Below are 55,594 nucleotides of genomic sequence, written 5' to 3' on the forward strand. Positions count from 1 at the left end.
TCGTTAACCGCCGCCGAAGGCTTGGCCCATTGGGATTCGGGTAAGGGCTTCGACCACTCGGCTAACCAGTCGCTGGGCACAGCTTTGGGCAGGATATGCTTCATACGGTATTCGGTGTACCAGTGGGCAAAACGGGCATGCTCCCACAGGCGCTTACGCCGAAAGCGCCGCCAGCGGGCCATGTCGTTAGTGCGTTCGCATTCAGCTTTTTCACGGGCCACATAAGCGTCGTACCACTTCACGCCCCATTCGCGGGCGGCAGGAGTGATGGCATCGGCGCCTTCTTCCATAAAGCGGCGAATGTACTCCCACTGGGACAGCGCCCCTGGCAGCCCGCCCACGCTAACGATGATGCCCGCCCCGGGCAGGGTGTAGCCAGGGCGCTCTGGATCAGGCGGCACCAGCGCAAAGGTCCAACCAAAGCCTGTGATCGCCCCTGGCCCGAGGCCCGGGTTAAAGGCACACATCGCGACGACATCTTCCCAAGGCACCAACACCGTGCGCCGTTCGCGTTTGAATAATCGACAGATGGCGTCGTAAATAACAGGGTATACAAAGAGAAAGGCCATGGAAGAGGTGTGGATAATGAAGACCGTTAGCGGAAACAAGTCTTCTGCTCCCCGCACCCAATCCCCCAATTCAACCACCACAATAAGCCCACTGCCCATGGCTATAGCTCCGAAGGTTGAAACTAGCCAGAGATTTTGTGGGGCTGGAAACCAAAAACGACCGGGGGGCTCCACCACAAAGGCCACTTCACGGCGCTGGCGGTGCAAGCGAATAGGAGGTATGCGTTTGAGTAGAGTGTTTAGCCAGACGATGCTTAGAATAAACACAAAAAGGAAACCGGCATAGAGCCCCCCTCCCCATACAGCTACTAGCTGAGGGTCAGGAGGAAATCCGCCGACCCCAACCCATATAACGAGGAATAACACCATAATAATGCTAGTACCCACGCTTAACGTATGCCCTGCCGTCATCATGCTATCCGGGCTAGCTCCCTGGCGAATATCCATGGTGGCCGCATCGTGGCGCACATCGATATGGGCCACATCCGCCGCGTGCTCGCTATCTGCGGGGAGCGGTAATGGGCTAAAGCAGTACTGCTCACCCCCGGCGCGGCTTTCCCGTTCGCCCGCCCGCATGGGGGGCAGAGCTTCTTTGAGGTTAGTGTTAAACATCTGGTTTCCCGCTCACCGCTAGTCGTCATCAATCACTGTTCAGCCAACTCGTCTAAACGGAAAGGTGGGATAAGCCTGTTGGCTAGCGGCAGGCACTGCCACGCCATCATCATTGACGTCCTTATCGCCTTTTCATGTTTAGGCTTCGATTCCCTGCCGTCGGTAGGCCTCTGAAAATACCTTCTCGATGGGCAAGGCGGGGTCGGTTGCACGAATCCGCCTTACTTCTTCACACAGCCTTACCAATTCGTCGCTCGGCTTGGCCCACTGCTCTTCATCAAGTGGGTGTGACCACCTTGTCATTTTGGCAGGCAATACATTGGGCCGCGTTTTTATTAACCGTTTGTTTTCCCTTTCGGTTAAATAGCCCGGCAAGTTCCAGAGCTGAATAATGTCAATCAGGTACCAGCAGCTCCAATATAACCAGCCGATTTCACCGTCAGCGCGGCGCTGATTAATACGGCGGCGGGCATTGCGCAGGGTATGCACGCCTTCCCAAGCCGGATCATTCTCTCCCCTGATAACGTTGGGGTCTTGCACCTCAGCAAGGGAATTGACCTCGTATTCCATATACGCACGGATCGCTTCCCAGTGGCTGATGGCCAGGGGCTTCGCAAAGGTCATAAATTCAAGTTTTAGCCACTGGCCGGTCTCTGGGTGTGCGTAACCAAACCCCATGCCGAACTGCTGCTGAACGCCGTACTGGGTGACACCACGGGCCTCGACTACCCAGGCCATCAGCGATTCCCAGGGAACGACCACTGTTTTATAGGTGCCTTCTAACACAAAGCAGACTTCCCGGCGTTGGCGATGAAATCGCACTGGGGGAGTATGCCGCAAACGGCTAAGGCCAATACAGTGCCCCAAATACATCAGCAAAAAACCAGCCCCCCCCCCCACCGAGGCCTACCCAAAAACCAAACTTGGCTAGCCATAAAATCAAATCAAATGGTGCATCAGGCATCATCAACCAAGCTAGGCTGGGCCCAAACAGAGCTGAAAATAGAAACAAGCCAAACGCTACGCCGGTCAGCAGCTGCCAGCCATAAACATCGGAATATCCCCCACCCACGTCCAACCATGCCTCGTTGAGGGTGCTAATAGTACCGTTTAGATCCAGCGCTTGATGCCCCGTGGGCAAGGGCTTAGGTGCTAGATAAGTAATTTTGCCACTGGGAAAGGCCTGAGTATCCCCGGCCTGATGGGGCTGATTTTTATCAGGCTGGGGCAAGTCCGCTGCCTTTTGATTCATCATTAACGTCCTTGTCGCCTTTTCATGTTTAGGCTTCGATACCCTGCCAACGATAGGCTTCTGCAAATACCTTCTCAATGGGCAAGACCGGCCTCCATTAGTTTTGCCAGTGGAGTTCGTGAAGTTCACAAAACTAGCACTTCTAATCTTGGCCTCGGCGGTATGTTGTGGTTCATTGAACCCTGCTTATGAAGCCGCTCCTCATTTAGTCACTGCGCATTCGCTCTAAACGGAAACGTAGGGTAAGCCTGTTGGCTAGCGGCAGGCTCTGCCACGCCAAAACGCTTTTCGATATCGCCCATTTCAATAAACTTTTCGCCGCGCTGGTAAGCGGCACGTAAATGCTCGCTAAGTTCGTTAACCGCCGCCGAAGGCTTGGCCCATTGGGATTCGGGTAAGGGCTTCGACCACTCGGCTAACCAGTCGCTGGGCACGGCTTTGGGCAGGATATGCTTCATACGGTATTCGGTGTACCAGTGGGCGAAGCGGGCATGTTCCCATATCCGCTTGCGCCGGAAGCGCCGCCAGCGGGCCATGTCGTTGGTGCGTTCGCATTCGGCTTTTTCGCGAGCTACATAGGCGTTGTACCACTCTACGCCCCACTCTTTGGCAGAAGGGGTAATGGCATCGGCACCTTCTTCCATAAAGCGGCGAATATACTCCCACTGGGCCAGCGCGCCTGGAAGGCCACCCACGCTAACCATGATGCCCGCACCCGGCAATGTATAGCCTGGGCGTTCCGGATCAGGCGGTAGCAGCGCGAAATTCCAGCCAAAGCCGGTGATCGCCCCTGGCCCGAGGCCGGGATTAAAACCACACATCGCGACAACATCTTCCCAGGGCACCAATACCGTGCGCCGCTCGCGTTTGAATAGCCGACAGATGGCGTCATAAACCGGCGGGTAAACGTAGAAAAAGGCCATGGCGCCGATATGCAGTAGCGTTAAACCCAGCGGAAAGCCCTCCCGAGCACCACGTAACCATTCGCCAATCTCAATTACCCCCATGAACCCTGACGCTATTACGGCAATGCCTACGATGGCCATTAACCAAAGATTTTGAGGCGCAGGCAGCCAAAAGCGGCCGGGAGGATTTACCACAAACGCTGCCTCACGTCGCTGGCGATTTAAACGAATCGGCGGAACACGCTTAAGTGCCAAGTTAACCGCAACAATGCCCGTGATAAGCACCCACAGAAAAACAGTATAGAGCCCCCCCCCCCATCCTATAAGCACCATGTCGTACAAAGAGTTTTTAGTAATGGCAATAAAAAACAGCAACAGCCCGAAGCCGTTCATAAACATGGCCCCCACACTCAATACATGCCCCGCCGTCATCAAGCTTTCCGGGCTCCCCCCCTGGCGAATATCCATGGTGACCGCATCGTGACGCACATCGAGATGCGCCACATCCACCGCATGCTCGCTACCTGTCGGTAGCGGCAGAGGGCTAAAGCAGTACTGTTCTCCCCCTGCACGGCTTTCATGCTCGCCCGCGCGCATGGGGGGCAGAGCTTCTTTGGGTTGGGTGTTAAACATAACTCTTCCTTGTTTAGGACGTCCAGGGCGTTAGCGGCATACTTGGCCAAGTACCGAGTCTATTGCTATACCAACTATTTTCGAGTGCGTTTAGCTCGCGCCACTCCCCCCGCAGCACACGGCCGCGGTGGTGCAACTCATAAACGCTGGTGGTCGATTCGCCGTTGAGGCTTGAACGCACCACCAGCCGAACATAATAGTACTGGCTTAGCGCTTCCGGCGAAAAGTGATAGGTGACTACGGTTCTGGTGCCTTCTGTTTGCTTGTAGGCATAAGCCAGCACATCCCGGGTCAGCTCTTCTTGGCCACCCATAGTACCGGCCCATAAACCGAAAGAGAGATTTTCTTCTTCAGGTGGCTGACTACCGGGCATTGTCATCCGGAAGGCCAGATCAATAGCGGCGGGGCCAGGCCCAGGGCCAGCATGGGCTGCTGCTACCCCCTGGCGCTCGATGCTCGCTTCACTACCGCTTAGCTTGCCCAGTTCCTGCTCGTGCTTTTCAAGATTCCACTGCTTGCTGCGCAGCCCCCAGTAGCTGCGCTGGCACCAACTCTGCACCGGGCTTAGTGAAAAGCGGCTGGCCAGCAAGTCGCCCAGCACAAGTAACAGCGTGCTTGCCGCAACAAACCAGCCCACTGGCCCCGAGAACTTCAGCAAAAGTAACCGCCACTGCGCTGCGGGGATACCCAGTATTTTGCCGAGACTGCTACTGGAAAAACCAAGAACCAGACCACCTGAAGCGGTACCTGCGGCCCCCGCAAGTGCCACATGGGTTGCCAAACGCTCCGCCTGTGTCTCGGCGCGCCCTAGCTTCTGCCCCTGCCTAACCATCTCAAAAACACCGGCAACACCACCCAGAAGAGCAACAGCTCCCATTGCTCTATTGGCAGCCCGTGCCCAGCTTTCCAATTGAGCAGGGCTACCCGCTGCCGCTTTTAATTCAGCCTGGGCGACTTGCTGAAAAGCTCGGCCTTCATAAAGCTTGCGATGGCGGGTATCGACGATCATTTCTCTAATCGCCATAAGCGCTGCCGCTGTTGCTGTTGTCTGCGCGCCTGCATTACCAAAATGCTCCCAAAAATGCTCTTGCCCCCAGTTCTTGACCAGATCGCTCATAGCGACACAGGCAGTAATAGCACCTAAGGCTGACAAACTACCGTTCACCAACACCCCCACCGCGCGGGATACCGAAACCTCACTCTGCTCGTTACGAATCAGGGTATTTAGCGTGCTACGCATCGTTTCACGGGGCTGGTTGGCTAACTGTTTGAAGGCGTTTCGCTCAGCCAGCGCTGCGCGGGTAGCGTCTTGGCTTAATCCACTTAGTTTAAGGGCGTGGCTGCCGTTTTCATTACCGGGGAAACTATGATCTGCCAGTTCACCCAATGCCTCTCCCAGCAATTGCTGTTGCTGTTTGATTTCTAAACTTTTATCCCGGATTTTTCTCGCGTTGTATTGTTCAGCTGCGCGGCGATGGGCCTCGCTTGTACCCCGATGAACAGCGCGTTTTTTCTCTGCATCCCGTTCTTGTTTATATTGCTCCATTTCTTGTTCCAAGCGCTGGAGCTGTGATGAGGAGCGTTGTGCCTTGGTAATGGCCTGCTGTATCTTCCCTAGCACTGTTTGGTCGGGTATATCCCAGCCCATTTCAGGCAGTCCTAGGCGCTCAAGAAACATTAGCCGCTGCCCTTCCGGCAACATGCCCGCTAGGTTGGCAAAGCGCTGGGGCATCTCCAACTGCGTCGCGTCGTCAAGCAGCGTTTTGATCACCGCTTCACCCAACATCTTCTCTTTAGCACTGACTTCCCCAGCAATATCCGCTACTACATCATCAGCCAGGCCCTCAATGCTACGGAAGCGCAGGCCTGCTTGCTGCTCGATAGTGCTCCGCCACGTTTGATAACTGCCTAGTGCGCCTGAGGCAGTTATCAATGCCGCCGCCTGCGTTAAGGCCTTTTGTGAGCCATCCAGTTCGGATAGGAAAGTGTCAATAAAAGTGTCGGTAGGAATAAAGTGAAGCAAGTGCCCCGTATTGGGGGTATCGCCCATATAATACTGAGCAAGGAAATTATCTTGTCCACAAAACAATAGCGTTTCGAAAGCGTACTTCTCGATTTTACACGTCAGTTTTATATGCAGGTCTACTTCCCGATCCAGTACCAGTGCATAGTCGTGCCATGCGGGTAATAGCCGAGCTAAATCCTGCCCTATCGCTCGATAAGCCGATTGCCAACTCTCCTCAAGGCCGTTGGCGTAGGCTAGAAAATTTTCCATGTCCTGCTGACGAATGACATCCACAATGCCGTTGGGTGCCAGCGCGTAGTTGCCGCCAATAACTTCATTGAAATGAGCCTGCTCGCTTTGCTCGACAAACGATTTAACTGCGTCTGCATCCGTGCCTAGATTTCCCGCTATGTGCTGACTGAGCTCATCGATATCGTTCTCGATAGGTTGCAAGGCGATGCCAGTCACACCAGGATGGCCGCCGGAGCTTCGGGTGACCTCCTCTTTTCTTTCTCGGTGCTGCTCGTACAGGTCTGCCAGTTCACGAAGATCCGCTTGGTCATCACTATCAGCATTGCCTAGCCAGTCAGGAATATTACCTTGGCCTGCATTGGCAGCATGAGGGGTAAAGTCGATGGTCATCAGGCCATCAATCGTGCGCGCAGCAAAGTTCTCGGTCTGATACTTATTGTGCCAATTGCCTTGCTGGTCGGAAGCTTTCGCCCAAGCTTGAGCTAAGTCTTTTAACCGCCCGGTAATATCCTCAACAATTAAACAAGCACTATCTAGCTTATACTCGCTCTCTATTGCTGCTGTAATGCTACTCGCCGCAGCAAGCTGCCACTCGTTGTCCTCTCCTTCAGACTCACACCATGGGTAGCTACCCATATCTAGTTCGTTGTGTTCGCCTGGATGCTCCGGAGCATCAGGGGTAGGTAGATGCTCACCAACGTCATCAGCTAAAGCACTCGCTAGATCGTCAGGATTGAGCAGGTGCGCCGTACCGTTGCCTGGGCAGTAGGCCCCCACGTTCACACGCATCATGGCTTGCTCTCGAAACGCCTCATGCTGCAACATGGAAATATGCAACGGCGTTAGTTCAAGTGGGCTATAGAGCACTTGCACCGAGCCTTCTCGCTTTACAATGATGGTATCGCCGCTGCCATCTGGTTCCACCTTGAATACCTGCACCTCATCTGGCGATATACTGTGTACCAGATAGAGCCAACCACTTCGGATAGGCCGAATGCCTGACCGACGATAGGAACCATCAAACACTGGGGAAAACCCTGGAACTTGGCAGGCAAGCTCAGCCTCGTTTGTTTCAGCAAGGGCGTAACGTACTGGAACTAGTTGAAGGTCTGGTAGCATCAACGCACACTGGCCTTGTTCTTGGCCAGGGTCGTTATCAGGCTGGCTATCCGCGACGCGCTGTGCTTCCTCCATAGAACGGCTCATAGTTGTGCCTCCATGTTCAGTCGCCGCTGAGAAGCTTCAGCAGCGGCTTTTAATCGTTCCATTGGTGCTCGGTGATCTGGCCGCAGTAGCTCTAACGCGATATCAGGCATAGATTGCTCATCCAACGCCTTTTCACCATATGTTCCCAAAATATTGGCCATGTAATAGTGTGCTCGCCGCCCAGTAAAGCCTAACTCACGCGTGATACTGATGATCTTCTTCGCAGCGTTTATGCTCGTTTCCTGCTCCCGCAACAAAGGGCTATCTGCAAAAAAAGTGTCAAGATGTTTCGCTAACTCCTGAGCAAAGCGCTGCCAAGCAATTGGGCTGAGTGCGTCAAGGTGCATTTGCTGAAGTGGGAACCTCTCTTTACGCTGAGCAAGTTCTGAGTGCTCATTATTGACTTGATACCAACGGACTACCCCATGCTCATTGATGGGTAGCCAGACGGCATCAAACAGGCCTAACAACTCACTCGTTGAAGGCGAACACTCCACACTGAGGAGACATTTCATCACGTCAGGAGAGCCTACCCTGAGGACTTTTTCACCTTCTTGAGGATGCTCAACAAAGAGCAGCCACCGCAGGTGTTGCAAAAGCTCATCAAACGGAGCAGAACTTATGAAAACCCAGCCCCATTGACTCTCTGCCCCCTCTTGAAGAAATATTTTCCAGAGGGGGTCATTGTCTTGGAGCTTTACCAAACAAGGCGAAATGCTTCGGCACCCCTCCAGCGGCGTATCCAAATAGATAGGTTCGTAAACAGGAGTCTCAGCGTGCTCATAAAGCCACTTTTCCAGAGGCTCCAACTTGAGGCCATCAAGTACCAGATAACACTCCTGCCCATTACCGGCCTGCAAGGGAAGCGAAACGGCCTGCCGTACTTCCATGCTTTACTCCTGGCTATCCAGAGGAGTACAAGGCTGAGTTAATGCCATCTCCTGCCTGAGTGCGGCTTCTTGCCGTGGTGATTCAATTTTGTTAACCACAGGAGGTGCCTCCACCTCCACAGGCAATTGCGGTGCCTGAGCTGCTTGCCCACTGCCTGAGCCGGGGCTGCCGCCGGAGTTGATTTTGACCTGCGGGCCAACGATGGAGACGCCGCTGGGGTCGATTTTCAGAAAGCTGCCACCTGCTTTTAAGGTGATTTCAGCGCCCGCTTCAATCACTACCTTCATGCCTGCTTTGTGGTGAACCTCCTGCCCCGCTTCCAACAAGTGCGCTTGGCCAATTTTTTCATGGCGAGTGCCGTCGATCACTAGGTGGTCGTCGCCATCTACCTGGGTGTGGCGGTTACCGTGCACAGAGTGATGGTCGTCGTTGCCGACTTGGCTGATGCGGTCGTTGTGTACCTTGAGGTGGCTGTCGTTGCGGATCTCTTCGGTGCGGTCGTTAAGGGTCAGTAGTTCCAAGTCTTTCTGGGCGTGGAGCCAAATCTGCTCTTCGCCGGCTTCGTCCTCAAAGCGCAGTTCGTTGAAACCTTCGGCCTTGTGGCTCTGGGTGCGCATTACCGTGCGGGTTTTGTGCTCCGGCAGCGGGTAAGGCGCGGTATTTACCGCGTGGTAGGTGCGCCCAGTGATCAATGGCTGGTCGGGGTCGCCTTCTAAAAATGAAACAATCACCTCATGGCCAATACGGGGAATGGCAATACTGCCGTAACCGCCACCCGCCCAACCTTGGGCGACACGTACCCAGCAGCTTGCTGTGTCGTTGGGTTCGGCGTAGCGGTCCCAGGGGAACTGTACTTTGACCCGGCCATGCTCGTCGCAGTGAATCTCTTCCCCTTCGGGGCCAACCACAAAGGCCACTTGGGGGCCATCGACCCGCGGCTTGGGGTTGGGGGTGGCACGCCAGGGGGTATCACCGGGGATCAGTGTGACGTGGTTGTGGTAACGCGTCATACCGCTTGCGTCACTTTGGGTCATCCCATCTTCTTCCAGCGCCTGGGGCTGCTCACCGTGGTGAATAACCTCGCGGACCTGCCAGTCACGGTTAAGGCTATCGGTATCGTGGTCAGTCAGAGTAAAGCGCAGGCCGGGGGCAAACTCAGGCAGGTCGCTCTCTGCTTGGGCGGTGATCGCTTCCCGGCGCAGCTGTTCCAGACGAATGCGGGTAAAGGGTTCGCCGGAGGCGTCCTGCTTATAGCGGCCAGGGTAGTCGTAGTGTTCATAGTCAGTATGTTGACCATGCGTTTCTACATCGCGGCCTTGGTGTTCGTGCAGTTGCGCATAAGCGGGGTTTTTAAAGCTGTAATCTTTCAGCGTGGCCGAGGCGGTAGCAACCCTGGCCCGGTGGCTAAGTTTGCGTACATGGCGTGTGGGGGCAGTCCCACCAGCACGACTGTTATAGGGGCGTTCGCCAAGGCTAACGAGTACTTGAGGGTCATCGGCGAAGATTAGCCGGTGGGCGCCGTTGTCGCTCTCACCACCGCCACTCTCCCCTGTTTCAGCAAATTCATGGTAATAAAACAGCCCCTCTTCGGCGGCTAGGCGTTCGATGAAGGCAAGGTCGGTCTCGCGGTACTGCACACAGTAATCGCGCTCTGGCAGATCACGGGTGACGGCAAACGAGACATCGGTAATGCCCCGCTCATCGCATAGGGTGTTGATAATGGTGAGCGGGTCAGTCTTTTGAAAAATACGCGAGTTTTGGCGCAGCGAAAGCCGCCAAAGCGCAGGCCGCAGCACCAGGGAGTAGAAGGTGCGGCGGTGGCCTCGGTCACCGCGGCCAAACTCACAGATAACCCCGTGGACCTGACGCAGCGGTTCGCCATCCTGCCAAATGGTCAGGGCCGCTTCACGATCCAGTAGTTCAGCGGCATCAAGAGTGTCGTCTCGGCTGGCCAGGTTGACGATCAGCTCAAAGGGCTGGGAGAGCGCTTCGCGGTGGGTAAAATCCATCACCGCGATGTCATCAACGCCGGGTAGCGTCAGGGTGAATTGCAGGCCGGTGCTCGCCATTTTAGCCCCCCTCCCCTGAGCCGGAACCAATCACAACGCCACCGCAATCTATCGCATGGCCGGTAAGGGCAGCGGGTTTACCATCGATTAAAATGGTACTAGAGCCTTCTGCAATGGCACGCGGGTGAGGTGGGTGCTTAGGCTTGGCATGCGGTGCTAACGGATCGCCTACCCGGGCAATTGGCTTACCATCCATGAACACCGTACTGCTACCTGCGGTCACTGGTGTGGGGTAAAAGCCATCGTGCTCGGTGCCTATATCACCCACTAATACAAATTTCTTACCCATTATTGGTACTCCTTTTCCAATTCTGCCTATTCACTCATCCCACTTGGCAGGTGCTTCATAGCTGGCAACATCGTAAGCATCGACGTATTGGCGGGTAAAACCTGCCGCTTCAAGGCTATCTATGGCTGAGTGACAAGCCATTGGCAGGCGTGTTTGCAGCGGTACGCCACTTAAACTGCGCCGTACAGCCATCAGCAATCGTGTGCCATGGCCACTACCTTTCCACTCTTGGCTAATATAAAAAAAGCGCAGCTGCCACGCGGCTTCATCATCTGGCCGGCAGGCGAGCACCATGCCGAGAGGTGGCCCTTCGCCATGGCGTAAAGAGAGTAGCCGCCCCTGCCAGTGTTCGACCTGACCACCCGCTCGTTGTAGCCATAGGCCACGCTGAACGGTGAGCTCCAGCGCACGATGCAAGGTGGCTAATACGCTTTCGTCTCGCAATATCCAAGGGGAGTGCCCCTTGGCATCAGCTCGATAAACCGCCTCGATAAAGCTGCTAATGTCTTCGCTACGCGCCTCTTCCAAGGGGCGCGAACGTTTTGAACCCTGGCGCTTATGGCGGCCTACCGGCCGAGAGGCATCGGGAGAAAACAGTTGTTTAAGTTTGGTCAGCATCGCTACCTCGCTCCGCGTAAAGTGCTGACGGTAATTGGAAACCTGCTGCTAACGGACGTGTGAAGGGGTTAGGTGCGCCGTTGGCAAACAGGCGATAGCGCATCGTGCCGCCATCAACGTTGAATCGCAGTTCCAACTCACGCTCACTAACACTGGTGATATCGGCTTGCTCCAATAACCGGAACCATGCCCAGGCACCATCTTGTGCAACGCTACGCGGGGAGCGATTCACTTCACTTGGCACCATAGTGATACGGCTTTCAGCACCGCCGCGCAGGGCGTTCGGCCAAATCATTGAGACACGCTGGCTAGCGCTGTGGGCGTACTCGATCAACTGACCATCGACACTTATCACACTGCGGCGCTTATCGGGAGTAAGGCTGATAGGCTCTAGAGCAAACTCCACATCCAGTGCACCATCGCGGCTAAAGTAAGCACGACGGATCTGCGCAGCTTGCTGTATGGCCGTGTGCAAACTATCACGCAGTAGTGAATTGCCTTCAGCATCTACCAAGTACTCAGGGGCACCTTCAATAAAGGGCTTTAAGCTGTCCTGATAGAAGGCATCCAAAATGCCACCTGGGGCGAAAAAGTCTTCAAAATCGCTGAGCGCTACTTCCTGGCTGGCGCTAGGCGATAGCGGATAGCGTCCCGCTAAGCGCTCTTGGTAAGGCGCTACCACATCATCTAACCATTGGTTTTCAAGGTGGCGAGTGGCGCTTACCATCATTAGCTGCCAACTCTGGTCAGCCAGACTGTGCAACATACGACCAACCGGCTCAGGCGTATTGTCAGCGATGCGCTGAAGGTTATGGATCGGGTCGTTTCCTCGTAGAGACAAACGGTCACGCACGCTAACGAAAGCGGCACGTCCTGAATCGCTAGACTCTTCAATATCCATCAAGTAATCACGCAATGCCTGTACGGCGGCTTTGATCTCTTCAAGCGATGAGGGATTATCATTGCGGGCTTGGCTGAGCTGGTTAATCGTCGTAAAAGGCTGCTCGATCGCTAATGCCAATTGATAGCGCTGGGACTGGCGTAGCGCTTCACGGGCCTGATCATCATTTTCGGGCAGTTCTGGGTATAGGCTGGTATTACGCTCCACGGCGGCTAACAACCTATCTAGTGGTCGCTGTGAACCCACCAACGCATCCGCTACGACAATCGCCTGGCGGATATCAGGCAGCGGTACCAACTGCGTATTACGCAGTGCATCACGCCAACTGACCTGATAGTCACTCACATAATGTTCGCGGAGTGCGGTCTGTAATTGCTGCTTATCGGCGTCGCTAAAATTGATGTTATCGCGCTGGCCCAGCACCCAGGCATCAATCAACGCTAACTCAGTAGCACGATCCAGTTCCTGCAAGAAGTAGTTTTCAAAACCCTGGCGAGTCACCAAGTGAGGCAGGCGTATATGCTCGGGGTCATCATCGCGGGACATAAAGACGGTATCAAATAGTGTGCCCACGCTGCGCCGGAGGTCCAACGATTCCCCCTGGCGACTACCCGCGGCTTTTAACGCGATGTAGACACGCTCGTCGATCGGCTGGCTCGCCAACTCATCTTGAGCTGCCGCAATACTGCCCTGGATCGGCGCCATTGCCTGTTCGGCGCGCGGACTTCCCTCAGCAATACGGTGCTCCAGGTCACTATGGGTCAATGCGTAATCAAGATGCGCCAGCAGGCGTTGTTGAACATCACCTTGTTGCGGAAAGTAACCCTGCCAACGCTGGGCCATAAAACGCTCTACCCGTTCAGGCTGGCGGCCACTGGCATCGGACATCATGCGCAGTACGCGTAGCAGCGCTAGCTTTGTATTACTGCCTTCTTCAGCGCGGTTCATGTCGTCCATGATACCGATCATCAGAGCAGGCAAAAATTGGTGCTCTAGCATGGCAAGATAGGCGCGCTCTACCTGTGCACCAATCACATGCCCCTGATACAGCCCCATATCAGCTAAATACGGTGTATGTGTACGGTAACCATCAAAGGTTGAAAGCGCGTGGCGCAACCGGTCCAGTGGCTCTAAGAGCTCGTAACCGCTCGGGTCATCGCTTTGGAAAGCTTCAGGCTGAGTGGCTAAGAACGTTTCTGCCCGCTCTTCTACGGCGGTCAGTGAAACACTGTTTTTCTGGTAAAAATGTGCCCAGCCACCAACTAAGCCAACCCCCATCATTAAGCAGGCAGTAAGGCTAACCGTGCGCACACGCTTGCGTCGCTGGGTAACCCGGGCATTATCGCCAGCGAGCCCTGCTTCAGGGTAAATAACCTTTTCAAAAAGCTCTTCAGTAAAGTACAGCGCACTGCGCGTTGCCCGATGGGCAGGCTGAATACTCTCTTCCATACCGTAACGGCGGGCAGCAGCGTCGACAAAGGGATCTTCGGGAACGCCCTGCTGGTATACCGAAGTAAAGTAAGTACCACGCACGATGGCGGCCGTTGAAAAACGATCGCTGGATAGCGCTTCGGTTAAAAAGCCAAGCAGTACATCGCGCAGCCCTGCCAATTGGCGCACGAACCGAAATACCGATTCACGCTCTTCACGGTCACGGCACTCTGACAACATGGTGGGTAAAAGCTGGTTAAGCCGCGCCAGCATGGCGTCATAATCTGCTTCAAATTCAGCCTCCCATTTGCCAGGCGTGTTGATAGAAGCAGGGGTAAACGTAAAGCCCAAGGGGCTTTTACGGGCAGCACGCGAGTAGTGTCGGAAGAAGTCATCAAAGCCGTGCAGCAAATCCATTTTGCTGAACGTCACGTATACCGGTAGCCGAGTGCCATGTCGCTCCATCAGCTCGCGCAGGCGGCTGCGAAGTAGGGCGGCATAAGCTTTACGCACCGCTACCTGGGCATGACTTAAACGGGCGAGGTCAAGCACCAATATCACGCCATCCAGTGGACGCTGGGCGCGATTGCGCTCTAACCAGTCAACAAAGTGGCCCCATAACCGGCTCTGCAACGCTTGCGGCTCACCGTCCTCCATGGCGCCTTGCGTTAACAGTTCTCCATCGGGATCAATTAAGACTGCTTTGTCACCAATCCACCAGTCGAAGCCTAACTGGCCTTGCTTACTGCTCAGCCCGGAGGCCTTCATTACATGGGTCAGTGCAAAGTTTTGGCCGGAGCGATTGATCAGGCTGGTCTTGCCTGCATTCTCCACTCCCATCACCAAATACCAGGGCAACCGATAACGGCCACTGTTACCGCCACCTAGCGTGTCAGCCAGTTCGCTTAATACCGTATTCAAGGAGGCTTCCTGGCGCTCCACCTGGCTGATGACCGGATCCTGCTGGCGCGCCTCTTCCAACTGACGCTGCTCATCCAGTTCTCTTAACCGGCGAGCCATACGAACGCCCCAGACAATAGCAACGACGGTAACAACTGCCAGTGTTGCCAAGAGGCGGTTGGTTAACGGGGCCAGCGGGGTCATACCTCGCACTTCCCAGTTTGGCCCTAGCCACCAAATCGCGACCACCAGTGCCACTAGCAGTATCGCCCAAAACAGCGTTGAGAGCCTTAAAAGCCCCTTTGCTTTATTGCCATGAGCCTTGGCCCGGTTTTGCGCGGTCTGTGCCCGCGACATGCCCGGCACCCAGCGGCTCAGCTTCGATTTAAAGGTTGACCACATTAGCCTTTATCCCTCGTCCCTTGTGATGATGACCATTGTCAGTGCGTCTCTTGAATCGCTGCTTTCAGGCGTGACACTAAGGCTGGCTCCCACTGCTCTAGTGCCAGTTCGGTGACCGTTTGGTGCAACGTGCGGTAGTGCTGCTGCGCTAGGTTCTCCAACCCTATTTCATGTAACAACTCAGCGCTGACCAGTCTCCAATAGGCGCTGTCTCGTGGTGAACGTGCGCTACTAAGCCCCTGGTCAAGCACTTTGAGTGCGGTGCCAAGATCACCGTTTTCAAACAACTCCTGCGCTTCTACCAACCCCGCTTGCCATGCTTCGTTACCACCGCCAGTGCCTCCACTATTGGTACCGCTGCTGTGTAGCCAACGTGCTGTTTCGTCATCAAGGAAGGCAGCGCCATTATTGAAGGTCAGTGCTTCAATACCGGGTAATCGCTCAACAAACCGCTGCGTTTCTTCGCGAATCGCTTCGGCACAGCGCAGATGGCCTAGCTGCTTAGCAAGTCCGGCGCTTAGCCTGTGCCCTTCGAGCCAATAGGGGCTTAGTGCCAAGCTGTTTTCAATACGCTGCCATAAGGCGTTATCGCCACCTTTAGCCAGCGCCTCTCGGTAGTCGGAAATGCGATCAGCAGACACCGGAGCCAGCTCCGTTTTGCCATTTTCCTTAGCTGTCGGTAGCGCCTGAATGGTGCTCCACACCGCATGGCGGCGCAGGCGGTACGCCAGCGGCTCCCCTGCAGACTGCTCGCCGAGAAATTCAGCCATCTTGAGCAGTGTCTGGCGGTTTGAGCGTTCATTACCCGCTTCCAATCGTAACTCTGGAGCTTTAGCACTCCCCGCAGCGGAAGCCGTACCCTCCTGATTTGCATTACTAGTCGGCTGGGCAACCACTTTTTGCGATGCTGCTTGTTCAGATGATGAAGACGGCTGCTTCGCTGGGCGTAGCGACTGTAAATGGCGGCTGAGCTCCTCAACGGCTTGATCAGGGAGTGATTTTTCAACCACTTGATGCTGAAGTTCGCTCAGTGACGCTTGGCACGCCTCAAACTCGTCTTCAGCATTATGAAAGTCGAGCCTTGCTGCCAGCTTGACGCTACGCTGGATAAACTGCTGAAACAGACGTGGGCGGAGCTTGTCACCGCGCTTACCCGCAAACGGGTATGCTTGCTCCCACCACGGTTGAGCAATAGCGCGTGCCAAAAGGCGCAAAGAGAGTGCAAAGCGAACGCCATTGCCTCCGCGCTGCATACAGTGCAACAAGTGCCCCAGCACTTTTAGATCTTTGCCACGCTCGCTCAACATGCGAACTGCCAGCCCTTCGGCGGTTTCCCACTCCACGTTTGTGTGCTGCAGTGAGCCGACCTTCATCATCTCGTCATCCAGCGCCAGATAGTCCTGGCTATCCTCCAGCGGCTCACCCACAAGGGCGCCATCGGCATTAGCTGCCAGAGGGGCCAATAAAGGCGCTAAGTGAGACTCTGCGGAAATACGCATTTCAAACTCCCTTACCAGCGGCACGCATTACGTAGCGGCTGAATTTCTTGGCGCAGGCCAGTGACATCAAAACGCAGCCCATCAAGCCTGGAAACATCACTACGCAGAGTGACATCGTTGGCACTGAGCAGCTGGCGAAGCGTATCAATCGCCGGAAGCCCTCGGCCGCCGCTAAGCACTTGGCCACCGTCTCGGATGCGCCACTGCTGTTGCACGGTGTTGCCATTACCGATCAGTTGTAGCTCGACTCTGGCGTCGTCAAGCGGCGCGGGCAGGTGTAGCTGAAAACGGGTAATCAGCTTTTCGCAGGCCATTACTAAAATGGGACGCGGCGGTGTCGTGCCAAGGGCTGGTACGCTGATAAACACATCGTCACCTGACTCGTGCACAATCAGCCCAACGTCATCACTGCTGCGCGCGGCCTCCTGGCGTTCAATGGCATGCCACAACGCTGGCATTTCGCCGCTGTCATTGGCAGGCTCCACGGTCTGAAAAACAGCGTCATAGCAGTTCAGGCGCTCAAGGCGCGAAGCCTCTTCTGCACATGCGTGGGCGCGCTCTATAAGAGCGCCGTGCTCGCCAGCTTGCATAGGGAGACTAACCAACGCCCCGGCTATCAACAGGCCATAGGTTAGCCACTGACGTTTTAACAACATCGCGTTCATTTGATATCCAGTTCAAGTAGCTGGCACTTGTGAGCTAGTGTTCGCTTCGGCAAACCCAGGCTTTCCGCAGCTTGTGCACGGTTACCTCCAAAACGCTGTAGACGCTGGCGAATAATGGCGGACTCCAGGTCACGAAGTGCTTGGCGAAGATCATCAATGTCATCAGAAAGAGCGAGCGCGACGGGCTCTGCAGTACTTACTACGGGCTGGCCAGCCGTTTCCTGCTGTTCACCAGGCAACACATAGGCGTCGATATCGGCACCTTCAGGAGTCATTGCACAGGCGTAATCAACGATGTTTTTAAGCTCGCGCACGTTACCTGGATACTCCCGTCGGTAAAGCTGGCGCAGTGCTGCTGGCGTAATACCCATTTCCGCTCGCCCTTCCCGCTCGCAAAAATCAGTAATGAATGCCTGAGCTAGCTGGGCAATATCGTCCTGCCGCTCAGATAACGCTGGCAGGGTGATAGGAAACTGCCCCAACCGATAGTAAAGGTCAGCGCGAAAGTGCTGCTGCTTAATTCGCTCCCGAAGCGGCTGGTGGGTTGCAGCAACCAAGCGTAAGTCAGCACAACGCTCTTCACTTGCGCCAAGCGGACGATAACGGCCACTCTCTAACACACGCAGCAGTTTGGCTTGAAGCGCGAGTGGCATATCACCAATTTCATCCAAAAACAGGGTGCCACCATGGGCTTGGCTAATCAGCCCTGCCCGAGCATGATCGGCACCCGAAAATGCTCCCTTGGCATGCCCAAACAGTTCTGATTCAAGCAGCGCTTCGGGAATAGCCGCACAGTTAATTGCCATAAAGGGCTCTTTAGCACGGCCCGAGAATTGGTGAATTGCCCTTGCCACACGATCTTTTCCGGTGCCAGTTTCACCTTGTAGCAGTACCGCCAGATTCGTTTCTGCCGCTCGGATCACATGACGCCTAAGTGCCTGCATCGCTACCGACTGGCCCAGCAGATCATCGGCTAGTTGGTCTGCTAAGGCTTGGCGACGGGCACCATCGTTTAGCTTGGTCAGCGAGTCTTGCAACACTTGAGAACGCTGGCGCTCGCCCTGCTCCCTAGCCAGCCGTGACCACAGACGGCACAGCAGCGCCTCATACGCAGCCATACCAGGATTATCGATCAGGGCAGTTAACGTCGCCGCCTGCCCTACCAGCAGTAACGCTCCCAACCATTCGCGCTGGCCATCGACCGCGCGAAGCGGTCGGATGTGCAGTTGTGACGTGGCTGTTAGGGGGGCTAGCTGCGCTTGGAAGCCTGGGTGGTCCAGCCGAATACGAGCATCGGCAACACTCAGCGTTAACGGCTTGCCGCTTCGAATGACATGCGCATAGGGGTGGTTAAAGTCCGCACAATCAAACTGCACATTGTCACTGTCACGTCCCAGCCAGCGACCGCTACCCTCTATATAGAGGCACTCTGCTAACGCCAACCCTAAGTGACTCTGCAGCAGGCGGGCAGCTTGCTGGCGTAACACGACAGTTGAGCTACTCTCCACCAGCGTTAACGCTAATGGCATAGCGGCCAGCTCGGCGGGTAGCAACGTTTGCGAAACGGCAGCGGCGTTAGCAGCAGGCAGCGTCATGGCGTCAAGCGACCTCCGCAGTAAATGCACCGCTCACGCGATCTACCCCCAGCACCACGCTGGCTACGGTTTCACGGCGTGCCATACGCTCAAGCAACGCCCGTGAGAGCGGCGGGAGCAACTCGCCATCAATCACCGACTCCAGCATGCGTGCCCCATTTTCACTGCGGGTGGCCCGGATGCATATTGCGTCTGCCAGGGTTTCTTCGAGTACCACCTCTGCCTGACGATGGCGGTCACGGATGCGCTTAGCCAACGTGGCTAGCTTGGCATGCACGATGTTACGCAGCGTCTCGCCACCAAGCGGCAAATAAGGGACGACTTCCATACGCGCCAGCAGTGCCGGCTTAAAAAATTGGGCCAATACAGGGTAAAGCGCTGTATCCAGCGCTTTAGCATCGTCACCGTGGGTGACAATCGCTTCATAACCGAGATTAGAAGTCAGGAAAAACAGGACGTTCTTACAATCAATGAGCCGACCTTCTCCATCCGCCAACTCGCCTTTATCGAAGGCCTGGTAGAAAAGGTTAAGCACATCAGGATGCGCTTTTTCGACCTCATCAAGCAGGACCACCGAATAAGGGCGCTGACGTATCGCTTCGGTTAATAGCCCTCCTTCGCCAAACCCAACGTAGCCTGGCGGTGAGCCAATCAATCGGGAAACTGTGTGCTTTTCCTGATATTCCGACATATTGATCGTGGTGAGGAACTGGCGGCCGCCATAGAGCTGGTCGGCAATCTGCACAACAGTTTCTGTCTTACCGACCCCACTTGGCCCAACCAGTAGAAAAGCCCCTGACGGACGTCCAGGGCGACGCAGGTCGGCACGAGCCGTTAATAAGTGACGATGAATCCGCTCAATAGCAGAGTCTTGGCCCTGAATCTGCTCACTAAGATAAGCAGGCAGCTCGGTGAGACGCGTTAACTCATCGCTCGTCATACGCTCAACTGGCACGCCGGTCCAATCACCGATTACTTGGGCGATTTGCGCTTCTTCGACACTGGGATTTACTAGCGCAAATGTTTCTTGAAGCTGGGCCAACTGTTGCTCACGCTCGGCGAGCTCTTGATGTATTCCCTGGGGCAGTTGTTCGCTTGCATCTCCCTTTGCTGCCTCTAGTAATTGACGATGCAGCGCCACAATCGCATCTACGCACTCGCGCTGTGCTTTCCACGCGGCTTCTAAACTTGCCAAATCGCCTTCCAGCTTAGCCAAGCGTTCGGTTAAAGCGTGGTGGAGTTCACCATCTGGTTCACGGCCCAGTAGCCGCTCGCGTTCAACCTGATCACGCTCGCGCAGGGCTGCAATATGCTCGCTTTTTAGATGGCTGAGTTTTCGAGGGGGGGTATCCAGCGCCTGTGCAAGCCTAGCACTAGCGGTATCCAGCACATCAATGGCTTTATCGGGTAACTGACGTCCAGCCAAATAGCGCGCAGAAAGAGCGGCCGCTGCGCGTAGTCCACTTTCACCAATGAGTACTCCGTGGGCACGCTCGTAAACATCCCGTAAGCCACGCAAAATAACCAGCGCCTGCTCAACACTGGGTTCGGTCAGTGCAACGGGCTGAAAACGGCGTGAGAGAGCCGGGTCTTTCTCAAAGTACTTTTTATACTCACGCCAAGTTGTCGCCGCGATAGTACGTAGCTCACCGCGTGCTAGGGCTGGCTTGAGCAAATTAGCGGCATCGCCACCACCTTCCTGATTTCCTGCCCCGATGAGCGTATGCGCTTCATCAATAAACAGCAGCGTCGGCCGCGGCGCACTTTTGACTTCGTCGATTACGGCCTTAAGGCGCTTTTCGAACTCTCCTTTTACCGCCGCCCCCGCTTGCAGTGCTCCTAAATCAAGCGTTAACAGTTCAACATCGGCCAGGGCAGTGGGGACTTGCCCCGCCACGATACGTGCAGCCAAGCCTTCAACCACCGCACTTTTACCCACCCCTGCATCACCAATCACAATTGGGTTGTTTTTGCGACGGCGGCCCAGAATATCAAGCATTTGATCAATTTCTGGGTCGCGCCCCAGCACAGGGTCAAGCGTCCCTTGGCGGGCCTGCTCAGTTAGTGAGGTTGTAAAGCGCTCCAACGCACTATCGCTCCCCCGGCTGGCAGGGGCCTGGTGGGCATTGCTTGTGGTTTCTTCCTGCGGTGCTTCCGCTGAGTCTGCCGTTATACGATTGAGATGACGGCGTACATTTTCCCGGTTGATATCGGCCAGCAGCCGGACAGAGCCTGCGCCCAGATAGCGCTCAGGGTTATGTAATAGTGCGGTAAAAATCGCACCACTGCGGAGGTCCGCGTGCTGATATTCAGTGGAGGCAAGCAGCCAAGCATCTTGCAGTAGTTCAATGAGTAGCGGTGAGAAACTTGGCGTGGCCACTTCCACGTTACGCGGCGGGCGTGTTTCTTCCGCAAGCTGCGCACGCAGGGCTGCAATATCAATATCAACGCTTTCACAGATGCTACGTACATCACACAGTGGCTGATCGAGCATTGCCTGCAGTACATGCCCCACAGTGACCTCAGGTGCCTGCTGCTGTGCGCAGAGCACGGCGGCTTGCTCAAGCCCTTGACGAGCAACTGTATTGAGACGGCCAATAAGCGCCGGTAGCTCTACCCTGAGCATGGTGACTCCTAACGATAAAGTTGGTTAAGAAGTGAAGTAATTTGTTCAGCTTGCTGGTCAAGCGACCATGAAAAGGCTAAATAAACAGCAACCATAGCAACGCTAAATAGGGCGAAAATCCCCCACGTGGGAAACACTGTGGTGCGTCGCTGATGCCCTTGAACAACATTCTCCAGCGGATGTGTCAGCGTTTCTTCGGCAGGTTGCTCAAGACCAGCAAGCTGGTCGCCCAGGGCGCGAACAATTTGCTCGTACTCTTCACGTCCGTGAGACCTGACGCGGTACCGCCCCTCAAACCCAAGACACAGGCACAGGTAGATAAACGCCAGCATATCCCGATAACGTTGCGGCTCCTGTTGGAGTCGAGCGAGAATGGAGAACACTTTTTCGCCCCCCCATGTCTCATTATGAAAGCGGGCCAGCAGGGAATGCTCTGCCCAGGTACTCTGCCGCCCCCATGGCATACCCATCACCGCCTCATCAATGAAGGAGCAGAGCACATAGCGATAGGCTAGTAGCGTGGCTCGGTCGTACCCCTGTTCGGTTAGCTCAATTTCAATTGCGGCTATCTCATCAACTACTTGCCGATAGAGACGCTCTACATTACCTGCGCTATCTAATTGGCGTACGCGCACGACCATGCCAAGCAAGCTACTGGCAGCGTCAACCAGTGGATTGAGGTTATGACCACGCAGACGGAACCAGTAATCCTCATCGGCATCTAGCTGCTCAGCATGGCTATGAATCAGATGATCTAAACCATGCTCATTAATTAGGTCTTCGTGGCGAACCTTATGGTGGGAGGCACGTAGTCGGCTGACGTTTTGCTCATCAGTAACAAGTTGTTGCATGGTTTAACTCCTGATCGCCCAAAACTGCATTTCCAAACCTGGGAACTCACCGGCAACATGAAACGCAAATCCGCTAGCACCATTCAGCATTCCCCAGGCTTCGCTTTGTCGATCCAATTGGAAATAGGTGTAGCCAGCGTGATAAGGCAGCTCACGCGGAGCCACTGGTAGTGGTTCTAGTGGCACGCCTGGAAGCTGTAAGCTGATGAGGTCTCGGATACGCTCCACACTGGCCACTTTGGTTTGCTGAAGAAACAGCTTACGCAGCCGCTCGTTAGGCATGTTGGCTCGTACCGCGAGAATAAATTCTGCCGATTCGATTAAGCTGAGGTCCGACAGTGGCGCGACTAATAAGCCGAAGCGACGTGCCTGTAGCTGAATAGCCACCGCGCGTGGCTCCAGTACCGTAGAGAGCGCTTGGCGCAGCATTTTCATCAATGGCCGGAACGCGACTTCTGGATGGTCGTGGTCATAAGGTGGACATTCAGGCGGTAGCCGCGATTCATCGGTAAAAGTAACCAACTCGCAAGCGATCTCATGCATGGTGTCGTAGAGGCGTTCTGGGTGTAAATGCCCCAAGCGCGCAAGGTGCTGAAAGCGAGGCTGAGCGCGGTTCAGTAGCTGCAGCAGCATGAAATCAGCCACATCAGCAACACCGGCCTGATGAGGAGTAGAGAGCCGCTGGGCAATATTACGCGCGCGCTCGCGCATCAGCCCTGCCATTTCGCCAACAAAGCGCAGCAGCCCAGGAGCGGCCTGAACATTTAGCAGCGTCGGTAAAAACTGCTCATCCAGCACTAAGCTGCCATCAGGGCGGCGTTCGATAATGCGCGCGACGGCCAAGCATGCATAACCACTACGATCATCTCGCTCTAACAGTAGTCGTGGTGACACACGCGCCACATCCAGTTCGGCAGTTGCCCCATCACGGGAGTGCAAATCACGTACGCTGCGGGTTAGCAAACGATAGCGGGCAGGTAGATCGTCTTCAGGCCAACGCACTTCACCTACGCCATCGGTGGCCAGCGGTAAGCCTAAGTAGACAATCTGATTGGTAATGCTGGAATCACTAATCTCAAGCGGCGTCGGCTCAACATCATCAGTCGGCAAATGGAAGGCCACACCATCCGGCATCACGCCGCTTGCGCGGCTAATAGCGATACGCCCAAAACTGAGAAATTCGTTATTTAACTCAAGGGAGAGAAAGCCATAAAGATAATGGCTGACCCCTTTCAGGCGTGTCTCCAACAACCCTTCCAAACTGCGCTGCTGCTGTTGAAAATGCTGAGGCTTAATAAATAAGCCCTCACTCCACACTACACGATTTCGGCTGGCCATTATTCCTCCTTCCTTAGCTCTACTTCCCTGTCACGGAGGTGAACCAGTAAGTGGTAGTGATCTCCACGAGTATTCACCCTGACAACCTTCTTCCACTCGGCGTCATTGGGATTGGCGTAGAAAGCAATTAGCCCGATGTAACGGGTCTCTTCATCCACTTCAAAAGGTTCGTAAAACTTCCACTGCCCCGGTAACAACGTAAAATCGTCATGGGTCAGGTAGTTCGTTCCTAGCGCTGCCTCTAGATCCAGACTTAGCTGATCCAAGTCAGCAGCCATCAACATGGAGTCGTCCTTTAATTGCAGCACCTGAAAGCGCAACGGTGTGCCTTCGCCATCCACATTAGGATTGACGTTGGATTCAGCAATCATGCTTAAGTCAACCAACGTGGGCCGATCTTCGGGATAACCCACCGGAATAGATGGATCTCGCATTACCTGCCACATCTTGCCCGAGGCTTCACGCGTTGAGGCACAGCCTGCTAGCAGCAAAACAATACAAAGTAGCCAGATAAGACGCACCATGCTCTGCGCACTCATGCTTCCTCCCGCTGCTGACGGCGTACCGACTGGTCATAGCCCTGCTCGAAGACTTCCCAAAATAGTTTTTGAAAGCCCTGCTGGCGCCCAGAATTGAGTTCGCGATAGTAGTGCTGATACATCTCCCAAGCCCATCCCCCTTCGTCCTCTATGCGATTGCCTGCACCTCGATACGCGTGAAAACGCTTAAGGAGTGCTTCGGGTGAGAAAGCGTCCAGGATGGCACCGAGCGCTTGACCAATCGCCTCTTCAACAGCGGCTTGGTGCTGCCCTTGATGACGTAAACTTTCGGCTACTGCTTCTGGCGCAGAGAGGTGAACGGGGCTGCGCTGTGCAGAAAACATGGTTTCAGCCGTTTCATCAAAGGTCAGCCCAAGGCGTAATGGGTTGTCCTCAATCGGCTGAAGGCGGCGATCCCGCAGTGGATATTTACTATCGTTCTGCGCTTGCTGTAACAAACGCAGCCCATCGATCGTGGCACGCAGAGTTTTCCCTGCTTCCTCTAAAAAAGCCTGTTGCTCTTCGCTATCACGAAAAGGTAGATCAAGACCCAAGCCTCTCAATAATGGATCGGCCCCTACATGACCAAGCGCCTGTACCGTCGGTTTCTGCCAGCGATCATCTAATTGCTCACCAACCGAGCGCTCCAAGTCGTTTAGTTGCCGCTCATCCATGTCACTGCTCCTCTGCCTTGCTGTGCTGTTTAAGGGGTTAATATCCGGAAATGTTACCGGCTCATCACACTGTTCCTGCTGCTGCCAATCACGTGGAGTGTGATGGTAAAGCGGCATGGTCTCTAAAGGTTCCATTGCCGATGGCTGTGGCTCTTCTTTATCCAGCGCTACCATAGGATCATGCTGCAGCGAGCCAGGTGTCACACCGCCCAATGCTTCTATTGGGTCATCTTGCCTAGCTTGATGGCTTATCGAACTCTCACTACCGATGGGCCACGCATGCTCCTCGGTAGTCATATCTTCATACTCTTCATCAATTAGCGTGGTAATTGAGCGAACACCGGGTTGCCACCCATGCCTGTCACCCAAATGCACCTTTAGCCGGTAATCTCCCACGGTTAGCTCATCACCATCGCGCAGTGCTACCTTACGATTACGCCCGATGGGTAGCGTCGCTCGATTAATAAAGGTATGACCGCTGCAATCCACTAAGCAGAACTTGCCATCAATTTTGATAATTTCGGCATGCTGGGGGCGAATACGCCCCCCATGGTCCTGAAGTAACCAATTATCAAAATCACTACTGCCTAGCGATCCACCCTCACCATGGAAGACGTGACTGCTAGACGAACGTCCTTCAAGTTGTTCACTGTTCACAACAACTAGCGTAATGGCATCGTGTCGATCGGCATGCATGGCTTAGCTCGTCATTTGGATACATACACGGCGGCTTACAGATATGTCGCCACCATCAGAAGAATTAGCAAACGTTGTCCAGCCCAACTGACAAGAGCCGGCATCACCTAAGCGCATAGGCTTTACTTCACTTTCGAGTAACTCCAGCTCAAGGTCGTAAGCGAGTGGTTCACGCAACACAAAATTCACCAACGTCTTTAATGGCTGGTGCTCTTCGCCATCAGGTAAAAAATCACGAAGACGCTCCAGGCTTAACCCCCGCAGGCAAAGCGCAAACTTGCCGCTCACATCGACAACGCGACCACCAGAGACCATGTCTCCCCCTAGCGTCATACCCGAAACTCCGTTGCGGCTACGCTGATCTAGCGGTATGTCTACCCAACGTGGAACCCATTGCCTTATCTCCACTTGAGCGAGATCGAAGCAGTGGCTCACAATGCCGCAAACAACATCAGGTGAACGTGAGCGGCCAGCCAGCAGTCCGGCATAGGCCAGCATCTTGCTCCAGTTAATAGGGGTTTCACCGCGCAGATTGCTGTCGGCAAGACCTACCAAGGCAAACACCGTGGCTGAGAAACCATCCTGGGCATCGTTCTGATAACGCACATAGTGCCGATATTTGCGCCAGCTACGGTGCATAAGCGTCAGCAAGCGGTGATTAAAGAAATCCAAAAAATCACCGGCAGCGCCTTCTTGATGCGCCGACTCATGAGCGAGTGCTTCCAGGTAGTAACTAGGCAAGGGGGACTGGGATCCTTGCAAGCCTAGAAAACTCACCTGCATCTCGTACTGACCACTTTCGTTGGCCTCCAAGGTCAGCACGTCGCTACCTGGAAATCCTAGCGAAGCCGATGATTTATAGCGCACTCGCTGAAACGCAGGCACGCTACCGCCATGCCGTTGCTCTAAATCGTCACCATGTTGACGGTGCAGCAGCTCTACTAGCTGAAAAAACTCGTAACGCCGCGCCCTATTAAACAGAGGCGCTCGCGTTACATCAGGGGCTGTTGCCCCGCTTGTAAGCTCCATGCGTAGCGCTCTTGGTTGTGGCGATTGATAACCTGCAACTCATGAAAAGAGTTGATACTGGCGTATAAGGACAAAAACCGTGCAAGCACACTGCCAAAAAGATACAGGCTGCCTTCATCACCAAAGGCCTCCTGGTCAAGTGTCACCACAGAGAGCAAGCCTCGTACGGGCACACCTCTGCGTAACCGATCTACAGGCTGTGTATCGATACCAACAATCCCGGCTAATCGCTTATGGGCCACGCGCTCTGCCTGACGATCCACCAGAGCACGAAAATCGTACGCTTTAAGCACTGCACAGAGCGCATCACGATCCAGGAGAGAGAGGTAGTTCAACGATAAATTGGAAATCAGCACCCACAGCAAACCATCGTCGATAGCCGGGCGCAGCACTGGCGTTGGACGAGTGATATTGTGGAACTCTGCGAAGGTAGGAGCCCCCTCAGTCTCTACACATACATCACCAATCGTGAGCTGTTCGGGTAGCGCTCGATTGCTGCAGGTTAACCCCAGAGAAATCGTTTCGCGCCTCCCAACACATTGCTGCTCATCACTGCGGATAAAGGCAATATCGTGATCAAATCCGTCGCCACGCAGGCTGTTGCATACCCGAACACGATAGTGCAGTGCTTCACGACCTCTATCGCGCTCAATTTGATGCTGAAAACTCTCAAAGGGAACATATCGCCGAGGCGGTGACTGCAGGCTGTTCTGCTCACCTTCTAAACAACCCAACACCTCATCCACACTGAAAACTTCATAATGAGATGGCGCTTTACTGCTGGGCCGAATACGGTAATCGCTACGCTCACCGGTTAGATCAATCGGTTCAGCATCATATTCAAAGAGATTAATGGCTGGCGTACAGTAGAGCGCTAAGTGCTCATCTTGGACGCGAGCATCAGTCGGTAAAGGACGAGAAAAAATAAAGCGTAGCGTCACCTTATCCGCCGTCGTAGAAGGTAACGCCTGCTTCATTCCCTGCACGTCAAAAAAGTGGAAGGCCTCAGGAAAACAGAGATACTCCTGCAATATACGGTAACCCTGATGGACGTTGCGCGGATAAGGCAGTAGCGCTTGATCACCCTCAAATCCAACCGCTTGCAGCGCATTAACCGGAAGCGTACGCCGTTGCCCATCCACCTCGACCTCTAATCGAGCCAAGTAGTGACTCATCCAAAGATAAAGTGTTCGAGCGGTATAACCATCTCCTCCCAAGTGAAGCCGCAGAGCATCAATCCCAAGTGTATTCATGGGCTGATCGCTATGAACATCCAAAGCCAGCTCTACAATGGAAGCTTCTCTGGTATGGCGCGCATTAACACCACCATGAACTAATGGGTACAGCGTTACATCGTGGCAGGTACGAAATAAACAGGCCGTATTTTCAATCGGCCTACTGGCTAGTTCGGTACCACGCTTCACTTGCTGCTGCTGACTGAGCGCGTGCAGTTTCGGTGTAAACTTAATCACCGTCATACTAGGCACCGGCCGCAAATAGTTGGGCCACAGCATGCTAATGAGCGAATGGGTAAGTTCAGGAAACTCATCCTCAACTTTTTCGCGCATGCGGCCCGTCAAAAAAGCAAACCCCTCTAATAGCCGCTCCACGTCTGGGTCGGTGCTACGCTCAGACAAAAAGCGGCTAAGGCCCGGATTTGCTTCTGCAAACTCTCGGCCCTGGATTTTTAAAAAGTTGAGTTCGTCACGATAGTAGCGGTTAAGCATGCGTGCCCCTCGTGCCTATCAGTTAAGGCACTGATAGCGCTTGTTGTTGAGCAACAGGTCAATCGTGGTATGGGTACTATCTTTTCCCAGCGCCACTGTGGCATGCACTTGAAAACGTAGCTGAAGCGGATCACCTGAATTCGGCAGTGACTCTACATCAACACGCTGAACCCGAGGCTCATAGCGCTCAATACAGTGCCGTATGGCCTGCTTTATATTGAGTTCCAAATCGAGCACACCAATAGTGGCATCATTGAAATCAAGCAGGCCTAGCTCCGGCACACAGGCACTATTCCCAGGGTGGCTGTTAAGTAAATCCACAAGGTGGCGCTTGATCGACTCTACTACCTCATCTCGTTGGTTCTCTTCGCTATAACTATCCAACTGATGAGATGCTGAGAGACGCTCAAATAGCCGGCTACCTAGCCGACCATCGCTATCGATTGCCATAGTGCTTCCGTTTCCTTATTCCTTGTCGAGACGACCGACTAAGGAGAGCTCGAAGTTCGCACCCATATATTTGAAGTGCGGACGAACAGCCATGGAAACTTGATACCAACCCGGATCGCCTTCAACGTCAGAGACCTGAATGGAAGCTGCACGCAATGGACGACGGCTACGAACATCAGCTGGGGGATTTTCCTGATCTGCAACGTATTGACGAATCCATGCGTTAAGCTCACGCTCCAGATCTTGGCGCTCTTTCCATGAGCCAATTTGTTCACGTTGGAGCACTTTTACGTAGTGCGCCAGGCGATTGATAATGAACATATAGGGAAGCTGCGTCCCTAACTTAAAGTTGGTTTCTGCCACCCGGCCTTCCGCAGTATTTGGATACACTTTGGGCTTTTGAACTGAGTTGGCTGAAAAGAAAGCGGCATTGTCACTGCCTTTGCGCATAGTCAGGCAGATAAAACCCTCTTCTGCCATTTCAAACTCACGGCGATCCGTAATCAGTACCTCTGTCGGGATCTTAGCCTGCAACTGACCGAAGGCTTCATAGGTATGAACAGGCAGGTTCTCAACTGCCCCGCCGCTTTGCGGGCCAATAATATTCGGGCACCAGCGATATTTTGCAAAGCTGTCGGCCAGACGCTCAGCCAATAAATAAGCAGTATTTCCCCACAGGTAGTGCTCATGATTATCGCTAACGTTTTCCCGATAGCTGAAGGTCTTAACCGGGTTATCAACAGGGTCATACGGGGTGCGTAGCAAGAAACGTGGCGCTGTTAAACCGAGATAGCGGGCATCTTCAGACTCCCGCAAATTGCGCCAGCGGGCATATTTGGGACCTTCAAAAATCGATTTGACGTCCTTAATATTGGGCAGCTCTTCGAAGCTATCAATACCAAAGAAAGAGGGCGCCACAGATGAAAGAAAGGGCGCGTGGGCCATTGCCCCAACAGCAGAAGCATGCTGCAAAAGCTTCATATCAGTTGCAGACGGCGAAAAATCATAGTGGCCAATGATGCCGGCTACAGGCTCACCTCCAAACTGACCATAACCAGCGTTATAAACGTGGTGATACAAGCCACTTTGGCTAATTTCAGGTGCAAATTCAAAATCTTCCAGCAGCTCCTGCTTAGTCGCATGAAGCACATCAAGCTTTATGTTTTCCCGGAAGTTAGTGCGATCAACCAAAAGCTTCAAGCCACGCCAAGCAGATTCCATCTGCTGAAAACTGCTGTCATGCAAAATCTCATCAACCTGATGACTTATTTTGCGATCAAGCTCTACTATCATACTGTCTACAAGCGACTTATTGACCGTAGGCGCAGCATCGTTACTGCTTAACAGCTCTGAGATAAAGGCTGCCACTCCCTGCTTGGCAACATCGTACCCCTCATCAGCAGGCACCATACGAGTCTGGGCCATCACCTGATCAAGAAGCGATACCTCTGTTTCAGCTTCTGTTACCACTGCCTTCTGCTTTGCCGTTTTGCTCATCATTCTGCCTCGAAATCGTTGTATCGTTTAGAAAATGCACTCGCCTCAGCGGGTGTTAATCGTTTTCACGATTCGTATCAAGCAACTCCAGCTCACTTAAAAGCTGCTGGCGTGCTTCATCATTTTCGAGCAGTTTTTGTAAACGATCGCGAAATGCGGGGACATTCCCCAGCGGCCCTTTCAAAGCCACAAGAGCCTCACGGAGTTCTACCAGCTTACGCAACTCAGGCACTTGCTTCGCAACGGCATCAGGCGAGAAATCTTCCAACGACTTGAAGGATAAATTTACCGCTATATCGTTAGAGTCTTCGCTGTCATCAAGACGATTAGGCACTGCAGACTGCAAGGAAAGGTTTGCTTCACGCATTACAGACTGAAAGTTATTTTTATTAACCGAGACAGCTTGACGCTCCTCAATAGCCCCTTCCTCTTCTCCACCTTTAAAGTCTCCAACGACCAAAAGCTTGAGAGGCAGCTCTGTATCAGTCTGCCGCTTCCCAGCAGCCGGCACATACTTAATATTGATGCGCTCTTTTGGCGCGACAGTTCCTTGTTTAGCCATGGTGGTATGCCCTAAAAGAGAAGTGACCAAATGTAACCGCGAACGGTTTTCACCCACGGGACATTAACTAATTCAGCCAAATCTTTCCAATAGCGCTCCCTCCCTCCTAGTCTATGTGAAATAAACACAACTACAGACTAGTGGACAAGCATCGACATTTTTTTGGATATTTAATGATTTTAGCAGCAAGAATACCGACGAAATAAAGCCTAACTATAAATTGTAAGATATTTCTTACAAGCCTATCGGCAATCTCTTAACAAAAAAGGGGCAAATCACTTACAACGCTGATGAAAAAAATCTTTAAATAACTGCCTACATCAAGAGCCTCACACATTTAAAACGACATCTCAAATAACTCAAAAAAACATAAGATTACAAAAACAATCAACCTAATAACACTAATGGATAATATATGCTTATTAGCTTTCCCCATTAAGCAATAACTTGCCTCTCAGGCAATCGCTTGCCTGAAGCCAAGCGACAAACTGCCTAATTAAACATAGCAAACAAGAGAAGATAATCATAACTATTTGTTTAAAAAGAAAATATTAAAAATGGCATTTTTTTTGCTGCTATTAAAATGTCCCCAGGACAAATTTTCTTAATCTCAGTCAAGGAGCAGACCTATGCCAACTCCATGTTATATCAGCATCGAAGGCCAAACTCAGGGCAACATCACTGCAGGTGCATTTACCCCCGACTCCGTAGGTAACATCTACGTAGAGGGCCATGAAGACCAGATGCTGGTTCAAGAGTTTAAGCACGTAGTGACCGTACCTACTGACCCGCAGTCAGGCCAGCCTTCCGGCCAGCGTGCACACAAACCATTTATCTTTACTGTGGCACTGAACAAAGCCGTACCGCTGATGTACAACGCACTGGCTTCTGGTGAAATGCTACCCAACGTTGAGCTGAAGTGGTACCGCACGTCTGTGGAAGGCAAGCAAGAGCACTTCTTCACCACGACACTGACCGACGCCACTATCGTGGACATTAACCTGCGTATGCCCCATGCACAGGACCTGAGCAAGTCCGAATTTACTCAGCTGATGGACGTTTCATTGGCATACCGTAAGATTGACTGGGAACACACAGTTGCAGGCACCTCTGGCTCTGACGACTGGCGTGCGCCAATTGAAGGCTAATCAGCCTTCATATACGAAGAAGGCCCTCCCGTATGGGAGGGCCTTCTTTTTGCAAGCTGAGTAATATGGCTTAATTAAGCAAACCGCCCTAGCCCAACCGCTGAACGTAGACGATCCATTGTCACTGCTGCTTCTTCTCGGGCACGCTCAGCGCCTTTCTGCAGTACGGCTTCAATGTGAGCGGGATCTTCCATTAACGCGTTGTAGCGCTCACGTGGCGCACTCAACTGAGCATTGAGGTAATCAAATACTTGGTTCTTGGCATCGCCCCACCCAATCCCCGCAGCATACTGCTCGCGCATAGCAGTTACTTCTTCATTACTAGCAAACGCAGAGAATATCTGGAATAACGTACAGCTATCAGGATCTTTCGGCTCGCCAGGTTCTAGCGAATTGGTCTTGATTTTGCGCACCAGCTTTTGCAGTTTTTTCTCGCTTGAGAACAACGGGATTGTATTGTTATAGCTCTTGGACATTTTGCGTCCATCGAGCCCTTTCAACACTTCCACTTTTTCGTCTACCACGGCTTCTGGTTGTACAAAATATTGGCCTTTAAACATATGGTTGAAACGCCCAGCAATATCACGAGCCATTTCAATATGCTGGATCTGGTCGCGCCCCACCGGCACTTTATTGGCATTAAACATCAAGATATCGGCAGCCATTAACACAGGGTAACCAAACAGCCCCATGGTAACGCCTTTATCTGGATCTTGATCGCCAGCCTCTTCATTCTCCGCAACGGCTGCCTTATAGGCATGAGCCCGGTTCATTAGCCCCTTGGCACATACACAAGAGAGCATCCACATCAGCTCGGGGATTTCTAAAATATCCGATTGCCGATAAAAAATAGCATTATCCGTATCTAGCCCTAACGCAAGCCAAGTCGCCGCAATTTCCAGACGTGATGCTTGAACACGCGCAGGGTCCTGGCATTTGATTAACGCGTGGAAGTCAGCAAGAAAGTAGAACGACTGAACATTCGGATCCTGACTGGCCTCGATAGCAGGTCTAATCGCACCCACATAATTACCCAGATGCGGCGTTCCAGTTGTGGTAATCCCAGTCAGCACGCGTTTTTTTACATCTCTCATTTTCTTAGGCTCTTGAATAAATAACATTATGATAACGTGCGCCACGCTGCGTAGCGAATAGCTTCACTGCCACTCAGCAAGATGCCAACCAACAGTGCCACCACTCCCGCCGGATGCATTGCCTCCAGCGCCACCAAATGCTCCCATCAGCAACTCGTCATAGACAATACTGCCCTTACCACTCACCTGTATAGAGCGCCCCCTGATACTGCCAAAGAAGTCGTCCTCCAAGTTCACCGACACGTTGGCGTAAGGTGCATACACATTAGCAATAACACGGGTGCTGGAGTTGAAATTTACCCCTATATCCGTGCCACTGTAGCTCGAGAAAAGCGAGAAAGTGGGCTTACCCTGTTGGTTGAGCGATTTTGATTCAGACATATTTAGCACATTACCAACGTCAATTCGTCCAGCAACAAAAACGGTCAAACTACTGTCATTGTCGATGGTCAGCCCTGAGCCACCGCCCATCGCAAAGTCGCCATCCACCACGATGACCACATCCCCACCGCTAACTCTCAACGATGGGGAACCTATCAACCTGAGATGGCCAACACGGTATATGGCAACTGGTTCGCTAAACAGAGTATTCGCTTGCGGTGCGGCATGGCTGACCCAGCGATTGACGTCTCCGGCTGAGTCGTAACGCGCTATTGCCTGTGGAGTGAAGTGCCACTCTATATCGGGGTATGTCGCTACCGAAATATCGCCTTGAGAGGTAAGCTCTCGTTGATAACGCTGGATCTCATCACTCAGGCTATTGCCTGCAAAATCAGCAGTGTCGCAGGGCTGCGCCTCTATACCATTGAGTACAATATTGCTGCGAGAGGAGAAATTGGCACGGTACGCTTGGTCGATATGATCAGAAGCTGGATTGCGAATAGTTCTAATATCCCTAGCCGCATAGATACCTTTACCAATACTCGCCGACCTATCCAGGTGCACATCCTGCATGGCACTGACCACACTATCTACCCGCACACCGTTACCAAAAACAATATCCTCCAAGCTTAAAGCATTCCCTTTTACTCGCCCGCCCTCAGCATTCAAGTAGATGGACCGATTAGCAAGAATAGTACCGAACACCTGGAAGGAGCCGTTTAACTCCACTGAACCCAACGCTTCGATACCTCCATGGATCTGTTCGTTTCCTCCCAGCACCATGCTGGCACCCTCTGACATAGTGCGAACCAACGGGATATCCTGTTCCGCAAAACGCCCCGGCTGCCCACTCCACTCGCCCTGAGTAGAACGGTAGCTACTGATTGTAGAGCCGCCCTTAGTCTGCACTCCTGAGCAACCCACTAAAGCAGAATTAAAAAGGGCGGAGCGAAGCACCCGACTGTCTCGACTAAACACCAGTCGCGACTGACCTTGCGCACCCAATCGCAAGCCTTGGTCGACGGCCGCAACAGCGACCCTATTATCGTCTAATCGCTCGAACATCATCTCAACACTGTCAATCAATTGGGCGCGTACAGCCGTTTGCTCCTCTGCATTCAACTCATCATAATTTGGAGGCAGCAGTTTAGAAAAGAACTGATCGAGCGCCCCCTCTCGCAGCAAAGCTTCCACTTCAGTACCACGCAACGTGCGCGACTCCCCCACGGCTAGTGCATCTTCTCCATCTAACAGTGTGCTTAGGTAACGATCACGCTCTGTAGCATTGTCACTGGCCAGCAATGCAGCAAGTGTGCTTTCAGCCGTCATCTGTGCCTGCACCGATACCCGAAAATTGCCTGCCAAACGCTCATCCACCAGTGATGATTGCAACGCTGCCATGCCGATCATTGCTGAACCGGACAGCAGCACCATCACAATAAAGAGGATAATTCCCCTTTCACTCTTCACCCTGTGTGCCTTCTAATCACGCTACGAACTATTCCCTTGAGTTGACAACATTCAACAGTGCTTGCCGATTGGTGGCATGAAAGACAACCGGTTGCCCATTTTGCGCAATCGGGAGACTTATCTGATAGAGATGCTTACTCCCTGAAACCAGCGTGGCGATATTTTCCCGTTCCTCCGAACAGTTGCCACCGTCCAGTGCTTGCTCTTCATCAAACTGCTTGTAAAAATTCATTAATGGTTGATTACCTTCCTGCATATCCCTGACAGCGCATACACAACGTTCAGAGGCAATTTGGCAGGAAAGCTCAAAACGCTTATCAGGCAGGATGTCTTGGCTCTGCCTAAGGGCAGGCCCCAATACTTGAGCAATGAAAACAACCGCTTCTTGCTGTCGACTAATCTCATCTACCTTATTAAAGGTTGAGAAGGTGCTTAGAAATAGCTGCCCTGAGCCTAGGACAATAATGGTCCCAATGATCATGGCTACCATGAGCTCCACGAGAGTAAACCCGCGCTGTTTCATAATTGATGACTATCAGCAAAATTAGGGAGTCGAAAGTAGTACTCAAAGACAGTTGGCTCGCCTTCATCCGGTGGTGCACCCAGTATGACCGTAACGCGGAATTCACAATCAGCATCAGGCCCGCTGATACCACTGTTATTCCAGTGCGCTTCTCGCAACGGGTTTGAAGGGGTGTCACGCGACCATTCATCTCGCCACTTCTCCGCCACGCTACCGCTATCAATCGCGGTACAGTCAGGGTTATTTGCAAGTAGTGACCAGATAAGCTCCTGAGCATCGATAGCTGCGACACTCGCCATGGAGCGCTGATACGCTGCGCTGGCACTTTGCAGAGACTTCAGCTGCATCGCTGCCACCCCCAGCAAGCCAAACGCTAGAATAACGAGTGCCACCAGCACCTCTATAAGAGAAAAACCGCGCTGCTGCAGCATTACCAGCAGGCCTCGGGCAGGCGCACTCCTCTGGCATTGAGTGTGAGGTTGTCATTACAGCCATCAGGCCGGTTCGCTACCGCCGTGAGCAGATATCCCCCTTCACTGCTTCTATTATTTTCTACCCTGATGGTGTAATGACCTGCAGCTGAAAGGGGGCTAGAGATTCCACAATCATCATAGCGATATCTATTGGCATAGCAGCGTTCCATTTCGGAAGCTGCTTGTAGCAAGGCTGTGTGCGCGTCAGTACGTGTAGAGCGCTCAAGGTAGCGGGTATAATTGGGGTAAGCTATGCCTGCGATAATCCCGATAATGACTACGGCGATGAGCAGTTCAATAAGGGTAAAACCGCACTGTGGCTGACAAGCAATTCCAGTGCGGCGACTAGAAAAATAAAGCACTATGCAACGCTCTCGTATCAGTCAAATCATACTTCGAGTATGTCGTAAACCAATACGCTTTGCATCAATCGATGACAATCATTCACTGGCAATAACGCGCTCTCGTAGCTCTTTTGGCATAGAGAATGTGATGTTTTCCTCACGTCCTTGCAGCTCAATGGGAGCTTCTGCACCTAGCGCCTGTAATTTCTCAATCACACCTTTCACCAATACTTCCGGCGCACTGGCTCCGGCGGTTACGCCAATACGGTTAACGCCTTGAAGCCAATCTGGTTCGATTTGGTCAGCGTTATCGATCAGATAAGCAGGTGTCCCCATCCGCTCAGAAAGCTCGCGCAATCGGTTGGAGTTGGAGCTATTGGGACTACCAACGACCAGTACTAAGTCACTATCAGCAGCGAGCTCTCGAACAGCATCCTGACGATTCTGGGTGGCATAGCAGATATCGTTTTTACGCGGCCCTTGGATCTCTGGGAATTTTTGCCGTAGCGCGTCAATCACTTTGGCAGTGTCATCCATTGAGAGCGTGGTTTGGGTTACAAACGCCAGCACAGAAGGATCATTAACCTCTAGGTCGGCCACATCCTGCTCATCCTCCACCAAGTAGATATGACCGCCGTGAGAGGGGTCGTAACGCCCCATAGTACCTTCTACTTCGGGATGACCTTCGTGGCCAATCAGAATGCACTCCTGGCCACGCTTGGCGTAACGCAGCACTTCCATATGTACCTTGGTAACCAGCGGACAAGTGGCATCAAATACTTTGAGGCCGCGCTGCTCTGCGTCTCGCTGCACAGCACGAGAGACGCCGTGAGCCGAGAAAATCACGATCACATCATCGGGTACTTCATGGAGTTCTTCTACAAACACTGCGCCCCGCTCACGCAATGTCTCAACCACAAAACGGTTGTGAACTACCTCGTGGCGCACATAGATAGGTGGCCCAAAAACATCCAGCGCGCGGTTAACAATGTCGATAGCGCGGTCCACGCCAGCACAAAAACCTCGCGGATTCGCCAGTTTAATTTGTACCGGTTGTGTTGGCTGAGATGACTCTGATGACTGCATAAAAGCGCCTTGATGCGATAGCATCGCCTAGTAAATGAAACGGGCTAGTGTTTGGTGATGGGCGTCACATTCAACACATCTACTTCAAACGTCAACGTGCGACCCGCCAATGGATGGTTAAAATCCACATCCACACGATCACCATCAATGGTTTTGACCACACCTGGCAATTCCGTTCCTGCTTTATCAGCAAATGACATCACCATGCCAATTTCTGGTTCTTCGTCACCGAAATCAGCGCGTTTAAGGGTCTGGATATTTTGCGGATTATGCTGACCAAACGCATGCTCAGGGGTAATCTTAAAGGCGCCACTTTGGCCGGACGCCATACCTTTAATAGGGTGCTCAAAGCCAGGTGGCAAATTACCATCGCCATACTGGAAGGTAGCCGGGGCTTTCTCTTTGGTGGAATCCACTACCGTGCCATCTTCCAGCTTCAACGTGAAGTGCAGGGTAATTTCCATACCGTCGTCAATCAGGTAATCCATAGCGTTCCTCGCGGTCGTATGCAAAGGTTGTATCAGCAACATATCTGGGCGACGTTATGCGGCCTTCTTGCGGCGTCGATCACCCATTACCGACTCCCAAATTAACCCCACAGCTCCCAGGGTAATACCGATATCCGCCACGTTAAAGGCGGGGTAGTACCAGCCGGCAGCGTGGAACGACAGGAAATCCACGACATAACCATGTACCAAGCGGTCATATAGATTACCTAGGGCACCACCAATAATTAACGGCAGCGCAATCGCCAGCAGCTTTTCATCAGCTCTTATCCGGGAAAGCCATACGGATAAACCAACACTGGCTCCTACCGCAATAATGGCAAAAAACCAGCGCTGCCAGCCTGGATGATCGGCCAAGAAACTAAACGCCGCGCCGGTATTGTGTAGCAGCGTCAAATTGAAAAACGGCAGCACCTCAACGGGCTGGGCGTAGTTCAAAAAGTGGCTAGCCGCGTATTTGGTTAGTAAGTCCAGTACAACGACCGCCACCGCCAGCCACAGCCAGCGCAGCGGCCGCCGCATGGGCGGTCGCTGGTGTTTTTCGCTTACAGCTGGTGCGGTGTTAGGCATAGTAACGAATCTCACCACTGCCTTCGGGCAAGTTGCTAATACAGCGACCACACAAGTCAGGGTGCTCAGCATGCGTGCCTACATCAGCACGGTGGTGCCAGCAGCGCTCGCACTTTAGGTATTCGCTTCCGCTTACCATCACCTTCAGGCCATCAAGGTCGGTGCTTTCCGCGTTAGCGGCATCGGCAAGTGGCGCTAAATGCACTTCGCTGGTGAGCATAACGAAGCGCAGCTCGTCACCTAACTTAGCCAGCGTGGCGTTTAGCTCATCGCTCACGTAAAGCGTTACTTCCGCTGCCAGACTACCTTTGATGACTTTGGCATTACGGGCATCTTCCAGGCACTTGTTCACTGAGTGCTTTACTTCGAGCACTTGCTCCCAGAAGGCACGGCCCATGTCGGCACCCTCTTCCAGAGTACCAAGCCCAGTGTAGTAAGTTTCCAGCAGCACGCTGTCACCACGCTCACCGGGGATATGCTCGTAAATCTCCTCAGCAGTAAACGACAGAATCGGCGCCACCCAACGGCTTAATGCTTCAACCACGTGGTAAAGCGCGGTTTGAGCGCTGCGACGGGCCAGCGAGTCAGCTTGGGTGGTGTACTGGCGGTCTTTGATAACATCCAGGTAGAAGCCACCTAGCTCCCGTGCGCAGAAGCCGTGAACCTGCTGATACACATCTAGGAAACGATACTCCTCATAAGCTTTTTCAATACGCCCTTGCAGTTGTGCCGCACGGTCAACCACCCACTGATCCAGCGCCAGCATATCGCCAAAAGCAACCTGATCTTTAGCAGGATTAAAGCCGTTCAGGTTAGAAAGCAAAAAGCGTGCAGTGTTACGAATACGGCGGTATACGTCAGCGGTACGCTTTAAGATTTCGTCAGAAACCGCCATTTCACCAGAGTAGTCGGTAGATGCTACCCACAGGCGCAGAATATCAGCCCCTAACTTATCCATCACGCTTTGCGGCGCCACCACGTTACCAAGCGACTTAGACTGCTTACGGCCCTGTGAGTCGACGGTAAAGCCATGCGTGAGCAGTTGGCGATAGGGAGCATGACCATCAATCGCCGAGCCAGTCAGTAGCGAAGAGTGGAACCAGCCACGGTGCTGATCCGAGCCTTCCAGATATAGATCGGCACGAGGGCCGCTTTCATGGCCATAGGGGTGCGAACCGCGCAGTACGTGGCGGTGCGTAGTACCAGAGTCAAACCATACATCCAGCGTATCGGTGACTTTATCGTACTCCGCAGCTTCCGCGCCTAGAAGCTCAGCAGGGTCGAGTTTAAACCACGCCCCAATGCCTTCTTGCTCGACGCGCTTGGCGGCCTCTCCCATCAGCTCAACGGTGTTGGGGTGCAGCTCGCCGGTTTGCTTATGCAGGAAGAACGGAATAGGCACGCCCCAGTTACGCTGGCGAGAGATACACCAGTCTGGGCGATTGGCAATCATACTATGCAGACGTGCCTTGCCCCAGGCGGGCGTGAATTCGGTGGCTTCAATGCCTTCCAGTGCGCGCTCACGCAGGGTCTTACCGTCTTTACCTTTAATATCCATACCCACAAACCACTGGGCTGTGGCACGGTAAATAACCGGGGTTTTATGGCGCCAGCAGTGCATATAGCTGTGCGTGATCGGCTTATGCGCCATCAGCGCATTAACTTCACGCAGCTTCTCGACAATGTTCGGATTGGCTTTCCAGATCATCTGGCCGCCGAAGAACGGCAAGTCATCAATATATACACCGTTGCCTTGTACGGGGTTGAGCATGTCATCAAAGCTCATCCCATAAGCACGGCAGGTGTTAAAGTCGTCAACCCCGTAGGACGGCGATGAGTGAACAATACCGGTGCTACCAACTTCCGATTCGACGTAATCCGCTAGATATACCGGCGAAAGGCGATCATAAAACGGGTGACGGAAATTGATCAGCTCAAGGTTTTCACCCTGTGTAGTGGCAATCACCTCACCTTGCAACCCAAAGCGTTCCAAGCAGCTTTCCACCAGCTCTTCAGCCAGTAGCAACAGACGCTCGCCGGTATCTACCAGCGCGTAGGTAAACTCAGGATGAACGTTCAGCGCTTGGTTGGCAGGAATGGTCCAGGGCGTGGTGGTCCAAATCACGACAGCTGCAGGTTTGGATAATTCGCTTAAGCCAAAAGCCGTCGCTAACTTGTCGGCATCCTCTACCGGGAAGGCGACGTCGATGGCATCCGATTTCTTATCGGCGTACTCAACTTCCGCTTCCGCCAGCGCTGAGCCACAATCAAAACACCAGTTAACCGGCTTTAACCCTTTGAATACATAGCCCGCTTCAACCATCTCAGCCAACGCACGAATTTCGCCCGCTTCGTTGGCGTAATCCATCGTGCGATAGGGATGCTCCCAATCCCCAATAATCCCCAAGCGCACAAAGTCAGCTAGCTGGGTTGCGACCTGCGCGCCTGCGTATTCACGGCATAGCTCACGGGCTCTATCCGCGGCTAAGTGTTTGCCATGAGTGGTCTCTACTTTGTGCTCAATAGGCAGACCGTGGCAGTCCCAACCCGGCACGTAAGGCGCATCGAAGCCTGCCAGGTTTTTCGACTTAACGATAATATCTTTAAGAATCTTATTCAGAGCATGACCGATATGGATGCTGCCGTTGGCGTAGGGAGGGCCATCGTGCAGAACAAAAAGCGGCGCACCCGCACGAGAGTCACGCAGGCGCTGGTAGAGGTTCATATCCTGCCATTTTGAAACGCGTCCTGGCTCCTGCTTCGGCAGCATGCCGCGCATGGGAAAGTCGGTTTCTGGCAGGTTTAGCGTGTGCTTATAATCCATAGTCCGGTCAGCCATCGTTAGCATCGGCGGCATCATCCGCCGAAGAGAAATCAGAAGAAGCGGTCTCACGCCCAAGCGGGGCCGAGGCCAGCGGAAGAGAATTCATGCTGCCAGTATCCGCTGCCGAAAAATAACGACGCGCTCTGGCTCGATCGTGTTCAATCTGTGTTTTTAACGCTTGAAAATCGTCAAACTTCACTTCCCCGCGTAACTTGGCACAGGGGTAAACCGTTAGCCGCTGGCCGTAAAGGTCACCTGAAAAGTCCAGCAAGTGAACTTCCAGTGTGGGTCGCTTCGAGCCAACAGTGGGGCGAAAACCAACATTTGCCACACCAGAATAGCGTGCGCCATCCTTTAGCTCAGCTACCACAGCAAACACGCCACGCAGTGTTAAAGGCTGTGGCATCAACGGTAAATTGGCAGTTGGTACGCCTATCGTGCGACCCAGCTGCTGGTCGCGCACTACGCGCCCATGCAGTGAGTAAGGCCTACCGAGCAGGCGAGTGACAGCATCAAAATTACCGCTTGCCAGTAATGTACGCACCCGCGTGCTCGACACGCGCTCATCATCGACTTTAAAAGTACGCGTATGCTCAACGCCAAACCCTTCAACCTGGCCTACGGTTTCAAGCAGGTTAAAGTCACCTTTGCGGTCACAGCCAAAGCGGAAGTCATCGCCAACGACTAAATGCTTCACCCCTAAGCCATCAATCAGCACTTGATCGATAAACTCGCGACCGGTTAGGCTGCGCAGCGTATCGTTAAACGGCAAGCACAGCACCCGCTCGGCACCGTGGTCGCGCAGCAGGCGTACTTTCTCGCGTAGGCGAGTAAGCCTAGGCGGCGCTTGATCACCAGCAAAAAACTCCCGGGGTTGAGGCTCAAACACCACCACGGTCAGCGGTACATTAAGGCGTGCGGCATGCTCACGGCACTGCTCCAGGATCGCCTGATGGCCGCGATGCACTCCATCGAAATTACCGATAGTCGCAACACAGCCACGATGAGCTGCTGTCAGATTGTGCAGACCTCTAATGACGCGCATGGCACCTCTGCCGTTAAAAAAAGCGGTTTGATGTGACGACTGCCTGTCTCTACTAAACGGCAAGGCGTCCGATTATAACGAAGGCGCTGGCTAGGTACAGGCGAAGATTACCTTCGCCCTCCCCCTAACGGCTTATCTTTCGCCCTAACTGTTCATCTTAAAGTGTCGCAGACGCAGGCCAAGCACAGTCAGCCACACAAAATAAATCGCGCCCCCCATCACAACCAAACCCGTCACCCAGCGAATACGTTGCCACAGTTCAAACTCAAGCCACACCTGCCACTCAGGGGAGACAATATAAAGCGCAATACTCATCAATGCGCTACCACCGACCAGTTGGACTGCATAGCGACCCCAGCCTGGTTGGAAGACCAGCACCTTCTGTTGATACAGCAGGTATCCCAGCATGCCTGCGTTTAAAAATGCTGACAGCGCCGTAGCCAGTGCCAGGCCTGCGTGGGCTAATGGCCAAACCAGTAGCAGGTTAAACACCATGTTGGCCACCATGGCAATAATGCCCACCTTCACTGGGGTTTTCGTATCCTGGCGAGCAAAAAAACCTGGCGCCAGGACTTTAATCAACATAAAGGCCACCAAGCCGAATGCGTAGGCCCGCAGGCTCATGGCAGCCATCTGAATATCATGATCAGTCATTGCCCCGTAATGGAACAGGGTAATCAAGAAAGGTTCGGCTAACACCGCCAGCGCCAGGGCAGCGGGCACACCTAGCAGCAGCACAACGCGAATCGCCCAATCCAGCATCGCCGAAAAGTGCTCAGTTGATTTCTCAGCATGTCGTTTAGAGAGCGCTGGCAAAATAATCGTGCCAATCGCCACTCCAAAAACGCCAAGCGGTAGCTCAACTAGCCTATCCGAGTAGTACAGCCATGATACGCTACCCGCCACTAGCAACGACGCTAAAATAGTATCTAGCAATAGATTAATCTGCGAGACAGAAACACCAAACAGTGCAGGCGCCATGAGCTTTAAAATGCGCTTTACACCATCGTGGGCAAAATTGGGCCACGGCGTAGGCAAGAGCCCCAAGCGGAGTAAAAACGGTACTTGAAACGCCAACTGAGCAGCCCCTGCAATGAGCACGCCCCAGGCCAGTGCCATGGCTGGCTCTTCCATCAGAGGCATCAAGAACAGTGCCGCACCAATCAGCGAAAGATTGAGTAGCACTGGTGTAAAAGCAGGTACCGCAAAGCGGTTCCAGGTATTGAGCACACTACCCGAGAATGCCGTTAACGAAATCAGCAGTAAATAGGGGAACGTCAGGCGCAGCATATCGGCGGTCATCGCCAACTTTTCAGGATCGCGCCCAAAACCGGGGGCAAACACCCATACTAGCCAAGGCGCACCAAGCATCGCAAAGGCAGTTATCAGCGCCAGCATTGCCGTTAGGCTGCCAGCCACCGCATTTAGCAACTCGCGAATTTCCTGCTTGCTACGCTGAGTGGAGTACTCGGAAAGCACCGGCACAAACGCTTGATTAAACGCCCCTTCGGCAAACAAGCGGCGCAAGAAGTTAGGGATCTTGAACGCCACAAAGAAAGCATCTGCGCCGTTACCTGCCCCTAAAAACGTGGCCACCACTACATCACGCACCAGGCCCATCACTCGTGAGAGCATGGTCATGGCGCTAACCACTAACCCAGAGCGCATCAACCCGCGACGCTGAGGAGACATATTAGCTTGGGGCGGCGTATTAGCGGTCATTACTCAACTCAATCCATAGAGACACAAAGTTGCCTTGAGTGGCGTTTAGACACAAAAAAACCGGCCGCAGCCGGTTTTTTTTATGGCGCCTGCCGACTTACGCCGCCAGAGCCTTAATGCGCTTGTTCAAGCGGCTTTTCAGACGTGCTGCTTTCTTTTTAGAAAGAACGTCTTTGTCAGCGATGCGGTCAACAACCGGCTGCATGACTTTGAACTCTTCCATTGCTTTGCCATGGTCGCCGGTGTTGATCGCTTTGATCACACGCTTGATGTAGGTGCGGACCATGCTGCGCTGGCTAGCTTTCAGGACGCGACGAGTCTCGGCCTGGCGGGCGCGCTTGCGTGCTTGCTTGCTGTTCGCCACAGGTATCTCCTTGGAGAATAAAGGTTGCCAGTAAACGGCAACGGATTAACTATGTATTTGTCGACCATGCATTTGCCATAGCACGACATTTCCGTAACAACCAATTGATTCGAAAGCATTTTAGACGCTTCCAAATAGTGTAACGAGCAGTCTAAAGGCTGCCCGTTCACGGGTCTTGTCTGAGAGGATGGCGTAGTCTATCACGCGCAAAGCGGGCTTACTAGCAGTTGTCAATGCCTTTTAGAAGCTATACACCGGAATAGCAGGATCACGTATCATCTCTACAATTGCGCCCGGCGCGGCAACACTAACCCCATAGAGCTGGTCTTGCTCGGGGTAGTCTGTATTAGATACAGCGGTTTATTTCTACCCACTTCCTTGAATCCGCTCTCAGTTGCCTGCATATCAATCTGTAACACTTTTAATACGATGCAGAGTCTACCCATGTCGATTATTGATCCCCGTACAGGCAATCCGCTCACTGCGGAACCCACTACCAATAATGCCGGTAATGCTTCGGCAAGCACTGAGCGCCCTTCAGTCACGCCTGAGGAGGTCATCATTGAGTTAAGCGCGGGCAATATTCAGCAAGTGCTGGAAGCCTCGATGCAGGTTCCCGTGTTACTGGGCTCCTATTCACCCACCAGCAGCACTTGCACCACTCTTCTCTCAGTGCTGGAGAAACTAGCCGTTGAGTATGCAGGCGCTTTCCTGTTGGCCAAGCTAGATATAGCAGCTAATCCAGAGATTGGTGGTCAGCTCGGGGTAAGCTCAGTACCCGATGTAAAGCTGGTTAGCCAAGGTGGCTTGGTGGATGGTTTCCAGGGTGCGCTGCCTGAAAAAGAAGTGCGTGAGTGGCTAAACCGTTATTTCCCAGCCCCCGGTGATGCTCCTCCCAGCCCCGAAGATCAAGCAGAGGAGGCTCTGAGTACAGGCGATGCAGCCGCAGCACGTGAGATTTATCAATCTCTGGTTAGCCAGTATCCTGAGCATTACGCTTATCAGATCGGCCTTGCTCGTGCCCTAGTGGCCGAAAAGCGCGGCGATGACGCTCGTAGCGTGTTGGATAACTTACCCCCGGAGGAACGCGACGCAGCCCCTGCCCGTGGCGTGCGCGCCAGCATTGAGTTTAGCGAGCAAGCGCTGTCCACTGAAGAGGTAGCTGCTCTAGGTGAGCGCAACGACAGTGAAGCCCAGTACCAGCGTGCGCTGCGCCAAGTGGCAGATGGCCAATACGATGCAGGGCTAGAAGCACTGCTAGCCTTAATGAAACAGGACCGCGCCTATAATGATGACGCGGCCCGTAAAACGCTGTTGCAGGTATTCGATGCCTTGGGTGCCGACCACCCACTCACCGTGACCTATCGGCGTAAACTGTTTGCCCTACTCTATTAATCAGGCCTGATCTATTAGTCAAGCTTGTAGCAACTGATCCATACGCGCTAGCGCAGCCTCTAACTGAGCAGCGGTAGTGCCAAAGTTAAGCCTTACAAAACCAGGGCAACCAAACGCCGCCCCATCGGAAAGCGCTACGCCCGCCTGTTCAAGCAGTGCCTTAGCGGGCGAGTTTCCCAAGCCAGCTTGGCGCATATCTAGCCACGCTAAATAGGTAGACTCTGGGGCGCTTAGCGAAACACCTGGCCATAACGCAACCCTCGATTCCAAAGTAGCACGGTGGCTGCGTAGCTCGTTTAACAGCGCTTGCCGCCAAGGCTCCCCCTCCCGGTAGGCCGCCTCGGCGGCTACCAACCCCAACACATTACCATCCGGGAAAAAGCCTTTCGTAGCCGATGCAAAACGTTTACGCAGCGCGGCATCGGGAATCACCGCACAGGCACTGGTCAACCCTGCAAGGTTGAACGTTTTAGACGGCGCCCAGAGGGTAATCGTCCGTTTAGCTAGTGCAGGAAACATAGCAGCCAGTGGGCGATGACGCGCTCCCTCATCTAACAAAAGATCGCAATGCAGTTCATCAGATACCACAAAAAGGTCGTGGCGCTCTATTAGCTCCGCAAGTTGAGCAAGCTCCTGCTCGCACCATACGCGTCCGGTGGGGTTATGCGGATGGCACCACAGCAACAGTCGGGTTTGAGGCGTAATAGCGGCTTCTAATGCGGTAATATCCAACTGCCAAGGCTCGCCAGGGGACTTCGGCTCGGCTAACATCGCCTGCTGCGCCAACCGTCCTGTACGCTCCGCAACCGCCAAAAAGGGCGGGTAAATTGGTGCAATGGTGAGCACGCCCTCGCCCGGCTCCGTCAACGCCAGAGCCGCAAAGTGTAGTGCTGGAACTACTCCTGGTAGCCATTGCTGCCAAGCGGGTTCAATAAGCCAATCGTAATGGAGGGCGCTCCACTGGCACAGGGTTTCCGTTAACGTAGCGGGTACTTCACCATAGCCATAAACACCGTGCTCTACTCGCGCTTTTAGCGCATCGATCACCGCAGGCGGTGATCGAAAATCCATGTCAGCTACCCATAGCGGTAGCACATGGGCAGCGTAGTGATGCCATTTTTGCGATGCATATCCCCCTTCGGGGTGGCGCCGTTCAACGGGCGTAGCAAAATCAAACGCCATAACGATTCTCACTTATTTATGGGAGTAGATACTGAGCATGCCGCAGGATGACTTTTATACCAAGATGCGCGCCGGTCTCTCGGCACTATTGCGGCAGTGGCGCTCGCTTGGCCAAGCAGATGCCGATCAGCTCGCGCTGATTCTGGCCGAAACCGCCAGAGTTGCAAAGCTGGGGACCCCCGACACCACCCCAAGCGGCTCAACTCTTGAGCAGTGGAGCCGCGACGAGCAGGGTGAAATTCCGCTTTGGGCGCCACGCACTGCGGTGTTTCTACTGAACCAAATGCCTGCCCGCCCCATCCCGCAAAGCGATGCGGAGGCCTGCGCATGGGCGTACTGTTGGCTGCGCAATCGCTCCTTTGATTCACTACAAGCCGCCCATGATGGTCTCCCAGAGCATTTACAAGCACCGCTTCAAGATGCCCTAGAAGCCGCATGGCAGGATCAGCAAGGGCTTCGCTTGGTGTAAGTCGTTGGCACCCAACGGCGTTCGCTGAAAGCCTGCTGTTTTTTATGAAGGAAAGCATCGCATGATAGAAGTTCCGCTCACTTGGCAGCTGGCTAAACTAGGCCTTTCAATTGGCATGGTACTGGGGCTGGGCGTGATCGCTGTGCGCGCTAGCCCTCGCATTGCCGGGCTACTGGCAGGTTATCCACTGGGGACCGCGCTAGCACTTTTTTTCATCGGCTTAGAGCTATCTCCCGAGTTTGCAACCCAAAGCGCTGTGCACACGTTGGCTGGTTTTACTGCCACCATGGCCTTGGGTGCTGGCTATCTAGTGACGGGCCGTAGGTCGGGCATCAAAGGCGTACTGTACGGCGTAGTAGGCGGCCTTATCGCATGGCTGGGGGTTAGCAGTGTGCTTGCCCAGTTCAATTTTACTCGCGTGAGCGGTACGCTTGTAACGCTGTGTGCCATCGCCGTATTTAGCTGGCTGTTTCGCCGGATACCTGATACCAGAATCCCAGCGAGCAGGACGTTTTCCTGGCCTGCACTAGCGGCACGAGCAGGGCTTGCCACACTGATTATATTTATTATTACACGCCTTGCTCACTGGTTACCTCCAGAGTGGGCAGGCACTCTCGCAGCTTTCCCCATCACTATGCTGCCGTTTCTTCTCATCCTCCATTTAAATAGTGGTCATCAGCCAGTCGCCACTGTCATTAAGCACTACCCCATGGGGCTTGGTTCGCTGCTGAGTTACACACTATGTGTTTCTTTAACTTACAGCACTCTAGGGCTTTTATGGGGAACATTGCTAGGGTTCGCGACTGCGACATTGTGGCTGCTCGGGTGGATGCAATTCACTGCGTGGTATCAGCGTCGCGGCACTTGACCAAGCGCTCGCTAGGGGGTAATTCTGACTAACCTGCTAATGATAAGGATGCCCCGATGTTCACGCGCATGATTGAGCCGGCTTTTTACGACACTGATGCACTAGGCCATATTAACAATACCCGTTTACCAGCTTGGTTTGAGTTGGCACGCAATGACCTTTTCAAGCTATTTACACCGGATCTTAATCCCAAGCAGTGGCGCTTAATTATGGCCCGCATGGAAGTCGACTACCGCGCTGAACTGTTTTACGGCCACGACATCGAACTACGTACATACCTGACACGTTTAGGTACCAGCTCGTTTACGGTGACCCAGGAAGCACGGCAGCATGATACGCTGACCAATGTGGGTCATACCGTACTAGTGCAGTACGACCACCAAGGAAAACGTGCTGTGCCCATCGTGGGAGACCTACGCGATGCGCTATCGGCACACTTACACAGCGCGCCAACGCCTGCTTAACTCATACCCACCTTTTGGCGGGGCGCAGGGAGACTCCCATGGCAATCCGTTACAATCTTTGGATCGACCCTGACAATACGGCGCAGCACCGCGCCGTTGAAGCTGATCTTGAACGCTATTTTATCGAGCGCTTTGCTGACTATCCGCATATCCGCTTGTTCGGCGCAGACCCTTACGATTATGATGCCCCGTTCAATCGACTCTACGATGTGTTAATGGCGCGAGCCGCAGAGTACTGCGAGCGGACATGGCGCTATGTAGCATCACCAGAACAGCTTAATCGCTGCTTCTTCCGCGCCGTTGGCCGCTCAAATAAGTTTATTCAAGATGAACGATAGCGAGACATCAACGCAATGGTAATTCGCACCGATCAAGCGCCAGACGAGCGCCAGTTAGCTATTATCGCCCAACAGCTCGGACGCGCGCCCCGCGGTATTGAGGCCGTTGCAGCTACCGATGCAAAAGGCACTCCTCTCGTATTACGGATGGCGCCAATAGTCGACGGCAAACCGTTTCCTACGCTTTACTGGCTCTGCTCTGATCTGCTGAAAATCGAAATTTCACGTATTGAAGCAGTTGGCGTAATTAAGTCATTGGAACAACGGCTGCAAGAAGAGCCTGACTTCCTAGAAGCCTACCAGCAGAGTCACCGCGACTACGTGGCTGCACGCTGGGCATATATGAGCGATGCCCAGCGTGATGAGGTCACCAAGCTAGGCTACACCGACGTGCTCACCGAACGCGGCGTTGGCGGCATTAGCAACTGGCAGCAGGTACGCTGTTTGCACACCCAGTATGCACACCACCTATGTGGCAATAACGTCATTGGACAGTGGATGGACGAGCAGTATAACGTTCAGCATTGCCTAAGCTAATTGCTCAGCGAATAACTAAACTCTCGCTAGCCAGCGACTGATTTGTGATAAGGACGCCTTACCATGGCACGAATTTGTGTTTACCTCGGCTCCCGTGAAGGTAATACCCCCGCGTTTCGTCACGCGGCCAAAGCACTTGGCGGAGCTATTGCATCACGCGGACACACGTTAGTTTATGGCGGGGCACGCATTGGCCTCATGGGAGAGCTTGCCAACGCGGCGCTGGAAGCAGGTGGCGAAGTAATAGGCGTGATGCCCGACCACCTCGTCGAGCGAGAGCAGGCACACTTTGGCCTGAGCGAGCTAATACGCGTCCCCAATATGCATGAGCGCAAGGCCACCATGGCTGCAAATGCGGATGCGTTCATTGCCCTCCCAGGTGGTATAGGCACCTTTGAGGAACTGTTTGAAATTTGGACCTGGGGATATTTAGGCCTGCACGAAAAGCCCATGGGGCTACTCGATACTGAAGGCTTTTATGCTCCACTGCTGAGCTTTCTTGACAGCACCGTCAGCCACGGTTTTTTGGCCCAAACGACTCGCGACATGCTGATGGATGCACCCACGCCTGCACAGTTGTTAGATGCGCTAGAGGCACAGCTTATTTGAACGCTGGAGAGGCAGTTATCGAAAGGGGATTAACGCTTGCGGTTAGCGCACTCAGCCATGGCAAGAGTGCGCTGATAAGTGAGCTGTAGCAGACGCGCATCTTCTCCAGCACGATGACGATGGATACCACTCTCAGCAATGACAGCTTCCTTGGTGTCGCTCCATAGCTCCTGCTGCGCTTCGCTTAGCAAAATGCGCAGTGCCTCCAAGCGAAAACGCGGCAACAGCCCAGCATGGTGAAACAGCAGTGATAACCACGTGTTGTCGTAGCCCCAGCTATCGCTATACGCTTTTCCAAGTTCTCGCAGCTCATCATTAAGCCAATGTGCTACCTGGTGCACTGGATAACCCTCTTGCAGCAAGCGATCCCGAGAGATCCCATGCAACAGCTCTGCCTTAGGATCCCAATGGGTCCACTCGTCTAATGGCTGAATAAGAAACGCACAGCAACTACCGTCAGCACGTGCAATGCCAACTTCAATAGGGTAGCTGCCGCGCCCGAACCCGGACGCTTCAATATCTAACACTGTAGGTAGCGTCTCGGACACTGACTTCCTCATTCACTCATAATAGCGACTAACACTCATAATAGCGGCTAAGCCATGATAACGACTAAGCCATGATAGCGACTAAGCTGCGGTTAATGCAGCTTGTGGGCAATGATCAACGATGCGCTGCCAATAAGCAGCTTGCTCGCTATCCGCCACCAAACCTAACTCACCAAACCGATAAGCTCGGGCGAGTCGTTCAGCAGCCAAGAAGTGCCCTGACTGTGCAGCACGGGCATACCAGGTCACCGCATAATCTTCACGGCGCGGATACTGAGCGCAGCCGTGCTCATGGATTTTTGCAGCTTGATACTGAGATTTAATATCGCCTGCTTGAGCAGCTTCCAAGACATAGCGTGCTCCTCGCGCCTTATCTTGAGGCGACTGACCACGATGGAACAGCATGTGCCCATAAATAGAAAGCGCATCAGGATGTCCTGCCTCTGCACAACGTTTAAATAGCTGCATGGTTAAACGTTGAGTGCGCGGTGAGCGCGGCAGTAACCAACGAGTATGAAACAGCTGTTCAGCCAGACGAAATTCTAACCGAGTAAACAATGAAGATGCCTGCGGCATGGCAAACCACCCTGCCTATCTGTTGAGATCTTCGGCTAACGGTCATCCCACATTATTGACAGTTAACCATACGATAAACCGGCACGAGGCCGACCAATGGGCTGGCAAGCATACGCCTGCCTTTGCGCCGACTCAACCCTATTGATTTGCTGCTTTTGTAGAGCCTCGCTAACATGCCTCTCACACGTCGCCATTCGCGGCGATAAATACGGCTTATCCTGAGGCAATTCCACCTCTCCAAGGAGATGACAATGCAAACCCGCCCACTTGGCAGAACAGGCATGGAGGTTAGCCGACTCTGCTTAGGCACGATGACGTTTGGCGAACAGAATAGTGAAGCAGAAGCCCATGAGCAGCTAGATCGCGCAGTGGCCTTTGGGGTTAATTTCATTGATACCGCCGAGATGTATCCAGTTCCTCCCAAGGCAGATACCCAAGGCTTAACCGAGTCTTATATTGGTAGCTGGCTGAAAGCCCGCGGTGCCCGTGACGATGTCATTATCGCGACAAAGGCAGCAGGTCCAGGGTTAGAGCACATCCGCGGCGGCCCCAAAATGACTCGAGATCATCTCCATAAGGCCGTGGATGGAAGCCTAGCTCGACTCAAAACCGATTATATCGACCTCTATCAGCTGCATTGGCCAGAGCGTACAACCAACTTTTTCGGCAAACTTGGTTATACCCACGAAGAACAAGAAAATACCACACCTCTGGAAGAAACACTTTTAACACTAAAAGAGCTCGTGGACGCTGGAAAAGTACGCGCAATAGGCCTCTCTAATGAGACACCATGGGGTGTGATGCGCATGCTGCAGTTATCAGATCAGCTGGGCTTACCACGCGTCGCTTCTATTCAAAACCCTTACAATCTGCTGAACCGTACCTTTGAAGTTGGTCTCGCAGAAATTGCTCATCGTGAAGATGTCGGCCTACTCGCCTACTCACCTCTGGGCTTTGGCGTGCTATCGGGAAAATATCTCAATGGTGCACAACCGCCTAAAGGCCGCTTAACGCTCTATGAACGCTTTAAACGCTACACCTCACCAGAAGCTGAGGCCGCAACACAGGCATACGTGAATCTTGCCAAAGAGCATGACATTGACCCTGCCCAAATGGCACTGGCGTTTGTTAATAGCAGAAGCTTTCTGACTAGCAACATTATTGGTGCAACTACCATGGACCAGCTGGAAAGCAATCTGGCTAGTGAAAGCCTTAAGCTTGATGAAGAAGTGCTGACAGCCATCGACGATATTCATCGCCGCATGTCTAACCCGTGCCCGTAATAGCACCTGTGACTATCAAGCCAATAGCCTCGGCCAACGCCGAGGCTTGGTATAATCGCATCAGTTTTCATCTCTTTTCTGTCACGGCATAAGGAACACGATATGCTGAGCGTTATCTCCCCCGCCAAAACGCTGGACTTTGAAACACCTTCAACCACGGACAAAGTCACGCAGCCTAGCTTTCTCGACCACAGTAAGCCATTGATTAAAATTCTGCGTGATTATTCACCACAGCAGCTTAGTGACCTAATGGGAATTAGCGACAAGCTGGCAGGTCTCAATGCGGCGCGCTTTGCCGAGTGGCACCCCCCTTTCACGCTGGATAATGCCAAACCGGCCGCTCAAGCCTTTCAAGGTGATGTGTACACAGGTCTTGAGGCCACCTCCTTTAGTGATTCCGACAATCACTTTGCTCAACAACACCTTCGCATTTTATCGGGGCTATACGGCCTGTTGCGTCCATTAGACCTTATACAGGCCTATCGGCTGGAGATGGGTACCAAACTACCCAACGAGGCGGGAAATGACCTGTACATATACTGGAAGCCGACACTAACGCAGGCACTGAATAGTGCGATTTTGGAAAGTGGCTCCAAGGTACTCGTGAACCTAGCATCAAATGAGTACTTCAAAGCAATTGATATCAAAAAGCTGGATGCCCGGGTCATCACCCCCGTGTTTAAAGACGAGAAAAATGGCACTTTTAAAATTATCAGTTTCTACGCCAAAAAAGCACGGGGCTTGATGGGAGCTTGGATTATCAAACAACAAATCAACGACCCCGGGCAGCTAACCAACTTCAATGTGGCAGGCTACCGCTTTGACGCAGCCAGCTCGCAGGGCGATACGCTGGTCTTCACTCGCAAAGAAGCTGATCGCTGATGCCACTTCTTTAAAAAAACGTCACCGCACGGGGAGAGCGTGGCTTCAGAAAGCGCTGATGGACCTCTTTAAAAGTAGTTGTATCACATCGATTGAGCCACTCATAAGCTACCATATCTGCAGTAACTGCCACCGCACCATTGGCACAAGCACGTTCTCGAGCTAACCGTGCTTCGTCTCGGCGGCGGCTGGCTGTTGCTTCGCTAAGCCAGAAAACCTCATACCCCGCTTCTAGTAAGCCAAGTGCGCTCTGCAATACACAGATATGCGCCTCTGTCCCACATATCACTATTTGCCGCACACTCTGGGCTTGTAAGGTGTGAACAAACTCCGGCTCTTCCATAACGCTGAAATGGAGTTTTTGCCACACTTGGTGCTCACCCAATGTGCTTAACAATGCTGAAGCCGTGCCCCCTAGCTTTTCTGGATACTGCTCGGTTAACCAAACCGGCACCTGCAACGCATTGGCAACGCCTGCCATCCAGGCCGCCTCCTCGAGAGCGAATTCACTACCCTCAATAACGGGCAGTAGACCAGCTTGGAAATCGACTATTAGCAACAGGCTTTGCTGATGATGTAAGCGCACTTTTTTTACCCTATTTTTGTCTTTATAAACATTCTCGGAATAACGTTCATACCAGCTTACACGGTAAACTAGCTACTTCTCATTTTCTACATAACGCTTATGGGCGTATAACCCCACTCCCTACATCTTCACTGGAGAATAGAATGTTACGACAATTTTTTGCCATGCTGCTGATCAGCGTCATGGGCTTTAGCGCAGCCATTGAGCACGCCGAGGCTCGCCGTATGGGCGGAGGTGGAAACGCAGGTAGTATGTCGCGCTCAGCAGACCGTCCTGCGAGTACACCAGCCCAACAACAGCAGGCTCAAGGTGCTCAGCAACAAGGCCAAGCAGGTGCCGCAGCGGCACGTAGAGGCGGAATGGGAGGAATGCTGGGCGGCTTGCTAGCCGGTGGCTTAATTGCAGCGCTATTCTTTGGTGGCGCCTTCGATGAGCTGCGTATTATGGATCTGCTCGTCGTGGTCGGCATGGCTGCCTTAGCAATCTTCGCCTTCCGTGCATTTATAAGGCAGCGGCGCCCTGCGTCTGCTGGAACAGTAGCGGGCTATCAGCGCGAACAGCAAGAAGCCGCACCCGCCTCATCAAGCTTCACTGCTGCACCTGGTAGTTTAGCTGGCGGTCTGCAAAGTACACCTAGCTGGTTTGATAAAGAGCGCTTTTTAGGTGGTGCCAAGGAGCACTTCACGACACTTCAACGTGCTTGGGATAACAATGACTTCAGCCAAATCCAGGAATATGTCACGCCAGAACTGTACAACCTGCTACGCCAAGAGCGCGCCGAACACCCAGTGAATAACCGCACCGAGATTATAAAGCTATTTGCTGAGCTTGGTGATGTTAAAGAATACGATGGGCACGCTGAAGCAACAGTCATTTTCCATGGTGTCATCGAAGAGAATAACGAGCAAACTGAGTTCAATGAAACCTGGCATCTAACGCGTGCAATGCGTGATGAGGCGCCTTGGTACTTACAAGGTATAGAGCAAAACCCCAGCGCTTAATCCCAGAAGCCCCTGCGGTCATGCCCTTATTTTTCACACGCTATTAATACAAAACAGCCGCTTAGAGCGGCTGTTTTAATATGCAGATATAAAAGTTGGTTGTTGGCTCAACCTCTACGGCAGAAGCTTAATTCTCGGCGGCGTCTTCAATACTCTCGCCCATTTCTTCGATACTTTCACCGGCACTTTCCATGCTTTCATCAATGCTTTCGCCAGCTTCTTCTGCAGGACCTTGATTATCACATGCAGCCAGTCCACCCACCATCATCGCCATTAATAGTGCCACTGCCAGCTTCTTCATCAACTGCATACTCATATCGTCTCTCCTCCTGAGAATATAGCGCTTCATGGTAGCACTTTAGGATACGCACCCTCTCATACTAGGCGCTGCCTCACGTGCGCACCAGCTTAGTCTAGTAACCTCTTGTTATTAAATTTATTAAAACGATTGTATTTAAGGAAGATTATGCATTAGGTGTAAAGGGCAATAGTAAATTCAAACCATAAAAAAATCCCCCAAGGCATCAGCCCTGGGGGATTTTTCGTATAAGTGCCTGACGATGACCTACTCTCGCATGGGGAGACCCCACACTACCATCGGCGCTAAGCGGTTTCACTTCTGA

Annotated in this window: 51 protein-coding genes and 1 rRNA gene; 11 read left to right on the top strand and 41 right to left on the bottom strand. The window is 53.2% G+C overall.

What is annotated here, in order from left to right; genetic code table 11:
* From CPA45_RS16720 to tssB, 23 genes are all read right to left on the bottom strand, one after another.
* Positions 1 to 1,181 (bottom strand): hypothetical protein (locus CPA45_RS16720; protein ID WP_096653463.1); only part of this gene is annotated, 1,181 nt, incomplete at its 3' end.
* A gap of 138 nt (positions 1,182 to 1,319) precedes the next feature.
* Positions 1,320 to 2,054 (bottom strand): hypothetical protein, encoded by a 735-nt coding sequence (locus CPA45_RS16725; protein WP_244287639.1) that lies wholly within the window; start codon positions 2,052 to 2,054, stop codon positions 1,320 to 1,322.
* Positions 2,026 to 2,436, bottom strand: a complete 411-nt coding sequence (locus CPA45_RS16730; RefSeq protein WP_133066793.1) for a hypothetical protein — start codon at positions 2,434 to 2,436, stop codon at positions 2,026 to 2,028. The genes CPA45_RS16725 and CPA45_RS16730 overlap by 29 nt, the downstream gene beginning before the upstream one ends.
* A 206-nt stretch (positions 2,437 to 2,642) precedes the next feature.
* A complete protein-coding gene (locus CPA45_RS16735; protein WP_096653467.1) occupies positions 2,643 to 3,971 on the bottom strand; it encodes a hypothetical protein in 1,329 nt (442 codons plus the stop codon).
* A gap of 13 nt (positions 3,972 to 3,984) precedes the next feature.
* Entirely contained in the window at positions 3,985 to 7,434 is a 3,450-nt protein-coding gene (locus CPA45_RS16740) for a toxin VasX (RefSeq protein WP_208858537.1), read from the bottom strand.
* Entirely contained in the window at positions 7,431 to 8,324 is an 894-nt protein-coding gene (locus CPA45_RS16745) for a DUF4123 domain-containing protein (protein WP_096653469.1), read from the bottom strand. Before CPA45_RS16745 ends, CPA45_RS16740 begins: the two co-directional genes overlap by 4 nt.
* A gap of 3 nt (positions 8,325 to 8,327) precedes the next feature.
* Positions 8,328 to 10,394 (bottom strand): type VI secretion system Vgr family protein, encoded by a 2,067-nt coding sequence (locus CPA45_RS16750; protein WP_096653471.1) that lies wholly within the window; start codon positions 10,392 to 10,394, stop codon positions 8,328 to 8,330.
* A gap of 1 nt (position 10,395) precedes the next feature.
* Positions 10,396 to 10,683 carry a type VI secretion system PAAR protein gene (locus CPA45_RS16755; RefSeq protein ID WP_096653473.1) on the bottom strand — a complete coding sequence of 96 codons (288 nt, stop codon included), beginning with the start codon at positions 10,681 to 10,683 and terminating at the stop codon, positions 10,396 to 10,398.
* Positions 10,684 to 10,713: 30 nt separating this feature from the next.
* The gene (locus CPA45_RS16760; protein WP_096653475.1) at positions 10,714 to 11,301 is read right to left on the bottom strand and encodes a GNAT family N-acetyltransferase; all 588 of its coding nucleotides are present in this window, start codon (positions 11,299 to 11,301) and stop codon (positions 10,714 to 10,716) included.
* Positions 11,285 to 14,935, bottom strand: a complete 3,651-nt coding sequence (gene tssM / locus CPA45_RS16765; protein ID WP_096653477.1) for a type VI secretion system membrane subunit TssM — start codon at positions 14,933 to 14,935, stop codon at positions 11,285 to 11,287. Before tssM ends, CPA45_RS16760 begins: the two co-directional genes overlap by 17 nt.
* A 38-nt stretch (positions 14,936 to 14,973) precedes the next feature.
* Positions 14,974 to 16,434: a type VI secretion system protein TssA gene (gene tssA, locus CPA45_RS16770; protein WP_096653479.1), complete on the bottom strand. Its 1,461-nt coding sequence runs from the start codon at positions 16,432 to 16,434 to the stop codon at positions 14,974 to 14,976.
* An 11-nt stretch (positions 16,435 to 16,445) separates the two neighbouring features.
* Positions 16,446 to 17,099, bottom strand: a complete 654-nt coding sequence (vasI, locus tag CPA45_RS16775) for a type VI secretion system-associated protein VasI (RefSeq protein WP_096653481.1) — start codon at positions 17,097 to 17,099, stop codon at positions 16,446 to 16,448.
* Positions 17,096 to 18,694 carry a sigma-54 interaction domain-containing protein gene (locus CPA45_RS16780; RefSeq protein WP_096653483.1) on the bottom strand — a complete coding sequence of 533 codons (1,599 nt, stop codon included), beginning with the start codon at positions 18,692 to 18,694 and terminating at the stop codon, positions 17,096 to 17,098. Before CPA45_RS16780 ends, vasI begins: the two co-directional genes overlap by 4 nt.
* Before the next feature lie 4 nt (positions 18,695 to 18,698).
* Positions 18,699 to 21,320 (bottom strand): type VI secretion system ATPase TssH, encoded by a 2,622-nt coding sequence (gene tssH, locus CPA45_RS16785; protein ID WP_096653485.1) that lies wholly within the window; start codon positions 21,318 to 21,320, stop codon positions 18,699 to 18,701.
* Positions 21,321 to 21,328: 8 nt separating this feature from the next.
* The gene (gene icmH / locus CPA45_RS16790) at positions 21,329 to 22,171 is read right to left on the bottom strand and encodes a type IVB secretion system protein IcmH/DotU (protein ID WP_096653487.1); all 843 of its coding nucleotides are present in this window, start codon (positions 22,169 to 22,171) and stop codon (positions 21,329 to 21,331) included.
* A 3-nt stretch (positions 22,172 to 22,174) separates the two neighbouring features.
* Positions 22,175 to 23,509 (bottom strand): type VI secretion system baseplate subunit TssK, encoded by a 1,335-nt coding sequence (gene tssK / locus CPA45_RS16795; protein WP_096653489.1) that lies wholly within the window; start codon positions 23,507 to 23,509, stop codon positions 22,175 to 22,177.
* Positions 23,509 to 24,048 carry a type VI secretion system lipoprotein TssJ gene (gene tssJ, locus CPA45_RS16800; RefSeq protein ID WP_096653491.1) on the bottom strand — a complete coding sequence of 180 codons (540 nt, stop codon included), beginning with the start codon at positions 24,046 to 24,048 and terminating at the stop codon, positions 23,509 to 23,511. Before tssJ ends, tssK begins: the two co-directional genes overlap by 1 nt.
* On the bottom strand, positions 24,045 to 25,418 hold the full coding sequence (gene tagH, locus CPA45_RS16805) for a type VI secretion system-associated FHA domain protein TagH (protein ID WP_096653493.1): 1,374 nt from the start codon (positions 25,416 to 25,418) through the stop codon (positions 24,045 to 24,047). The genes tssJ and tagH overlap by 4 nt, the downstream gene beginning before the upstream one ends.
* A 3-nt stretch (positions 25,419 to 25,421) precedes the next feature.
* Positions 25,422 to 26,447, bottom strand: coding sequence for a type VI secretion system baseplate subunit TssG (gene tssG / locus CPA45_RS16810; RefSeq protein ID WP_096653494.1), 1,026 nt, complete (start codon positions 26,445 to 26,447; stop codon positions 25,422 to 25,424).
* The gene (gene tssF, locus CPA45_RS16815) at positions 26,411 to 28,174 is read right to left on the bottom strand and encodes a type VI secretion system baseplate subunit TssF (protein ID WP_096653495.1); all 1,764 of its coding nucleotides are present in this window, start codon (positions 28,172 to 28,174) and stop codon (positions 26,411 to 26,413) included. Before tssF ends, tssG begins: the two co-directional genes overlap by 37 nt.
* 18 nt (positions 28,175 to 28,192) lie before the next feature.
* On the bottom strand, positions 28,193 to 28,624 hold the full coding sequence (tssE, locus tag CPA45_RS16820) for a type VI secretion system baseplate subunit TssE (protein ID WP_096653496.1): 432 nt from the start codon (positions 28,622 to 28,624) through the stop codon (positions 28,193 to 28,195).
* A gap of 15 nt (positions 28,625 to 28,639) precedes the next feature.
* On the bottom strand, positions 28,640 to 30,121 hold the full coding sequence (tssC, locus tag CPA45_RS16825; RefSeq protein ID WP_078088817.1) for a type VI secretion system contractile sheath large subunit: 1,482 nt from the start codon (positions 30,119 to 30,121) through the stop codon (positions 28,640 to 28,642).
* Positions 30,122 to 30,176: 55 nt separating this feature from the next.
* Positions 30,177 to 30,683 (bottom strand): type VI secretion system contractile sheath small subunit, encoded by a 507-nt coding sequence (gene tssB / locus CPA45_RS16830; protein WP_078088818.1) that lies wholly within the window; start codon positions 30,681 to 30,683, stop codon positions 30,177 to 30,179.
* A 629-nt stretch (positions 30,684 to 31,312) separates the two neighbouring features.
* On the opposite strand from tssB, the gene CPA45_RS16835 reads away from it, so the two are divergent.
* Complete coding sequence (locus tag CPA45_RS16835) at positions 31,313 to 31,831, top strand: Hcp family type VI secretion system effector (RefSeq protein WP_078088819.1); 519 nt, start codon at positions 31,313 to 31,315, stop codon at positions 31,829 to 31,831.
* 74 nt (positions 31,832 to 31,905) lie between these two features.
* On the opposite strand, the gene CPA45_RS16840 is transcribed toward CPA45_RS16835, so the two are convergent.
* The 12 genes from CPA45_RS16840 to rpsT form a co-directional block, all read right to left on the bottom strand.
* Entirely contained in the window at positions 31,906 to 32,925 is a 1,020-nt protein-coding gene (locus CPA45_RS16840) for a tryptophan--tRNA ligase (protein WP_096653497.1), read from the bottom strand.
* Between the two features lie 63 nt (positions 32,926 to 32,988).
* A complete protein-coding gene (locus CPA45_RS16845; RefSeq protein ID WP_133066794.1) occupies positions 32,989 to 34,776 on the bottom strand; it encodes a DUF7305 domain-containing protein in 1,788 nt (595 codons plus the stop codon).
* Positions 34,777 to 34,804: 28 nt separating this feature from the next.
* Positions 34,805 to 35,299 (bottom strand): PilW family protein, encoded by a 495-nt coding sequence (locus CPA45_RS16850; protein ID WP_096653499.1) that lies wholly within the window; start codon positions 35,297 to 35,299, stop codon positions 34,805 to 34,807.
* Positions 35,296 to 35,730 (bottom strand): type IV pilus modification protein PilV, encoded by a 435-nt coding sequence (gene pilV / locus CPA45_RS16855; protein WP_096653500.1) that lies wholly within the window; start codon positions 35,728 to 35,730, stop codon positions 35,296 to 35,298. Before pilV ends, CPA45_RS16850 begins: the two co-directional genes overlap by 4 nt.
* Entirely contained in the window at positions 35,730 to 36,134 is a 405-nt protein-coding gene (locus tag CPA45_RS16860; RefSeq protein ID WP_165771574.1) for a type IV pilin protein, read from the bottom strand. Before CPA45_RS16860 ends, pilV begins: the two co-directional genes overlap by 1 nt.
* A gap of 78 nt (positions 36,135 to 36,212) precedes the next feature.
* Entirely contained in the window at positions 36,213 to 37,202 is a 990-nt protein-coding gene (gene ispH, locus CPA45_RS16865) for a 4-hydroxy-3-methylbut-2-enyl diphosphate reductase (RefSeq protein WP_208858539.1), read from the bottom strand.
* 44 nt (positions 37,203 to 37,246) lie between these two features.
* Entirely contained in the window at positions 37,247 to 37,690 is a 444-nt protein-coding gene (gene fkpB, locus CPA45_RS16870; RefSeq protein ID WP_096653502.1) for an FKBP-type peptidyl-prolyl cis-trans isomerase, read from the bottom strand.
* Between the two features lie 54 nt (positions 37,691 to 37,744).
* Positions 37,745 to 38,278 carry a signal peptidase II gene (gene lspA, locus CPA45_RS16875; protein WP_096653503.1) on the bottom strand — a complete coding sequence of 178 codons (534 nt, stop codon included), beginning with the start codon at positions 38,276 to 38,278 and terminating at the stop codon, positions 37,745 to 37,747.
* Positions 38,271 to 41,102, bottom strand: a complete 2,832-nt coding sequence (ileS, locus tag CPA45_RS16880) for an isoleucine--tRNA ligase (protein ID WP_208858540.1) — start codon at positions 41,100 to 41,102, stop codon at positions 38,271 to 38,273. Before ileS ends, lspA begins: the two co-directional genes overlap by 8 nt.
* Positions 41,103 to 41,109: 7 nt before the next feature.
* On the bottom strand, positions 41,110 to 42,147 hold the full coding sequence (ribF, locus tag CPA45_RS16885) for a bifunctional riboflavin kinase/FAD synthetase (RefSeq protein WP_096653508.1): 1,038 nt from the start codon (positions 42,145 to 42,147) through the stop codon (positions 41,110 to 41,112).
* Positions 42,148 to 42,291: 144 nt separating this feature from the next.
* Positions 42,292 to 43,869: a murein biosynthesis integral membrane protein MurJ gene (gene murJ, locus CPA45_RS16890; protein WP_096653510.1), complete on the bottom strand. Its 1,578-nt coding sequence runs from the start codon at positions 43,867 to 43,869 to the stop codon at positions 42,292 to 42,294.
* Positions 43,870 to 43,966: 97 nt separating this feature from the next.
* Positions 43,967 to 44,233 carry a 30S ribosomal protein S20 gene (gene rpsT / locus CPA45_RS16895; RefSeq protein ID WP_009097974.1) on the bottom strand — a complete coding sequence of 89 codons (267 nt, stop codon included), beginning with the start codon at positions 44,231 to 44,233 and terminating at the stop codon, positions 43,967 to 43,969.
* Positions 44,234 to 44,677: 444 nt separating this feature from the next.
* Between rpsT and CPA45_RS16900 the strand changes: the two genes are divergently transcribed.
* A complete protein-coding gene (locus CPA45_RS16900; protein WP_096653512.1) occupies positions 44,678 to 45,628 on the top strand; it encodes a co-chaperone YbbN in 951 nt (316 codons plus the stop codon).
* 18 nt (positions 45,629 to 45,646) lie between these two features.
* Here CPA45_RS16900 and CPA45_RS16905 read toward each other — a convergent pair whose 3' ends face one another.
* The gene (locus tag CPA45_RS16905) at positions 45,647 to 46,810 is read right to left on the bottom strand and encodes a MalY/PatB family protein (protein WP_096653514.1); all 1,164 of its coding nucleotides are present in this window, start codon (positions 46,808 to 46,810) and stop codon (positions 45,647 to 45,649) included.
* A gap of 37 nt (positions 46,811 to 46,847) precedes the next feature.
* Between CPA45_RS16905 and CPA45_RS16910 the strand changes: the two genes are divergently transcribed.
* From CPA45_RS16910 to CPA45_RS16935, 6 genes are all read left to right on the top strand, one after another.
* On the top strand, positions 46,848 to 47,279 hold the full coding sequence (locus CPA45_RS16910; RefSeq protein ID WP_096653516.1) for a hypothetical protein: 432 nt from the start codon (positions 46,848 to 46,850) through the stop codon (positions 47,277 to 47,279).
* A 61-nt stretch (positions 47,280 to 47,340) separates the two neighbouring features.
* Positions 47,341 to 48,147 carry a hypothetical protein gene (locus tag CPA45_RS16915; RefSeq protein ID WP_096653518.1) on the top strand — a complete coding sequence of 269 codons (807 nt, stop codon included), beginning with the start codon at positions 47,341 to 47,343 and terminating at the stop codon, positions 48,145 to 48,147.
* 56 nt (positions 48,148 to 48,203) lie between these two features.
* Complete coding sequence (locus CPA45_RS16920) at positions 48,204 to 48,611, top strand: acyl-CoA thioesterase (protein ID WP_096653520.1); 408 nt, start codon at positions 48,204 to 48,206, stop codon at positions 48,609 to 48,611.
* 38 nt (positions 48,612 to 48,649) lie between these two features.
* On the top strand, positions 48,650 to 48,949 hold the full coding sequence (locus CPA45_RS16925; RefSeq protein WP_096653522.1) for a hypothetical protein: 300 nt from the start codon (positions 48,650 to 48,652) through the stop codon (positions 48,947 to 48,949).
* Positions 48,950 to 48,964: 15 nt separating this feature from the next.
* Complete coding sequence (locus tag CPA45_RS16930) at positions 48,965 to 49,486, top strand: DUF501 domain-containing protein (protein ID WP_078088837.1); 522 nt, start codon at positions 48,965 to 48,967, stop codon at positions 49,484 to 49,486.
* Between the two features lie 63 nt (positions 49,487 to 49,549).
* Positions 49,550 to 50,095 carry an LOG family protein gene (locus CPA45_RS16935; RefSeq protein WP_078088838.1) on the top strand — a complete coding sequence of 182 codons (546 nt, stop codon included), beginning with the start codon at positions 49,550 to 49,552 and terminating at the stop codon, positions 50,093 to 50,095.
* A 29-nt stretch (positions 50,096 to 50,124) separates the two neighbouring features.
* Here the strand turns inward: CPA45_RS16935 and CPA45_RS16940 are convergent, their stop codons facing one another.
* Together CPA45_RS16940 and CPA45_RS16945 are read right to left on the bottom strand one after the other, a co-directional pair.
* A complete protein-coding gene (locus CPA45_RS16940) occupies positions 50,125 to 50,643 on the bottom strand; it encodes a hypothetical protein (RefSeq protein ID WP_096653524.1) in 519 nt (172 codons plus the stop codon).
* Between the two features lie 81 nt (positions 50,644 to 50,724).
* A complete protein-coding gene (locus CPA45_RS16945; RefSeq protein ID WP_096653526.1) occupies positions 50,725 to 51,219 on the bottom strand; it encodes a tetratricopeptide repeat protein in 495 nt (164 codons plus the stop codon).
* A 251-nt stretch (positions 51,220 to 51,470) separates the two neighbouring features.
* Between CPA45_RS16945 and CPA45_RS16950 the strand changes: the two genes are divergently transcribed.
* The gene (locus tag CPA45_RS16950) at positions 51,471 to 52,502 is read left to right on the top strand and encodes an NADP(H)-dependent aldo-keto reductase (RefSeq protein WP_096653528.1); all 1,032 of its coding nucleotides are present in this window, start codon (positions 51,471 to 51,473) and stop codon (positions 52,500 to 52,502) included.
* Positions 52,503 to 52,604: 102 nt separating this feature from the next.
* Positions 52,605 to 53,384: a peroxide stress protein YaaA gene (gene yaaA, locus CPA45_RS16955; RefSeq protein WP_096653530.1), complete on the top strand. Its 780-nt coding sequence runs from the start codon at positions 52,605 to 52,607 to the stop codon at positions 53,382 to 53,384.
* Between the two features lie 10 nt (positions 53,385 to 53,394).
* Here yaaA and CPA45_RS16960 read toward each other — a convergent pair whose 3' ends face one another.
* Positions 53,395 to 53,970 (bottom strand): isochorismatase family protein, encoded by a 576-nt coding sequence (locus CPA45_RS16960; protein ID WP_096653532.1) that lies wholly within the window; start codon positions 53,968 to 53,970, stop codon positions 53,395 to 53,397.
* 143 nt (positions 53,971 to 54,113) lie between these two features.
* On the opposite strand from CPA45_RS16960, the gene CPA45_RS16965 reads away from it, so the two are divergent.
* On the top strand, positions 54,114 to 54,971 hold the full coding sequence (locus CPA45_RS16965) for a Tim44 domain-containing protein (protein WP_096653534.1): 858 nt from the start codon (positions 54,114 to 54,116) through the stop codon (positions 54,969 to 54,971).
* Between the two features lie 127 nt (positions 54,972 to 55,098).
* On the opposite strand, the gene CPA45_RS16970 is transcribed toward CPA45_RS16965, so the two are convergent.
* Together CPA45_RS16970 and rrf are read right to left on the bottom strand one after the other, a co-directional pair.
* On the bottom strand, positions 55,099 to 55,287 hold the full coding sequence (locus CPA45_RS16970; RefSeq protein ID WP_096653536.1) for a hypothetical protein: 189 nt from the start codon (positions 55,285 to 55,287) through the stop codon (positions 55,099 to 55,101).
* Between the two features lie 236 nt (positions 55,288 to 55,523).
* Positions 55,524 to 55,594: ribosomal RNA gene (gene rrf / locus CPA45_RS23290) — 5S ribosomal RNA — on the bottom strand; the annotation flags it as partial.

It is taken from the genome of Vreelandella nigrificans (assembly GCF_002374315.1).
Lineage (GTDB): Bacteria > Pseudomonadota > Gammaproteobacteria > Pseudomonadales > Halomonadaceae > Vreelandella > Vreelandella nigrificans.

Coding starts and splice junctions, on each gene's coding strand:
- tssB (WP_078088818.1), bottom strand. CDS start 30,683: ATGGCTAAACAAGGAACTGTCGCGCCAAAAGAGCGCATCAATATTAAG.
- tssM (WP_096653477.1), bottom strand. CDS start 14,935: ATGTGGTCAACCTTTAAATCGAAGCTGAGCCGCTGGGTGCCGGGCATG.
- CPA45_RS16965 (WP_096653534.1), top strand. CDS start 54,114: ATGTTACGACAATTTTTTGCCATGCTGCTGATCAGCGTCATGGGCTTT.
- ispH (WP_208858539.1), bottom strand. CDS start 37,202: ATGCAGTCATCAGAGTCATCTCAGCCAACACAACCGGTACAAATTAAA.
- CPA45_RS16900 (WP_096653512.1), top strand. CDS start 44,678: ATGTCGATTATTGATCCCCGTACAGGCAATCCGCTCACTGCGGAACCC.
- vasI (WP_096653481.1), bottom strand. CDS start 17,099: ATGAACGCGATGTTGTTAAAACGTCAGTGGCTAACCTATGGCCTGTTG.
- CPA45_RS16730 (WP_133066793.1), bottom strand. CDS start 2,436: ATGATGAATCAAAAGGCAGCGGACTTGCCCCAGCCTGATAAAAATCAG.
- CPA45_RS16925 (WP_096653522.1), top strand. CDS start 48,650: ATGGCAATCCGTTACAATCTTTGGATCGACCCTGACAATACGGCGCAG.
- CPA45_RS16850 (WP_096653499.1), bottom strand. CDS start 35,299: ATGAAACAGCGCGGGTTTACTCTCGTGGAGCTCATGGTAGCCATGATC.
- ribF (WP_096653508.1), bottom strand. CDS start 42,147: ATGCGCGTCATTAGAGGTCTGCACAATCTGACAGCAGCTCATCGTGGC.
- CPA45_RS16905 (WP_096653514.1), bottom strand. CDS start 46,810: ATGGCGTTTGATTTTGCTACGCCCGTTGAACGGCGCCACCCCGAAGGG.
- CPA45_RS16930 (WP_078088837.1), top strand. CDS start 48,965: ATGGTAATTCGCACCGATCAAGCGCCAGACGAGCGCCAGTTAGCTATT.
- tssK (WP_096653489.1), bottom strand. CDS start 23,509: ATGGCCAGCCGAAATCGTGTAGTGTGGAGTGAGGGCTTATTTATTAAG.
- tssG (WP_096653494.1), bottom strand. CDS start 26,447: ATGGAGCTTACAAGCGGGGCAACAGCCCCTGATGTAACGCGAGCGCCT.
- CPA45_RS16780 (WP_096653483.1), bottom strand. CDS start 18,694: ATGACGCTGCCTGCTGCTAACGCCGCTGCCGTTTCGCAAACGTTGCTA.
- fkpB (WP_096653502.1), bottom strand. CDS start 37,690: ATGGATTACCTGATTGACGACGGTATGGAAATTACCCTGCACTTCACG.
- CPA45_RS16950 (WP_096653528.1), top strand. CDS start 51,471: ATGCAAACCCGCCCACTTGGCAGAACAGGCATGGAGGTTAGCCGACTC.
- pilV (WP_096653500.1), bottom strand. CDS start 35,730: ATGCTGCAGCAGCGCGGTTTTTCTCTTATAGAGGTGCTGGTGGCACTC.
- CPA45_RS16920 (WP_096653520.1), top strand. CDS start 48,204: ATGTTCACGCGCATGATTGAGCCGGCTTTTTACGACACTGATGCACTA.
- tssC (WP_078088817.1), bottom strand. CDS start 30,121: ATGAGCAAAACGGCAAAGCAGAAGGCAGTGGTAACAGAAGCTGAAACA.
- tagH (WP_096653493.1), bottom strand. CDS start 25,418: ATGCATGCCGATCGACACGATGCCATTACGCTAGTTGTTGTGAACAGT.
- yaaA (WP_096653530.1), top strand. CDS start 52,605: ATGCTGAGCGTTATCTCCCCCGCCAAAACGCTGGACTTTGAAACACCT.
- CPA45_RS16760 (WP_096653475.1), bottom strand. CDS start 11,301: ATGCTGACCAAACTTAAACAACTGTTTTCTCCCGATGCCTCTCGGCCG.
- CPA45_RS16745 (WP_096653469.1), bottom strand. CDS start 8,324: ATGGAAGTACGGCAGGCCGTTTCGCTTCCCTTGCAGGCCGGTAATGGG.
- tssH (WP_096653485.1), bottom strand. CDS start 21,320: ATGCTCAGGGTAGAGCTACCGGCGCTTATTGGCCGTCTCAATACAGTT.
- CPA45_RS16945 (WP_096653526.1), bottom strand. CDS start 51,219: ATGCCGCAGGCATCTTCATTGTTTACTCGGTTAGAATTTCGTCTGGCT.
- CPA45_RS16755 (WP_096653473.1), bottom strand. CDS start 10,683: ATGGGTAAGAAATTTGTATTAGTGGGTGATATAGGCACCGAGCACGAT.
- CPA45_RS16910 (WP_096653516.1), top strand. CDS start 46,848: ATGCCGCAGGATGACTTTTATACCAAGATGCGCGCCGGTCTCTCGGCA.
- tssJ (WP_096653491.1), bottom strand. CDS start 24,048: ATGAGTGCGCAGAGCATGGTGCGTCTTATCTGGCTACTTTGTATTGTT.
- CPA45_RS16735 (WP_096653467.1), bottom strand. CDS start 3,971: ATGTTTAACACCCAACCCAAAGAAGCTCTGCCCCCCATGCGCGCGGGC.
- CPA45_RS16740 (WP_208858537.1), bottom strand. CDS start 7,434: ATGAGCCGTTCTATGGAGGAAGCACAGCGCGTCGCGGATAGCCAGCCT.
- icmH (WP_096653487.1), bottom strand. CDS start 22,171: ATGCAACAACTTGTTACTGATGAGCAAAACGTCAGCCGACTACGTGCC.
- lspA (WP_096653503.1), bottom strand. CDS start 38,278: ATGCCTAACACCGCACCAGCTGTAAGCGAAAAACACCAGCGACCGCCC.
- CPA45_RS16915 (WP_096653518.1), top strand. CDS start 47,341: ATGATAGAAGTTCCGCTCACTTGGCAGCTGGCTAAACTAGGCCTTTCA.
- CPA45_RS16935 (WP_078088838.1), top strand. CDS start 49,550: ATGGCACGAATTTGTGTTTACCTCGGCTCCCGTGAAGGTAATACCCCC.
- CPA45_RS16725 (WP_244287639.1), bottom strand. CDS start 2,054: ATGTATTTGGGGCACTGTATTGGCCTTAGCCGTTTGCGGCATACTCCC.
- CPA45_RS16840 (WP_096653497.1), bottom strand. CDS start 32,925: ATGAGAGATGTAAAAAAACGCGTGCTGACTGGGATTACCACAACTGGA.
- tssA (WP_096653479.1), bottom strand. CDS start 16,434: ATGCGTATTTCCGCAGAGTCTCACTTAGCGCCTTTATTGGCCCCTCTG.
- ileS (WP_208858540.1), bottom strand. CDS start 41,102: ATGGATTATAAGCACACGCTAAACCTGCCAGAAACCGACTTTCCCATG.
- CPA45_RS16835 (WP_078088819.1), top strand. CDS start 31,313: ATGCCAACTCCATGTTATATCAGCATCGAAGGCCAAACTCAGGGCAAC.
- tssE (WP_096653496.1), bottom strand. CDS start 28,624: ATGGCAATCGATAGCGATGGTCGGCTAGGTAGCCGGCTATTTGAGCGT.
- CPA45_RS16750 (WP_096653471.1), bottom strand. CDS start 10,394: ATGGCGAGCACCGGCCTGCAATTCACCCTGACGCTACCCGGCGTTGAT.
- CPA45_RS16970 (WP_096653536.1), bottom strand. CDS start 55,287: ATGAGTATGCAGTTGATGAAGAAGCTGGCAGTGGCACTATTAATGGCG.
- murJ (WP_096653510.1), bottom strand. CDS start 43,869: ATGACCGCTAATACGCCGCCCCAAGCTAATATGTCTCCTCAGCGTCGC.
- tssF (WP_096653495.1), bottom strand. CDS start 28,174: ATGCTTAACCGCTACTATCGTGACGAACTCAACTTTTTAAAAATCCAG.